We start from the raw sequence: 57,671 nt of genomic DNA on the forward strand, positions 1-57,671 counted from the left end.
CATCGCGTTTCAGCGACTTTCATAATATATCATAGTATATTATTTTCGTCAACAAGTTTTTTTCGATAACTTATATCTCTCATTTGCTGACTCTTCCTATTATATAAGCTTTCTCTCCACTATGCAAGTATTATTATAAAAAAATAAAGAGGGGAGAAATTCCCCTCTTATTCTTCTGAAGAAACCTCTTCTGAAGAAATCTCTTCACTAGTTTCTTCTTCATCATCTTTTTGTGCTTTTGCTACAGTCGCAACCTCTTGCTCATCCTCTAAGCGGATTAAACGAACACCTTGTGTATTACGTCCCATTTGAGAGATTTGATCAACTGGCATACGAATAATAACACCCGCTGCTGTAATTAACATAATATCTTCTTCACCTGTTACAGATTTAACTGCTACTAATTTACCGTTCTTATCTGTAATGTTACAAGTTTTTAGACCTTTACCACCGCGACTTTGCAGACGGTACTCATCAATCGGTGTACGCTTTCCATAACCGTTTTTCGTTACAATTAAAACATTTACATTCTCTTCGACGATTTCCATGCCTACGACTTGGTCTTCCTCACCTAATGTAATAGCTTTAACGCCTGCTGCATTACGTCCCATAGAACGCACATCTTGCTCATTGAAACGAATTAGCATACCGTTACTTGTTCCGACAATAATATCCTTATCACCAGATGTTAAACGTACAGAGATTACTTCATCCTCTTCACGAAGAGAAATTGCAATTAAACCATTTGTACGGATATTCGCAAACGATGAAAGTGGCGTTCTCTTAGAGACACCTTGTTTCGTCGTAAAGAATAAGAACTGATCGTCACCAAATTCACGAATAGGAATAATGGCATTAATCCATTCACCCTTATCTACGCCTAATAGGTTAATAATCGGTATACCTTTTGCTGTACGGCTATACTCTGGGATTTCATATCCCTTCGTACGGTATACTTTACCCTTATTAGTGAAGAATAAAATATGATCATGTGTAGAAGTAGTCAATAAATGCTCTACAAAATCATCATCATTTGTTCCCATCCCTTGCACACCACGTCCACCACGGTTCTGTGTTTTGTACGTAGAAGCTGGTAACCTCTTAATATAACCATTATGAGTTAACGTAATAGCGATGTTTTGTTCTGGAATTAAATCTTCATCTTCAATAGCTTCCATACCACCGATTGTAATTTCCGTTCTTCTCTTATCATTAAAGCGCTCTTTTACTTCCGTTAATTCTTCACGAATAATCTCAAGAACTTTTTCTTCATCTGCTAAGATTGCTTTTAATTCAGCAATTAACTTCATTAAATCTTGATATTCTTGTTCGATTTTTTCACGTTCCAATCCTGTTAAACGTTGCAGACGCATATCTAAAATTGCTTGCGCTTGTTTCTCGCTTAAACCGAAACGTTCCATTAGGCCTTGCTTTGCAATATCCGCCGTTTTCGAACTACGAATTAACGTAATAACTTCATCCAGATGGTCTAAAGCAATTCGCAATCCTTCTAAAATATGAGCGCGTGCCTCTGCTTTTTCTAATTCATAAGCAGTACGGCGACGGATTACTACCTTTTGATGCTCTAAGTAATGATATAAATTTTGTTTTAAATTCAGTACTTGCGGCTCTCCATTTACAAGAGACAACATATTAATACCGAAACTTGTTTGAAGTGCTGTATGTTTATATAAATTATTTAATAGTACATTGGCATTAGCATCACGGCGTACTTCCATAACAATACGCATACCATTTCGATCTGATTCATCACGTAAATCTGTAATACCTTCAATTTTCTTATCACGAACTAATTCTGCAATTTTTTCAATTAATCGCGCCTTATTAACTTGATACGGTAGTTCAGTTACGATAATAGTTTGTTTACCATTTGTTTTTTCTTCAATTTCAACCTTAGCACGAAGTATAATAGAACCTCTTCCTGTTTCATAAGCTCTACGAATACCACTTCGTCCCAAAATTAAACCTGCTGTTGGGAAGTCCGGCCCTGGAATACACTCCATTAATTCAGCGATAGTAATGTCAGGATTATGACTTAATGCCAATACGCCATCAATCACTTCACCAAGTTGGTGTGGTGGAATATTTGTTGCCATACCAACCGCAATACCTGTCGTACCATTTACTAATAAATTAGGGAAACGCGCTGGTAATACAATTGGCTCTCTTTCAGAACCATCATAGTTATCTTGGTAATCAATTGTATTTTTTGAAATATCGCGTATTAACTCCATAGAAATCTTAGACATTCTCGCTTCTGTATAACGCATTGCTGCCGCCGAATCTCCGTCAACAGAACCAAAGTTACCATGCCCATCAACAAGCATATAACGTTGACTGAAATCTTGCGCCATACGTACCATCGTTTCATAAACGGCTGAATCACCGTGAGGGTGATACTTACCGATTACTTCACCGACAATACGTGCTGATTTCTTATACGCTTTATCAGCTGTAATCCCTAAATCATTCATCGCATATAAGACCCTACGATGCACAGGCTTTAATCCATCACGAACATCTGGTAATGCACGAGACACGATAACACTCATTGCGTAATCTAAAAATGAGGTACGCATTTCATGACTAATATTAATTTCTCGAATTCGTGCTTGTTGTTGATTGTCTGACATTAACGAGCACCTCCTCTTACATTTCCGTTACACATACATTGATTTATATGTAGAAGACAGGAATACTTAGATTCCTGTCATTACTCATTTAAATATCAAGGTTTTTCACGTATTTTGCATTTTCTTGGATAAAGTTACGACGTGGCTCTACTTTATCTCCCATTAAGATTTCAAATGTTTCATCTGCTTCGATTGCATCTTGAAGAGAAACTTGAAGTAAAGAACGTACTTCTGGGTCCATTGTTGTCTCCCACAGCTGAGTTGGATTCATTTCCCCAAGACCTTTATAACGCTGAATTCCAGGCTTAGGTTGAGCTGGTAATTCAGCTAATATTGTTTCAAGTTCTTTATTATTGTAAGCATATTGAATTTTTTTACCTTGTTGTACTTTAAACAATGGTGGTTGCGCAATATATATATAACCACATTCAATTATTTGACGCATATAACGATAGAAGAACGTTAATAATAGGGTACGAATATGTGCACCATCCACGTCGGCATCTGTCATAATAATAATTTTATGATAACGAGCCTTCTCGATATCGAAATCCCCACCAATATTTGTACCAATTGCTGTAATAATTGTACGCACTTCATCATTAGATAAAATTTTATCTAATCGTGCCTTTTCAACGTTAATAATTTTACCTTTAAGTGGTAAAATCGCTTGGAAATGACGGTCACGCCCTTGTTTCGCCGATCCACCAGCAGAGTCACCCTCTACGATATAAATTTCACTGATTGCTGGATCCTTCGAAGAACAATCTGCTAATTTACCTGGTAAACTAGAAACTTCTAACGCACTCTTTCTACGTGTCAATTCACGGGCTTTTTTAGCAGCTACACGCGCGCGCGCTGCCATCGTCCCTTTATCTATAATTTTACGTGCAACGTTTGGGTTTTCTAGTAAGAACTTTTCAAAGGCTTCTGAGAATACAGATTCTGTAATCGTTCTCGCTTCACTATTCCCCAATTTTGTCTTCGTTTGTCCTTCAAATTGTGGATTCGGATGTTTAATTGATACGATTGCTGTTAAACCTTCACGAACATCTTCGCCAGTTAAATTACTATCCGCATCTTTTAAAATATTATTTTTACGACCATAATCGTTGATTACACGTGTTAGGGCGGTTTTAAATCCTACCTCATGTGTACCACCTTCATACGTATGAATATTATTTGTAAATGAGTAAATATGATTTGTATATCCTTCGTTATATTGAAGCGCAACCTCAACCTGAATTCCATCTTTTGAACCTTCAACATATACAGGTTCTTCATGGATTGGTTGTTTTGAGCGATTTAAATGTTCTACATATGATTTAATTCCACCTTCATAATGGAATTCTTTCTTTTGTTTATTTTCGCGTTTATCTTCAATTACTAATTTAATATTACGATTTAAAAATGCTAATTCACGCATACGAGTTGCTAGTGTGTCAAAATCGTATACTGTTGTTTCTGTAAAAATTTCTGGATCTGGCTTAAATCGAGTTATTGTTCCTGTTTGGTCTGTGTCACCAATGACTTTCAAATCCGCAACCGGAATACCTCTTTCGTATTTTTGATAATGGATTTTACCTTCACGATGTACAAATACCTCTAGTTCTGTTGATAGAGCATTTACAACAGATGCCCCAACGCCATGCAAACCACCAGAAACTTTATAACCGCCGCCGCCAAATTTACCACCGGCATGAAGAACGGTCATAATAACTTCTACAGCGGGACGTCCCATTTTTTCTTGTATACCAACTGGAATACCGCGTCCATTATCCGTTACACGAATACTATTATCTTCTTCGATACTAACGTTAATTTCATCACAATACCCTGCAAGTGCTTCATCAATACTATTATCGACAATTTCCCACACAAGATGGTGAAGTCCTTTTCCGCTTGTAGATCCAATATACATCCCAGGGCGTTTTCGAACCGCCTCTAGTCCTTCAAGTACCTGTATCTGACTTTCATCATATGAATTTTCTTGCATCTGCTTTTGTTCCATTGACACAAAGATCACCTACTTTTCCATTTAAACAGGGGATTATGCCCTATCTATTTCACAATCTACCGTGCCGTTCGTTACATGAATTGTTTTCGCTTCTTTTAATGTTTCGTGTTCAATTCCGTCGACACTCGTCGTTGTCACAAATGTTTGCACTTTTCCTTGAATTGTATTTAACAGGTGTGATTGACGATAATCATCTAATTCTGATAATACATCATCCAATAAAAGAATCGGATATTCCTTAACTTCCGAGTAAATCAATTCAATTTCAGCTAATTTTAGGGACAGTGCGGTCGTTCGTTGTTGTCCTTGCGAACCAAAGACTTGAACATTTTTACTATTAACGAAGAATTGTAAATCATCACGATGAGGACCAATTAAAGTCGTACCACGGAAAATTTCACGTTGTTTCACAGATTGAAAACTTTCATAGTATACTTCTTTTATTTTCGACAAATCCATTGATTCTGATACATCTACACTTGGTTTATAGATAATTTCTAATTCTTCTAATCCACGGCTTATGCCGCGATGGATTGGAGCTGCCCATTCTTGTAGTAAATGCAAAAATTCAAACCGCTTTTGCAATATTTTTGTACCATGCTCAATAAGTTGAAGTGTAAATACATCCAACATCATTTCCTCATTCTTACTATTCCCTTGCATCTTTTTCAGCAAGTGATTTCGTTGCGTGAGCACCTTTTGATATTGACTCAACTCATACAAATAGACAGGAGCTATTTGTCCTAATTCCATATCTAAAAAGCGTCTTCTTACTTGAGGGCTTCCTTTTACAAGATTTAAATCTTCTGGGGCAAACATGACAACGTTCATCATGCCAATATATTGACTTAACTTTTGCTGTTCAAGTTGATTTAATTTCGCCTTTTTACCTTTTTTCGAAATATTTAATTCCAAAGACAAAGAACTGTTTCTCTTTTGTAATTTCCCTTTAATTTGACCGAAATCTTCATCCCAACGGATAAGCTCACGATCATTAGCGGTTCTATGAGATTTCGCCATCGCTAAAACATAAATAGCTTCCATCAAATTCGTTTTCCCCTGTGCATTTTCGCCGATAATCACATTTACCTTATCTTCAAAGGAAAGCTCCAAATTTTCATAATTGCGATAGTTTTTTAATTGTATTTCCGAAATAAACAAGGGGCTCCCCCTTTATGCCTGAACTTGGAAACTTCCGCTTCCTGGAATTTCAATAATATCGTTCGCATATAATTTGCGACCTCTTCTATTTTCAAGTTCTTGATTCACGTACACTTCATATTCTTGTAAAAACCATTTTACAGCGCCACCTGTATCAATTACATCGGCTAACTTTAAAAATTGTCCTAGTGTAATATACTCTGTTGAAATTTTAATACGTTTCATAAAATCGCTCACTTTCTGAAAGTGTTCATTCTTTCATTGTACTAAATAAACTAACATTAGGAAAGTAATACCCAAAAATCAAACAAGGGCTACTAGCATCTTTAAACTAGCAACCCTTATTTCTCACCTAGTAAGTACGAACTGGTAAAATCAATTGAATAATGGACTCATCATTTACTGTACGAATTAAGAATGGTCTCATTGCCCCAGTAAAGCTAATCTTAATTTCTGTACTATCTAAGGCTTTTAGTGCATCCATCATATATTTTGCGCTAAAAGATATTTTTAACTCTTCCCCATCTACTTTTTCACATTGAACTTCTTCTACTACTTTTCCGATTTCTGGTGAATTCGAAGAAATTTCTAGCATTTCTTGTTCTAAAGTTGATAATTTTACAACATTATTACGGCCGTCTCTTGCTAATAGAGAGGCACGATCAATTGCTTGTAAGAATTCTTTTGTATTTACAAAAATATCTGTTTTGCTCTCTGCTGGAATTAAACGCGTTGTATCAGGATAATTCCCTTCTAACAATCTTGAGAAGAATAATAAATGTTTTGTACGGAATAATACTTGATACTCCGTAATAACGATATCTACCATTTCTTCAGATTCATCTAGAATTTTACTTAATTCATTTAAGCTTTTACCCGGAATAACAACATTTGCTTGAAACTCATCTGCAATATTATGCCCTTCAACTTTTGCTTTTCGAAGTGCCAGCCTATGACTATCTGTTGCAATACAAGTTAATTCACTGTTATATATCTTCCAGTTTACACCTGTCAAGATCGGTCTTGTTTCAGAAGTTGAAACTGCAAAAACAGTTTGCCTGATCATATGTTTAAGTAAATCTGTTGGAATCTTAAAAACATGATGTTCTTCAATTTGTGGTAATAATGGATATTCTGCAGAATCTAAACCATTTAAATTAAACTCCGATTTTCCAGATTTTATTTTTGTCATAAAATGATTTTCTACAGAAATTTCGACAGTGTCTTTCGGTAATTTTTTTACAATCTCACTGAAATATTTTGCTTGTAAAACAATACTTCCTGATTGTGCTACTTCTACAATTTCTTTTCCATCTTCTTCAACAGGGATAAAAGATTCGATAGAAATATCAGCATCGCTTCCTGTTAGTGTAACTCCCTCTTCAGTAGCGACAACTTTAATTCCCGTTAGGATCGGAATTGTTGTACGAGAAGAAACTGCCTTCATTACATCTTGTACACTTCTTACAAGATAGTCTTTTTGTATTGTAAAACGCATAACGAAAAACCTCCGGTAAGTATAAGATTTTATTTAATTAATAAAGATAAAAAATAGTAGTAATAGTAGTAGGGCTTGTGGATATGTGGATAACCCCGTTGAGAGATGTAAAAACAGTCTATCTACATGTGGATAGACTGTGCGTAAAGCAAAGGGAGTTATTCACATTATTCAGCTACTACTTTAAAATATCGTTAATTTCTTCAACTTGCTTTTGTAATTGTGTATCCGTTTTTAGTAGCTTAGAAATTTTTTCATGGGCATGGATAACTGTTGTATGATCACGTCCACCGAATTCTTCACCTATTTTAGGTAAAGAGGAGTCTGTAAGTTCGCGTGATAAATACATTGCAATTTGGCGAGGGAATGCAACCGATTTTGTACGCTTTTTCGCTTTAAAATCTTCTAATTTTACTTGATAAACGCCCCCGACGGCCTTTTGAATATCATAAATAGAAATAATTTTTGGCTTAGAATTTGGAATAATATCTTTAAGTGCTTCAGCTGCTAAATCAGCATTAATATCTTTGTTAATTAAAGATGAATAGGCTACAACACGGATTAGTGCACCTTCTAGTTCACGAATATTTGAATCAATTTGATTTGCGATATAAAGCATAACCTCATTTGGTATATCCAGCCCTTCAGCTTTTGCTTTTTTACGTAAAATTGCAATTCGCGTTTCTAAATCTGGTGGCGTAATATCCGTAATGAGTCCCCATTCAAAACGAGAACGAAGACGATCTTCTAAAGTTGGAATTTCTTTTGGCGGCCGATCACTTGAAATTACAATTTGTTTACTTTCTTCGTGTAATGCATTAAATGTATGGAAAAACTCTTCTTGAGTTTGTTCTTTTCCAGCTAGAAATTGAATATCATCTATTAATAAAACATCTACATTGCGGTATTTATTACGAAAATCGACCGCTTTATTATCACGAATAGAGTTAATGAATTCATTTGTAAATTTTTCTGATGATAAATATACAACTTTTGCGTTCGGGTTATGTTCAATTACGTAATGACCAATCGCATGCATTAAATGGGTCTTTCCAAGCCCAACACCTCCGTAAATAAAGAGAGGATTATACGCTTTAGCCGGTGCTTCGGCTACAGCTAACGAAGCAGCGTGAGCAAAACGGTTACCAGAGCCAATAACAAATGTATCAAACGTATATTTTGGATTTAGCATACTCTGTGGTAAATGATTAGAATCATCTTGTGATGCATTTGGTTTAGAAGGAGGAAGATCGATTTCCTCTTCAGCTTGACTTTGGGGAATGATAAAGCGAATAGCTAATTTTGCCCCTGTTAAATCATAAAGTGTTTCCGAAATTAGCTCTGAATAATGAGATTCTAACCAATCACGAGCAAATTCATTTGGAGCCGTAATTGTTAATACGTCCTTCTTTAAATTATGTGCGGTTGTTGATTTTAACCATGTTTCATAACTAGGTTTACTGACCTTTTTTTCTAGTTCCTTTAAGGCACTGTTCCATAAATCAGAAATGTTTTCCAAAGGTGTCCCTCCTTTACTAAGATGGTAAAAGAATAAGGTTGCGCAATAAATGTACAACCTAATAAATATAAAATGTATATTTATACGAAACGTATTTTAAAACCTAAAAACGTCGTTTGTATATGAGATAGGGTTTTCGACAAAAAAAGCGAATGTGGATAATCATTTACCCACATGTGATTAAAACTGTCCACATGTTATGCACAATTTGTGGATAAGATAAAGATGTGGAAAACTTATTCAAAGTGAAAACACAACTATAATATCAAAAAAAAGTGGCTATAGCAATGAAATTAAGAAAGTTATCCACAAAATCAATACCTTGTGGAATAAACTTGTCCACAACACGATATACTGTGTAAAAGTTCAAAAATAGTTTGTGGATATAAAAAACAAGAAAAAACATTTATCCACAAGAAAATATAGAGGCTGTGAAAAAGTATGTGAATAGGTTCAAAATGAATATTTGATGAAAATTTCGAGAACCATTGACATTTTCCTAGTTGATTTACTATAATTTATTAGACTGTCTTTAACAGATATTCCTCAGGGAGGTGTCATATAATGAAAAGAACTTACCAACCAAATAAACGTAAGCGCAGCAAAGTACATGGTTTCCGCAGCCGTATGAGCACAGCGAACGGACGTAAAGTGCTAGCAGCTCGTCGTCGTAAAGGAAGAAAAGTATTATCTGCGTAGACCACTGATCGTTCAGTGGTCTTTTTTTCTAATAATAATGAGTTTCCGCTGATGAAATACAGGAGTGTCAATTGATATGAAGAAAAAAAATCGTATAAAAAAGAATGATGAATTCCAGACGGTTTTTCAAAAAGGAAAATCGAATGCTAATCGTCAGTTTGTTGTATATCAGCTAGATAAAGAAGAACAACAAAACTTTCGCATTGGCCTTTCTGTGAGCAAGAAAATAGGAAATGCAGTAGTTCGTAATCGAATTAAGCGTATGATCCGCCAATCGATTATAGAATTAAAAGATGAGATAGATTCTGGAAAAGATTTTGTTATAATAGCAAGGAAGCCTTGTGCAGAGATGACATATGAAGAGTTAAAGAAAAGCTTAATTCATGTCTTTAAACGCTCTGGTATGAAAAGAATAAAAAAGTAGCGTAAGGAAATGAATTACACTATATACATACCGAAACAAGGAGGATCAGGCTTTGAAAAAGAAACTAGGTTTACTAGCCATGGTTATTGCGTTAATGGCAATTGCTACTGGCTGTAGTGAAACGAATCAACCGATTACGCCGAAAAGCACTGGGATTTGGAATGAATATTTCGTATATCCGCTTTCACAGTTAATCACGTATTTTGCCAACTTATTTGGTAATAATTACGGTTTAGCAATCGTTGTTACGACTCTTATCATTCGTTTTGCATTATTACCATTAATGATCAAACAAACGAAGAGTACGAAGGCAATGCAGGCATTACAACCAGAAATGGTGAAATTAAAAGAGAAATATAGCTCGAAAGATCAAGCAACACAGCAAAAATTACAACAAGAAATGATGCAGTTATATCAAAAAAATGGTGTAAATCCATTAGCAGGATGTTTACCAATATTTGTTCAGATGCCTATTTTATTCGCATTTTATCATGCGATTATGAGAACATCAGAAATTAGTAAGCATACATTTTTATGGTTTGATTTAGGACAGGCAGATCCGTACTATATCTTACCGGTTGTTGCGGCAATTACGACATTTATTCAGCAAAAACTTGCAATGGCAGGAACAGCTGGACAAAATCCACAAATGGCAATGATGATTTGGCTTATGCCAATCATGATTTTAGTCTTTGCAATTAACTTCCCGGCAGCATTATCACTGTACTGGGTAGTTGGTAACATCTTTGGTATCGCTCAAATGTACTTGATCAAAGGGCCGGACATTAAGGCTAGTAAGGCAGGAGGATCAAGCAAGTGAGTATAGTTACTGCTAAAGGACAAACAGTCGAGCTGGCAGTACAGGATGCTTTAAGGCAATTAAATGTTTCACAAGACCGAGTAGATATAAATATTATCGATGAGGGTAAAAGAGGATTCTTAGGTTTATTTTGGAATCGTCCTGCAGTGGTAGAAGTTGTATTGAAGAAAGATCCAATTCAAGAATGCGAAGAGTATTTAAAAAGTGTTATTCGCGATATGGGTGTGGAAGTTGAGATTAGTAAAATTGTAAAAGGACGCGAAGTTGAATTTACAATTTCTGGTGATAATGTAGGTATTTTAATTGGAAAAAGAGGCAATACATTGAACTCTTTACAGTATTTGACAAAACTTGTCGCGAATCGCAATACAAAGCAGTATATTGGTATTACATTGGATGCTGAAAATTATCGTGGCAAAAGAAAAAGTACGTTAGAATCGCTTGCTTACCGATTAGCTAAACAAGTGTCTAATACGAAAAAAAGGGTTGTTTTAGAGCCAATGCCATCTTTTGAACGAAAAATTATTCATCAAGCATTATCTAATCATCAAGATATCAATACAACTTCTGAAGGAAACGAACCATATCGGCATGTTGTAATATCTTCCAAATGACCGGTTACTCAAATGAGTGCCGGTTTTTTTTGAGGGAAAAACAGATGTGGATAACTAAAAAACACTAAACTTATCCACTGTGAATAAGTTTAGTGTTTTTTACATGAGGACATAATAAAATGAGTTATTATTCTTTTGTAGATAGGTTCGTTATGGTATTCTAATAATTTAGTGAAGAAAATAATCATGTTGAAATAGAGATAAATAAGCAAGTGAGGTGAAGGACATGGAATTTGATACAATTGCCGCGATTTCCACAGCACTTGGAGAGGGTGCAATTGCCATTGTTCGAGTAAGTGGGGATGATGCGGTTGAGAAAGTGAATCGGATTTTTAAAGGGAAGGATTTAACAGAGGTTCCTTCTCATACGATTCATTATGGTCATATTGTTGATTTAGATACAAATCAGGTTATTGAAGAAGTTATGGTGTCAATTATGCGTGCACCAAGGACTTTTACACGTGAAAATATAGTAGAAATTAACTGTCACGGTGGACTTGTTTCGGTAAATAAAGTATTGCAACTTATTTTAGCACAAGGAGTACGATTAGCAGAGCCGGGTGAATTTACAAAACGCGCTTTTTTAAATGGACGTATCGATTTATCACAAGCAGAAGCTGTTATGGATTTAATTCGTGCAAAAACAGATCGTGCGATGAATGTAGCAATTAACCAAATGGAAGGGCGGTTATCTAAATTAATTGGTCGCCTGCGTCAAGAAATATTAGAAACTTTAGCTCATGTTGAAGTAAATATAGATTACCCAGAATACGACGATGTAGAAGAAATGACACATAATATTTTAATTGAGAAATCGACACATGTTCGTTCTGAAATTGCAAAAATATTAGAAACATCGAAGCAAGGGAAAATTTTACGTGAAGGTATTGCTACTGCGATTATTGGTAGGCCTAACGTTGGGAAGTCATCACTATTAAATAGTCTCGTTCAGGAGAAGAAAGCAATTGTAACTGATATTGCAGGAACAACTCGTGATGTTATTGAAGAGTACGTTAATGTGCGTGGTGTACCACTTAAACTTATAGATACAGCCGGGATTCGTGAAACAGAAGATGTTGTTGAACGAATTGGTGTAGAGCGTTCAAAAGAAATGATGAGCCAAGCTGATTTAGTACTAGTTGTAGTCAATTATAGCGAAGCTTTAACAAATGAAGATGAAGATCTATTCCGTGCTGTGCAAGGAAAAGATTTCATCGTTATTGTAAATAAGACAGATTTACCACAAGCAATTGATATGGAACGTGTTACAGAGCTAGCTCTAGGAAATCGTATTATTACAACGTCTTTAATTGAGGAGCAAGGAATAGATGAGCTTGAAAAGGCAATAGCTGACCTGTTCTTTGAAGGAACAATTGATTCTGCAGATATGACATATGTTTCTAACGCAAGACATATTGGATTATTAACACAAGCAGAAAAGACAATTGGAGATGCAATCGAGGCGATAGAAAATGGTGTTCCAATTGACATGGTACAAATTGATTTAACAAGAACGTGGGAAATACTTGGTGAAATTACTGGTGATACCGTCCATGAAAGCTTAATTGACCAGTTGTTCTCTCAATTTTGTTTAGGAAAATAATATAAAGATGTTTTAGAAAGATAGCGATTATTAGGAGGAATAAGTAATGGGATACAATGCCGGTTCATACGATGTCATAGTAATCGGTGCAGGTCATGCAGGATGTGAAGCTGGTCTTGCGGCAGCACGAATGGGCTCCAAAACATTAATGTTAACAATTAACTTAGATATGGTAGCTTTTATGCCATGTAACCCTTCTGTTGGTGGACCAGCAAAAGGGATTGTTGTTCGTGAAATTGATGCATTAGGCGGAGAAATGGGACGCAACATCGATAAAACGCATATTCAAATGCGTATGTTAAATACAGGTAAAGGACCAGCTGTACGTGCACTTCGAGCACAAGCAGATAAATTCTCTTACCAGCACGAATTAAAGAAAACAATCGAAGAAACACCAAACTTAACGTTGTTCCAAGGAATGGTAGAGCGTTTAATCGTTGAAGATGGTGTATGTAAAGGTGTAATTACGCAAGCTGGTGCTGAATATACAGCAAAAACTGTTGTAATTACAACTGGAACATTTTTACGCGGTGAGATTATTATGGGGGATTTAAAATATTCCAGTGGTCCAAATAATCAGCAACCATCAATTACATTATCTGAACATTTAGAGGAACTTGGATTTGATCTAGTTAGATTTAAAACAGGTACACCTCCGCGTGTAAATAGTAATACAATTGACTACAGCAAAACAGAAATTCAACCAGGTGATGATAAACCACGTGCATTTTCGTTTGAAACGACAAAATTTATTATGGATCAAATTCCATGTTGGTTGACATATACAAGTACAGAAACACATCGTTTAATAGATGAAAATTTACATCGTTCAGCTATGTATTCTGGTATGATTAAAGGAACGGGGCCTAGATATTGTCCTTCTATTGAAGACAAAGTAGTAAGATTTAATGATAAACCACGTCATCAAATTTTCTTAGAGCCAGAGGGACGCAACACACAAGAAGTATATGTACAAGGGTTATCCACAAGCTTACCAGAAGATGTACAGCGTGACATGCTTAGAACAATTCCGGGTCTAGAAAATGTTGAAATGATGCGTACAGGTTATGCAATTGAATACGATGCAATCGTACCAACACAACTATGGCCAACACTTGAAACGAAAAAAATTAAGAATTTATATACGGCAGGACAAATTAACGGAACTTCTGGTTATGAAGAAGCGGCAGGACAAGGACTTATGGCTGGGATTAATGCAGCATGTCGATCTTTAGGTAAAAAAGAAGTTATTTTAGGTCGTGGGGATGCGTATATTGGTGTCTTAATTGATGATCTTGTAACGAAAGGTACAAATGAACCATATCGTTTATTAACATCTCGTGCAGAATATCGTCTATTATTACGTCACGACAATGCAGACCTTCGCTTAACTGAAGTTGGTCGTGAAATTGGCTTAATTAAAGAAGATCGTTATGAGCGATTTACAAATAAAAAGTTACAAATTGAACAGGAAAAGGAACGTTTAGCGAGCATTATTATTAAACCACGTCCTGAAGTTCAAGAATTAATTCGCAGTATTGGCGGAAGTGAATTGAAAGATGGGATACGTGCAAGTGATTTATTACGTCGTCCAGAAATGACGTATGAGCATATTCATCTTTTAGTACCAAGTGAATTAGAATTAAGTGATGAAATTACAGAACAAGTTGAAATTCAGATTAAGTACGAAGGATATATTGAAAAGTCTTTACAGCAAGTAGAGCGTATGAAGAAAATGGAAAATAAAAAAATCCCTGTGGATATTGATTATGATGCGATTTCTAGTCTTGCCTCAGAAGCTAGACAGAAATTGAAAGATGTTCGTCCACTTTCAATGGGGCAGGCTTCACGTATTTCTGGCGTAAATCCAGCTGATGTTTCCATTTTGCTTGTGTATATTGAACAAGGAAAAATTGCGCGAGTATCGAACCAATAAATAGTAAGGAGATATTGCTAGATGAACATAGAACAATTTCAATCTATGCTAGAAGAGAAGGGGATCACCCTCTCTTCTAGACAGTTAGAGCAGTTCAAAATCTACTTTGAAACATTAGTAGAGTGGAATGAAAAAATGAATTTAACGGCTATTACAGAGAAAGAAGAAGTATATTTAAAACACTTCTTTGATTCCATTACAGCTGCTTTTTATTATGATTTTTCAAAACCATTCTCAATTTGCGATGTTGGCGCAGGGGCTGGATTCCCAAGTATTCCTTTAAAAATCTGTTTCCCGCACTTAAAAGTAACAATTGTAGATTCATTACAAAAACGTATTAATTTCTTAAATCACTTAGCGCAAAAATTAGAATTAAGTGATGTTGCATTTTGTCATGATCGTGCTGAAACATTTGGTAAAAAAGAAGGTGTACGTGAGTCGTACGATATTGTAATGGCACGTGCAGTTGCGCGTCTTTCTGTATTAAGTGAGCTATGTTTACCACTTGTAAAAGTTGGAGGAACATTTATTGCAATGAAAGGTGCAGCGGCGAACGAAGAAATTGAAAATGGTAAGTATGCTTTAGAGGTGCTTGGCGGGGAGTTAAAAGAAATGTCTACGTTCCAATTGCCATTCGAAGAAAGTGAACGTAATATTTTATTAATCGAGAAAAAGCGCAAGACACCAAAGAAATATCCACGCAAACCGGGAACACCCAATAAATTACCTATTGAAAAATAAATCTTATTAGACGTAAGATTGAATTATATAAATGAAAACGTAAATGTTTCATAGGAAACATTTTATGGAGAACAGTCAATAGGCCTAAAAGGTGGTGGAATATGTATGAAAAATACGTTTTCTCGTTTATTTGGCTTTGGAGATAAAGAGAGCGAATTCGAATTACAAGACGAAAGCCATGAAGAAATAGATAAAAAGGTATATGAGGAAATACAAGAAATTCCGATAGTGAATATTACCCCTAACCGTTATCAACCACGAACAGTTTTTGATGATGCACGTATTGAGGAGCTAGCGTTAACGATTCGTACACACGGGCTTATTCAGCCAATTGTTGTGAGACAATATGAGGATGATAAGTACGAGATTATTGCTGGGGAAAGACGTTTCCGCGCGGCAACAAAATTAGGTTGGGAAAAGGTTCCTGCAATTATAAAGAATTTAAATGATACAGAAACCGCTTCTGTAGCTTTAATTGAAAATTTGCAACGTGAGGAATTAACAGCAATCGAGGAAGCTGTGGCATATCAAAAGCTAATTGAGTTACATAATTTGACACAAGAAGCATTGGCGCAAAGACTTGGAAAAGGACAATCTACAATCGCAAATAAGTTGCGATTGTTAAAGTTGCCTGAAGAAATAAAAAGTGCATTATTAGAAAAAAATATTACAGAACGTCACGCTCGCGCTCTCATTCCTTTAAAAAATGAAGAATTACAACTGAAAGTTTTACAGGAAATTGTGGAGAAACAACTGAATGTAAAGCAAACAGAAGAACGAATTGCAAAATTGCTAGAGGAAGCAAAACCGAAGCGTAAGGCAAAACAAAAAGCAGTAAGTCGAGATACGAGAATCGCCATGAATACAATTAGGCAGTCATTACAAATGGTTGCTGACAGTGGTTTAAATGTTAATTCTGAGGAAGAAGAATTTGATGAGTACTATCAAATTACAATTAAAATTCCGAAGAAAAAATAATAATGGCTTGTTAGAGACCTTATCCTATCGGAAGGGTCTCTTTTACTATATTTTCTTGTTAAATGAAGAAGGAGTTTAGAAATAAATTTTGAAGTTTAATAAGGACGTAAAAGAAAAACTTTTATTTCATGTTACAATAAACGTAATTGTTACTAGAATAAGATAGAAAGGTTGAAAGTAGGTGACATCATGGGAAAAATCATTGCTATTGCTAATCAAAAAGGTGGTGTTGGCAAAACAACAACATCTGTTAATTTAGGGGCTGGATTGGCACAAGTAGGTAAAAAAGTCCTTCTCGTAGATATTGATGCTCAAGGAAATGCAACGACTGGTGTGGGAATTGAAAAATCTGAATTAGATCAATGTATTTACAACGTTCTTGTGGAAGATGCAGATGTTCAAGGAGTTATACGGAAAACCGCAACTGAAAACTTAGATGTTCTACCCGCTACAATTCAATTAGCAGGTGCTGAAATTGAATTGGTACCGACTATTTCCCGGGAAGTACGTTTGCAAAGGGCATTACAACCAGTTCGTGATGAATATGATTATATTATTATCGACTGTCCCCCTTCCTTAGGGTTATTAACGATTAATGCATTAACAGCAGCAGATTCTGTTATTATTCCTGTTCAGTGCGAATATTACGCACTAGAAGGATTAAGTCAGCTATTAAATACAGTTCGACTTGTGCAAAAGCACTTAAATAAAAATTTAGCAATTCAAGGTGTATTGTTAACGATGTTGGATGCCCGTACAAATTTAGGTATTCAAGTCATAGATGAAGTGAAAAAATACTTTAGGGATAAAGTATACCGTTCGATTATTCCTCGTAATGTTCGTTTAAGTGAAGCGCCAAGTCATGGAAAACCGATTATGCAGTATGACGCTAAATCAAGAGGGGCAGAAGTATATATAGATTTAGCAGAGGAAGTGATTGCAGGTGGCTAAGGGATTAGGAAGAGGAATTAATGTGTTTTTTCCTGATTTGGATGTAAAAGAAGAAGAAACAATTCAGGAGATTATAGTAACTGAGTTAAGGCCGAACCCATATCAACCACGTAAACACTTTAATAAAGAGGCGATTCAGGAGTTAGCGACTTCTATTAAAGAACACGGCATATTACAACCGTTAATTGCTAGAAAGAGTATTAAGGGATATGAAATTGTTGCAGGTGAAAGAAGATATCGTGCGGCTAAAGAGGCTGGACTTGAAAAGGTACCCGCTGTTGTAAGGCAATTAAATGAGCAACAAATGATGGAATTCGCATTGCTTGAAAACTTGCAACGCGAAGATTTAAATCCTATGGAAGAGGCAATGGCATATCAGATGTTAATGAATGAGCTAAATGTAACACAAGAACAATTAGCGAAACGTCTTGGTAAAAGCAGACCTTATATTGCAAATTATACTCGGTTATTAAGCCTCCCTTCATTCGTACAAGATATGATTGCGAATGGTCAACTTTCAATGGCTCATGGGAGAACTTTACTTACGATAAAAGATGAAGAACAGTTGAAATCTTTATTGAAACGCATTGAAAAAGAAGGATTAAATGTTCGTCAATTAGAGAAAATTGTCCAAGAGATTAATCAACGCGTTTCACGTGAAACAAAAGAAGTGAAAAAAGAGCGAAATATATTTTTCGTAGAACGCGAAACGTTCTTAAGAGAAAAGTTTGGCACAGATGTAAAAATTAAAGAAACAAAAAAAGAAAAAGGTAAAATCGAAATTGAATTTTTTAATAAAGAAGATTTAAATCGCATTTTAGAATTATTATCACAGAAAAATTAAAAAGCAAACCATCTTATTATTTATAGATGGTTTGCTTTTTTTAATGCAGATAATTTTTGGTCCGTTTCTTTTATACTTTGTGCGATTACATCAGCCATTTTCATGACTAAACTTAATCTCGTATTTTGAAGAACGAAAAACTCCATAAAACCGTTTAGGTTGACGATACCGTGTATATGCAAATCACCAACTGCAGGTAATTTCTTATTCATCGCAGCTCCGGGTTTACTAGGGCCCTTTCCGGTAGTGATGGAACCAATGCTTTGTGATTTGCCTAAACATGCATCAACGGCGATAATAAAAGCAGTTGGATTTTCTTTCTGTATATTCTGAATTTTTTCTTCTAAATTTAGCGCATGTATGGGTTCATCTAGTGTACCGAACACTTGGAAGTTTTTAATTTCTACTTGCTCCAGTTTAGTGCCAACTAATGGACCGAGTGCATCACCAGTGGAACGATCTGTTCCGATACAAACAAGAATCAGTGGTATAGTAGTTCTAATAGGGATATGAGAAAGTAGGAAATTACTGATTGTCTCGGAGGCCTCTAAGTCTTGATGCATAACATTTTGAGTTTCTTTTTCAAAAAAAGGTAAGCGAAAACTCCTAATATTCATGAAGCACCCATCCTTTTAATAAATTTTCACAATATGTTATATGGTAAGTGAAATGGAAAATTATAAGTGCATGCTTTTGCAAACTGTAAATGAAAACGGAAATAATAGTACTAGTATATATATATTCGCTCCATTTTATACCTGGATGGAAGTTAACAAATGGAATTAAAGTCATAAATTTTTTTCAGAAATCAGAGAGACTTCTGATACAATAAGAAAGATAACTAAAAAAGAAATTTTGGCTGGAGAGGTAGAGGTACATGGATTTAGCGTTGAAATGGTTTGAGTCCATTGATTGGACAAATATAGGTGTGAAATCACTAAAAATAGTCGTTATTTTAATACTTGGTGCAATCGTTGTGCGAGTTGCAAGGGCGGTTGTACGAAATGCGTTTCGAATGGGAAGTCGCTCACCGATTCAAATTTCAGAGCGTCGTACAGTTACAGTAGCGAAATTGCTTGAAAATATTGTGGCATATGTTGTTATGTTTATCATGTTAATAGCAATTTTAGGTGTATTTGAAATTAATGCATCAGGCTTATTAGCAGGTGCTGGGGTAGTTGGTTTAGCAGTCGGATTTGGTGCTCAAAGTTTAGTGAAAGATGTCATTACAGGACTATTTATCTTGCTAGAAGATCAATTTTCAGTTGGTGACTACGTAAGAATTGGCCAGTTTGAGGGAGTCGTTTTAGAAATTGGACTTCGTACAACAAAATTAAAGAGTTGGACAGGTGAAATTCACACTTTACCAAACGGAAGTATTATTCAAGTTACTAACTTTTCAGTGAGTAACAGTGTTGCATTTGTTGATGTATCTATTTCGTATGAGGCTGATATAGCAAAAGCAGAGCAAGTCATTGAAGATTTATTAGTCGAACTTCCTGAAAAGTATGAGAAAATGGTAGCAACTCCTCAGCTATTAGGTGTTCAAACGTTAGCTGCATCAGAAGTTATATTACGTGTTATTGCTGAAGTGGAGCCGATGCAACATGCAGTTATTGCTAGAGCCCTTCGTAAAGAAATTAAAAACCGTCTAGATTTACATGGAATTGAAATTCCATACCCGCGTATGGTTTTATATAATCGTGAAGAGTTGGTTAGTGGAAAAGCAATTTAGTCTGGAGAGGAGTTTGGAGAATGGAGCAAAAGCAATATAACTTGTACGATGTTGTGGAAATGAAGAAAGCCCACCCATGTGGTGAGAATCGATGGAAGATTATTCGTATGGGAATGGATATCCGCATTAAGTGCGAGGGATGTGACCATTCCGTAATGATTCCTCGAAGAGAGTTTGATCGTAAGGTGAAAAAAATACTTGTGAAGCATGAAGAATAGAGAGAAAGTAGCAGTTGCAGTAGGTAACTGTTACTTTTTTTCGTTTGAAGGAAACTTGTCATTTTTTTCGTTACTATCTATAATGATGAAAGATTGAGACATAGGAGTGAAAAATATGGGATTAACGGCTGGGATTGTTGGATTACCTAACGTAGGGAAGTCCACTTTATTTAATGCAATTACACAAGCAGGAGCAGAATCTGCGAACTATCCATTCTGTACAATTGATCCAAACGTAGGGATCGTAGAAGTACCAGATGAGCGTTTAAATAAATTAACGGAATTAGTAGAACCGAAAAAAACTGTTCCGACTGTATTTGAATTTACTGATATTGCAGGTATCGTAAAGGGTGCAAGTAAGGGTGAAGGATTAGGAAATAAATTCTTATCTCACATTCGCCAAGTAGATGCAATTTGCCAAGTTGTTCGTTGTTTTGAAGACGAAAACATCACACACGTTTCAGGAAAAGTAGATCCAATTGACGATATTGAGACAATCAATTTAGAGCTAATCTTAGCAGATTTAGAGTCAGTTGATAAACGCATCGAGCGTGTTGCGAAATTAGCAAGACAAAAAGACAAAGAAGCAGTATATGAGCATGAAATTTTAGTTCGTTTAAAAGAAGCTTTTGAAGAGGGAAAACCAGCTCGTACTGTTGAATTTACAGAAGAGCAAATGAAGATTGTTAAAGGCCTTCATTTACTTACAACGAAAGAAATGTTATACGTAGCGAATGTAAGTGAAGACGATATTATCGATCCTTCGGAAAATAAATACGTACAAATGGTAAAAGAATTTGCAGCAAATGAAAATTCTCAAGTAATCGTTGTATGTGCAAAAATCGAATCAGAAATTGCTGAATTAGACGAAGAAGAGAAAAAAGTATTCCTTGAAGAATTAGGAATTGAAGAGTCTGGTTTAGATCAATTAATTCGTGCTGCATATGACCTATTAGGACTTGCTACGTACTTTACAGCTGGCGTTCAAGAAGTACGTGCTTGGACGTTTAAACAAGGTATGAAAGCACCACAATGTGCGGGTGTTATTCATACAGACTTTGAGCGTGGATTTATTCGTGCAGAAACTGTTTCTTACGATGACTTAATGACAAACGGCTCTATGACAGCTGCAAAAGAAGCTGGTAAAGTACGTCTAGAAGGAAAAGAGTATATTGTAAAAGACGGAGATGTTATGCACTTCCGCTTTAACGTTTAATTTAATATTTCCTAGGAAAAATAAAGATATGAACTTGGCAAATATATTATGTGTTTGCCAAGTTTTTTATGTATAGGTGAGTTGATTCATATAACTTACTATGATATAATCTAAACTCGTGAGTAATTACTATAAATTAATTGCTCCTTGCCCATTATGGGCCGTTTAGACCAAAAGGAGGTGAAAGTGTAATGAGAAAGTACGAAATTATGTACATCATTCGTCCTGGCGTTGAAGAAGAAGCTCAAAAAGCTTTAGTTGAACGTTTTGCAGGTGTTTTAACAAACAATGGTGCAGAAATCATTAACACGAAAGAGTGGGGTAAGCGTCGTTTAGCTTACGAAATCAACGACTTACGTGAAGGTTTCTACATGATCTTAAACGTGAACTCTAACGCAGAAGCGATTAACGAATTCGACCGTTTAGCTAAGATCAACGAAGATATCCTTCGTCATATCGTTGTTAAAGAAGAAGAAAAATAATTGATATATAAGGGAGAGTGGTTCGATTGATGAATCGTGTTATCCTCGTTGGTCGTTTAACTAAGGACCCTGACTTACGTTACACGCCCAATGGTGTTGCAGTAGCTACTTTTACGTTAGCTGTGAATCGCGCATTTGCGAATCAACAAGGTGAGCGTGAAGCTGACTTTATTAATTGCGTAATATGGCGTAAACAAGCAGAAAACGTAGCGAATTATTTGAAAAAAGGTAGCTTAGCAGGCGTAGACGGACGTCTTCAAACTCGTAATTACGATGGACAAGATGGTAAACGTGTATATGTAACAGAAGTTCTTGCGGAGAGCGTACAATTTTTAGAGCCGCGTAATGGCGGTGGGGAGCAACGTGGTTCATTCAATCAGCAACCATCAGGAGCTGGTTTCGGTAACCAAAGCTCTAACCCATTTGGTCAATCTAGTAATTCAGGTAACCAAGGTAACTCTGGATTTACGAAGAATGACGATCCATTTTCAAATGTAGGTCAACCGATCGACATTTCCGACGACGATTTACCGTTCTAATACAGTAAATTTGTTAGTTTTAACAAAGAATGGAGGGAATAGACATGGCAGGACGCAAAGGTGGACGTGCGAAACGTCGTAAGGTGTGTTTCTTCACAGCTAACGGCATCACTCGCATCGATTATAAAGATGTTGATTTATTAAAACGTTTCGTTTCTGAGCGTGGTAAAATTTTACCTCGTCGTGTAACAGGAACAAGCGCAAAATACCAACGCAAACTTACAGTTGCAATTAAACGTGCTCGTCAAATGGCACTTTTACCATATGTTGGTGAATAATAGCGTATGAAATGCACAGTAGAGTCGGACTCTACTGTGCATTTTGCTATGCTTTTCTTTTTGAAAGAGAGGTTAAACAATGAAACAAACAAAGTTTATTACTGAAGGTGCAGCACTATTAGCTATATATGCAATTTTGTTGCTTATATCTATGTATGTGCCAATTTTAGGTACAGTTGTAACGTTTGCATTGCCGTTACCGTTTATATTATTAACGCTAAGACATAGACTATCCAATGTACTCGTAATTTTTGTGGCGGCACTTTTAATTACAGTTATCGTGGGTCAGCCGCTTAGTCTTATAAAGACGGTCATGTTCGGATTAATAGGTGTTGTATTAGGATACATGTATAAAAAAGAGAAAAAACCAGTGGAGATATTGATAGCTGGAACACTTGCGTATTTAATTGGTATTTTGCTCATTTACGTTGCGAGCATAAAGTTTTTTAACATAGATTTAATGAAGCAAATGCAAAATATGTTTAGTGAAAGTATGGCGCAAAGTGAAAAGATAGTAAATGCTGCTGGTATGCCAGTTAGCAAGGAACAAAAAGAGTTATTTGCACAAATGAGCGATATATTACAAACGCTATTTCCGAGTATACTTGTTCTAGTTTCTGTATGTTTTTCTTGGATCACCTTGATACTATCAGGTAGTGTTTTAAGAAAATTAAAGTATGACGTTACACCTTGGCCTAAATTTAAGGATATACAATTGCCAAAGAGTATTATCTGGTATTACGTTATATGTATTTTGTTAGCAACTTTTATAAAAGTAGAACCAACATCATATTTACATATGGTATTTTCTAACCTAAATGTCATATTTGCTCTGCTACTCGTACTGCAAGGTCTGACATTTATCACCTTTTTAGCGCATAGAAAAGGTTTTACTAAAGGGGTTCCTATTATTAGTTTTATTGCCTGTATGTTTATTCCGATGCTGTTTCCTCTTGTGACAATCTTAGGTATAATTGATTTAGGGATTTCATTACGTTCTAAAATAGGGGAATAAAATAATATTCCTTATACTATTTTAATCTGTTTAACTAACTGGAAGGTGAGTTAGTTTTACTTTATAGGAGTTGTATACATGCCTGAATTTTATAAGAAACAGTGGTTTTTATATCCTGTTTATGTATTGGCATTTTTTGTGTTTGTGCTGATTTCGATCCTCTGTTATTTTCATTTAATTATAGGAATAGCTGCCTTTTTTATTTTTTGTATTGTGATTTTTCTTGTTGTACGATTTGAACTTACCTTTCAAAGGAATTTCGAAAAACATACAACAGATATGATTACAAGGGTAAAGAAAGTGAGTAATGAAGCATTTAACCAAATGCCGATTGGTATTTTGTTATACAATAAGGATTATGGGATTGATTGGGCGAATCCTTATTTATCTTCATGTCTGGGGCAACATGCATTAGCTGGATGGCATCTTTATGATGTATCAGAAACATTACTTCTTTTTATTAAGGGAGAAACTTCCGACGATATAGTCTCTTTAAATAATCGAAAGTTTCGTGTTTTTGTAAGGAAAGAAGAAAAGTTAATTTATTTCTTTGATGTAACGGAACAAACAGAGATTGAAAAGATGTATGAGGATCAGCGCACTGTTTTGGCTGTAATTTATTTAGATAATTATGATGAAGTTACACAAGGGTTAGATGATCAATTACGTACAAATATAACAAGTCTTGTGACGTCACGTCTAAATGAATGGGCCGTTAAGTATGGTGCATATTTAAAACGTGCATCTTCAGAAAGATTCTTCGTTGTACTAAATGAAAGTATTTTAGCGCAAATGGAGAAAGGAAAATTTAGCATTTTAGATCAGGTGCGTGAAGAAACATCCAAAAGGAACATACCACTTACATTAAGTGTCGGTGTTGGATCAGGGGATTTACCTTTATCAGAACTTGGAGCAATGGCTCAATCTGGTTTAGACCTTGCGCTTGGCCGTGGTGGAGATCAAGTAGCTATTAAACAAGCGACAGGTAAAGTTAAGTTTTACGGTGGTAAGACGAATCCGGTCGAAAAGCGTACTCGTGTACGTGCTAGAGTTATTTCGCATGCATTAAAGGATTTAGTATTAGAAAGTAGTAATGTCATTATAATGGGACATAGAGCTCCTGATATGGATGCGATTGGCGCCGCGATTGGTATTTTAAAGGTAGCTCAATTAAATGAACGTAAAGGATATATTGTGTTAGATGAAAATGATTCCGATAAGGGAATTAAACGTTTGATGGATAAAGTGAAACAAAATGAAGAATTATGGTCTCACTTTATTACACCAGGGCAAGCGATGGAATTTGCAAATGATGATTCATTACTTGTTGTCGTTGATACACACAAGCCTTCAATGGTGATGGAGGAGAAACTGTTACATCAAATTGAAAATGTAGTGGTTATTGACCATCATCGCCGAGGAGAAGACTTTATTGAAGATCCATTGCTTGTTTACATGGAACCGTACGCTTCTTCGACGGCAGAACTTGTTACAGAATTACTTGAATATCAACCAAAAAATTTAAAGATGACAATGTTAGAAGCAACAGCATTGTTAGCTGGTATTATTGTTGATACGAAAAGTTTTACATTCCGGACGGGGGCTCGTACGTTTGATGCTGCTTCTTATTTACGTTCACATGGTGCAGACACTGTACTTGTACAAGAATTGTTAAAAGAGGATATGAACCAGTATTTACGGGTTGCAAAAGCTATTAAAAATGCGTACATTTATAAAAATGGAATTGCGATTGCGAAAGTTGATAGTGATGATTACTACGATCAAGTGCTTATTGCGCAATCAGCGGACACGTTATTAACAATGACGGGTATTATTGCATCGTTTGTTATTGCGAAACGTGGAGAGAATTTCATTGGAATTAGCGGCAGGTCTTTAGGTGAAGTAAATGTGCAGCTAATTATGGAAAATTTAGGAGGTGGCGGGCATTTGACGAATGCAGCCACACAAATGAAAAATGTTACAGTAAATGAAGCTGAGGAGAAGCTTCGATTTGTTATTGATGACTATTTACAGGGAGGCACACAATCATGAAAGTAATTTTTCTAAAAGACGTAAAAGGTAAAGGAAAAAAGGGAGAAATAAAAAACGTACCAGATGGTTATGCAAATAACTTCTTACTAAAACAAGGGTTAGCTGCCGAAGCGACAAACAGCAGTATGAAAACTTTAGAAGCTCAAAAGCGTAAAGAAGAAAAAGATGCAGCAGCAGAGCTTGAGAATGCAAAAGAGCTGAAAGAAACTTTAGAGAAACTAACTGTGGAACTGAAGGCGAAATCTGGAGAAGGTGGCCGTTTATTTGGTTCTATCACAAGCAAACAAATCGTAGATGTAATGCAAAAATCACACAAAATCAAACTTGATAAACGTAAATTTGAAATGGACGATGCAATCCGCGCATTAGGTTATACAAATGTAACTGTGAAATTGCATCCGCAAGTAACGGCAACAGTAAAAGTTCATGTTAGTGAACAATAAAAATAAGTTAAGTGAGGAGGATTGCGTATGAGTGACGTACTTGCTGATCGTACCCCTCCGCATAATATAGAGGCTGAGCAGGCGGTTTTAGGGGCCATATTGATTGATCAAGATGCATTAACGTCAGCATCAGAGTTATTGGTACCTGATTCATTCTATCGAACGAAACATCAAAAGATTTTCGAAGTCATGCTCGGGCTATCTGATAAGGGAGAGCCAATCGACTTAGTAATGATGACATCGGCAATGGCTGATCAAGGGTTACTAGAAGAGGTTGGCGGGGTTTCTTACTTAGCAGAGTTAGCAGAAGTTGTTCCAACCGCTGCTAACGTAGAATATTATGCACGCATTATCGCTGAAAAGGCGCTTTTACGTCGTTTAATTCGAACGGCGACTCATATCGTATCTGATGGATATGAGAGAGAAGATGATGTGGACGGCCTTTTAAATGAGGCTGAGAAAAAAATATTAGAAGTATCTCATCAAACGAATGCGAAAGCATTCCAAAACATTAAGGATGTTCTTGTAGATGCTTATGATAAAATTGAACTTTTGCATAACCAAAAAGGTGAAGTTACAGGGATACCAACTGGTTTTACTGAATTAGACAAGATGACAGCGGGTTTCCAGCGAAATGATTTAATTATCGTGGCAGCGCGTCCATCGGTAGGTAAAACGGCATTTTCATTAAATATCGCACAAAACGTAGCGACGAAAACAGATGAAAATGTAGCGATTTTCAGTCTAGAGATGGGTGCTGATCAGCTTGTTATGCGTATGCTTTGTGCGGAAGGGAATATTGACGCGCAAAGACTTCGTACCGGTTCATTAACTTCTGATGATTGGGCGAAATTAACGATGGCAATGGGGAGTCTCTCTAATGCTGGTATATATATTGACGATACGCCAGGGATTAAAGTAAATGAGATTCGAGCAAAGTGTCGTAGATTAAAGCAAGAACAAGGTCTTGGGATGGTTTTGATTGACTACTTACAGCTTATTCAGGGAAGTGGAAAATCAGGCGAGAACCGTCAGCAGGAAGTATCTGAGATTTCGCGTACACTAAAAGGAATTGCACGTGAATTGCAAGTACCTGTTATTGCCTTATCGCAGCTATCTCGTGGTGTAGAATCTCGTCAAGATAAACGTCCGATGATGTCTGATATTCGTGAATCAGGAAGTATCGAGCAGGATGCTGATATTGTAGCTTTCTTATATCGTGAAGATTACTATGATCGTGAAACGGAAAACAAAAATACAATTGAGATTATCATTGCAAAGCAGCGTAACGGTCCGGTAGGTTCAGTAGAGCTTGCGTTTGTTAAGGAATTTAATAAATTCGTCAACTTAGAACGTCGCTTTGAAGATGGACATGCACCACCGGCATAAAGGTAGTATAAAAAAGAAACACATTTCTTATAATAAGATGTGTTTCTTTTTTTATAGAGTAAAGATAAGGCTTTCATAAGATAAAAATATAATTCTTACGAACGAAAATGAATTTTAATAAAAAAATGTTCGCTTTTTGGTTGACTTCTTTTTCGGTTTTGGTACAATTATATTGTTTGAATAGATCGTTTGAAAATTGCGGAGGTGCTTTAATAATGTCTTCAGTAGTAGTTGTAGGAACACAATGGGGCGATGAAGGAAAAGGTAAAATCACTGATTTTCTTTCTGAGCATGCGGAAGTAGTTGCAAGATATCAAGGTGGAAATAACGCGGGACATACAATTGTTTTCGGCGGAGTTAAATATAAGTTACACCTAATTCCATCTGGTATTTTCTATAAAGAGAAAATTTGTGTAATCGGAAACGGCTTAGTAGTAGATCCGAAAGCATTACTTGAAGAGTTAAAATACTTACACGATCGTGGTGTAAGTACTGATAATTTACGTGTAAGTAACCGTGCACACGTTATTTTACCTTATCACTTAAGACAAGATGAGTTAGAAGAAGCAAGTAAAGGTGATAACAAAATCGGTACAACTAAAAAAGGTATCGGTCCTGCATATATGGATAAAGCTGCTCGTATTGGTATCCGTATGGCTGATCTTTTAGACCGTGAAGCATTTAAAGAAAAACTTGAGCGCAATTTAGTAGAAAAAAATCGTTTATTTGAAAAGATGTACGATACAGAAGGTTTCAGTGTAGAAGAAATTTTCGAAGAGTACTTCGAGTACGGTCAACAAATCGCGCAATATGTATGTGATACATCTGTTGTATTAAATGATGCACTAGATAACAATCATCGTGTATTATTTGAAGGTGCACAAGGTGTTATGCTTGATATTGACCATGGTACGTATCCATTCGTTACATCTTCTAACCCAATTGCTGGTGGTGTAACAGTTGGAACTGGAGTTGGTCCTGCGAAAGTTACTCGCGTTGTAGGTGTGTGTAAAGCATATACAAGCCGCGTTGGTGATGGCCCGTTCCCTACTGAGCTTCATGATGAAATTGGTCATCAAATTCGTGAAGTTGGTCGTGAGTACGGAACAACAACTGGTCGTCCACGCCGCGTAGGTTGGTTCGATAGCGTTGTTGTAAGACATGCACGTCGTGTTAGTGGTTTAACGGATCTATCATTAAATTCTATCGACGTTTTAACAGGTATTCCAACTCTTAAAATCTGTGTTGGTTACAAATACAATGGCGAAGTTATTGATGAAGTTCCAGCAAACTTAAACATTTTAGCGAAATGTGAGCCTGTATACGAAGAGCTTCCAGGTTGGACAGAAGATATTACTGGGGTAAGATCATTAGATGAGCTTCCTGAAAATGCAAGAAAATACGTAGAGCGTGTTTCTGAATTAACAGGAATCCAATTATCTATGTTCTCAGTTGGACCAGATCGTAATCAAACAAATATCGTTCGTAATGTATACGAAGCTTAATTAATATAAGAAATTGATTTTTTTAAGAAAAAACTCATGTTCTCATGAGTTTTTTCTTATTTTTTATAAAAAAATTAAAAAAGGTATTGCAAAAATAAAAGAAAACATGTTATGATACATCTTGTCGTCACGAAAATATGACGTTGGTGAGTATGAGCCATTAGCTCAGTTGGTAGAGCATCTGACTTTTAATCAGAGGGTCGAAGGTTCGAATCCTTCATGGCTCACCATTTTATTTTTCGTGGCCCGTTGGTCAAGTGGTTAAGACACCGCCCTTTCACGGCGGTAACACGGGTTCGAATCCCGTACGGGTCATGTTTTTTTTATGTTCATTTTTGGTCCCGTGGTGTAGTGGTTAACATGCCTGCCTGTCACGCAGGAGATCGCCGGTTCGACCCCGGTCGGGACCGCCACTTTTGTTTATACCACCATTAGTGGTTTTATATATAGTTTTGGCTCGGTAGCTCAGTCGGTAGAGCAGAGGACTGAAAATCCTCGTGTCGGCGGTTCGATTCCGTCCCGAGCCACTCTCAGGATATTAAGTGGGCCCACTTAATATCCTTTTTATTTTGTGTTGTTTTACAAATGTGGGTAGTTATTTTACAATAGGATGGGGAGCCTCTAGCAGTTGAAGCTAGAGGTTTTTCTGTAGATCGTATAGGATTCCGTGTAAAGTTGGATCATACATGAGTCTATGAGAATAGAGGAGAGAACACTTAAATAAAAGTTGCTGTCATATAGGGATATACTATAGAAACATCAATATATTTAAGAATCATTGACCATATTTTTATGAGGAGGAAATAGACGATGATGGGAAAGAAAATTTTAGTAGTTGATGATGAAAAGCCGATTGCGGACATTTTGAAGTTCAACCTAGAAAAAGAGGGTTTTGAAATTGTAATGGCGCATGATGGTGATGAAGCAATTGAAAAAGCCATTGAAGAACAGCCAGATATGGTTTTATTAGATATTATGCTACCAGGTAAAGATGGCTTAGAGGTTTGCCGTGAAATACGTAAAAGCTCAGAAATGCCGATTATTATGCTTACAGCAAAGGACTCTGAAATTGATAAAGTATTAGGGCTTGAGCTTGGGGCAGATGATTATGTAACGAAGCCATTTAGTACGAGGGAATTACTTGCTCGCGTGAAGGCAAATTTACGCCGCCATCAACAAGGTGGTGCGGCAGAAAAAGAAGAAAATACTGAGATGGTTATTGGGCCAATTGTTATCAATCCAAATGCCTATAGTGTAACGAAGCGTGAGGAAAATATTGAGCTAACACATCGTGAATTTGAGTTACTACATTATTTAGCAAAACATTTAGGACAAGTTATGACTCGTGAACATTTATTACAAACAGTTTGGGGTTATGACTATTTCGGAGATGTGCGTACAGTAGACGTAACAGTACGTCGTTTACGTGAAAAAATTGAAGATAATCCAAGTCATCCTACTTTAATTGTAACTAGACGTGGGGTAGGGTATTACTTGCGTGACCCAGAACAGGAATAGTATATGAAGAAAGTTGGTTTTTTTCAATCTATTCATTTAAAATTTGTACTTATATACATGCTATTAATACTGATAGCTATGCAAGTTATTGGGGTATATTTCGTAAGGGAGCTAGAAAAGAGTCTGGTACAAGGCTTTAGGGATTCTTTAACGCAGCAAACGAACTTATTAGCATATAACCTGAAAGAAGAGTTTAAGAAAAGTTATACAAAAGGAGAAACAGAATCAACAGACGAAACGATTAAAACTTCCATTCGAAAATTTGCCTCTGATCGAAAGAAAGATATTCAAGAGGTAAGTGTATTTGATAGGCATAGAAAGTTAATAGCTATTTCAGATGAGTCGAAGCAAAATAAGGTGAATAGAACATCAACTGATATAGCTGTTCAGCGAGTATTAGTACAAAAAAAGCCAGAAGTGAAAATTGAGAAGGATGGTCGTACAGGCCATCGTGTACAAGTTATGATTACGCCTATCCTAGATGATAACGGCAAGGATGCACTTGGTGTTATTTACGTTGTTGCATCTATGGAAGATGTTTATAAACAAATGAAGGATATTAATCAAATTTTTGCAACTGGAACAGTTATTGCATTACTCGTAACAGCTGTACTTGGAATTTTGTTAGCTCAAACTATTACGAGACCAATTTCAGATATGCGAAGACAAGCAATTGAAATGGCAAAAGGAAACTATTCGAGAAAAGTAAAAGTGCATAGCCATGATGAAATTGGACAATTAGCATTATCTTTCAATAATTTATCAAAAAAATTACAACAAGCTCGTTCTTCAACAGAAAGTGAAAGACGTAAATTATCATCCGTTTTATCACATATGACAGATGGAGTAATTGCTACTGATCGAAAAGGGGATATTATTTTATTAAATGATCCTGCGGAAAAGATGCTAAATGTTTCGCGTGAAACAGCGCTCGATCAATCTGTTTTAGAAGTATTAGGGATACAGGAAGAATTTACGCTTGATCATTTATACGAAGAGCCGGACTCTGTTTTATTAGATTTTAGTACGAGAAATGAACCATATATTTTACGTGCTAGTTTCTCTGTTATTCAAAAAGAGACGGGGAAGGCAAATGGTTTAATTGCTGTATTGTATGATGTAACGGAGCAGGAGCGTATAGAACAGGAACGTCGTGAGTTTGTGGCGAACGTCTCTCATGAATTAAGAACGCCATTAACAACGATGCGTAGTTACTTAGAAGCGCTTACGGATGGGGCGTGGCAAGATCCAAATATTGCACCGCAATTTTTAACAGTTACACAAGAAGAAACGGAAAGAATGATCAGACTTGTAAATGCCTTGTTACAGCTATCTAAACTAGATAGTACAGAACATCGCCTAATGAAGGAATGGGTCGACTTTACTGATTTCTTTAATAACGTTATTGATCGCTTTGAAATGTCTAAAGAGCAAAACGTAAGCTTCAAACGATCTTTCTCTAAAAAATCTAGATTTATTGATATGGATGCAGACAAAATTACACAAGTTTTGTATAACATTATTTCTAATGCATTAAAGTATTCACCAGAAGGTGGTACAGTAACATATCGCTTACGTGATCGTGGGGATTTATTAGAGATTAGCGTAAGTGACCAAGGAATGGGTATTCCAAAAGAAAACGTTGATAAAATCTTTGAGCGCTTTTATCGCGTAGATAAAGCACGTTCAAGACAAATGGGTGGTACAGGACTGGGATTAGCAATTGCGAAAGAAATGATTGAGGCGCATGGTGGTTCAATTTGGGCGAAAAGTGAGGAAGGAAAAGGGACAACTATTTATTTCACATTGCCAATGGCAGCGGATGAAGAGGACGATTGGGAATGAATATGGAAAACTTTAAAACAATAGTTTTAATTAATTTAGTTGTAATTAGCCTATTTCTTACTTTTAATTTATGGACGTATGTGCCAGATTCCACTTCCATGCAAAATACAAAATTTGTGCAAGGTAATGAAGGAACGAATCAAACTAAAATTTCCGATGTTATCCGACCTACTTCTGTCATCGTGCATAAAGATAAAAATCATTATGGGAGCAGAAGAGAAGAAGATATAGAATCAATCTATAAACCTTTGGAAATAGGGGAGTTACATGATTTTAGAGAGATATCGATTGCGAAGAGTGATTTCCTTTCTTATGTGCATGGTGAAGGGAAAATTGAGCTGATTTTTCCTACCAACATCCCATTTGACGCTGTTAAATCTATGTTTAATATAAAAGAAAAAAGTATAGATAGGCCTAAACATTTTAATCGTATTATTATTGATCCTTCTAGAAGTAGGGATCAAGAGATTAAAATTAACTTTGTTTCTTATGATGATAACTTTAGAATATATGAAGCGAAATTAAGTGGTGTGTATTTAAAAGATATTGTCAATGCACAAAATCAATTTATAGTATCAGCAAAACCTTATTTTGAGTATCAAATTAATGATATGAAAAAGCTATTTTTACCAGATGGAACGACAGAATTAAATAATATAACATATATTTCATCTAATTTAGCAGTTGATACATTTAAAAATGCCCTGTTTAGTGATCCGCGCTATTTAAGCCCTATTATCGAAGAGTCGAAAGAAACATTTACAGATGGTATTAGGTCAATGGAAATCGACAAAAATCATCACATGTTAAAGTATAAAAACTCTTCTGTCTCAAGTGAGAAAACTATAGATAATTTAATGCTTTTACAAAAAAGTTTTGAATTTGTAAGTGGCCACAGTGGGAGTTTGGATTCATATCGTTTGGACTATGTGAATAAAGGACAGACAGTATTTCGTTTACATGAAGATGGATATTCCGTATTCAATACAGAAGGGTTAGCTGAATTGAGACAAAGATGGGGATCAGAAGAAGTAATGGAATATGAAAGACCGTTGCTGTCTTTAAATACGAAGGGTATAGAACAAAAGGTCACTCTTCCATCGGGTCATGTCGTGATAGCATCCCTAGAAAATAATGCAGAGATAAATAAACAATTGATTAAGGATATTGGTATTGGATACAAGTTATTACTAGATGGGCAAGTAGTTCGACTGCAGCCAATTTGGTATGTAAAGCTTGTTGAAGATGAGAATGGTAAACAAAAAATATACGAGTGGAGTGAGGGAGGACTAAATGGATTGGGATCGGATTAAAACCATATTTATTGTGACCTTTTTTGTTTTGGACCTCTTTCTCATTTTTCAATTCATTCAAAAGCAAGATAGTAATCAATTGGAGCTTATTGCAGAAACAAAAATAGATCAAGAATTAAAAGCAAACAAAATTACCATGGGTAATTTCCCTAAAGAACCGAAAAAAGAGTCATTTATTAGGGCAGAAAACAAGGCCTTTAAAGAAGAAGATATACAGTCTTTAAAAAATCAAACGGCGCATATACAAAATATGTACAAAATAGAAAGTAAGTTAAAAGAGCCTTTTTTAAATACAAAATCATTATCAAAAGATAAGTATAATGAATTTTTGAAGAACTATGTATTGGATGGACAAAAGTATGAGTTTGGAGCGATGAAAGACTCTAAAATTTACTTCTTCCAAAAATATAAAGATAAGCCTATTTTTTATAACGATCAGGCGATGATTGTTGGGGAATTAAATGAAAAAAATGAGCTTGTTTCGTACACACAGACGATGTTAACGGATTTAAAAGAAATGGGCGAGAGTGAAAAGACGAAACAGCAAGAAATTATTACTGCTCAAACGGCTTTAGAAAATTTGTATTTAAAAAATAAAGTTCATGGGAATACGCATGTAAAAGAAGCGCAAATTGGTTATGCCACCCTTACCGCATCTACTTCTAATAACCAAGTTCTCGCTCCCACATGGAATTTAAAAACGGATCAGAAGCAGGATTTCTTTGTGAATGCGATTGAAGGACAGGTTATGGAATTAGGTGAAAAGGAAAATCAAGTGGTTGATGAACATACTGGAGTGAGAAAGAATGGGATTGCATTTTAGCGTACTTGCAAGTGGAAGTACAGGGAATATGCTATATGTAGGAACAGATGAAAAAAAATTACTCGTCGATGCAGGTTTAAGTGGTAAAGCTACAGAGGCTTTATTTAAACAAGCTGAACTGAATATAAATGACATATCAGGCATCCTCGTGACACATGAGCATAGTGATCATATTAAGGGATTAGGTGTATTGGCGCGTAAATATGATTTACCTGTTTATGCGAACGAGAAAACATGGAATGCAATGGAACATTTAATAGGAAATATCCCAACTGAGCAAAAGTTTATTTTCTCAGTTGGAGATGTGAAAACATTTGGGGATATTGAGGTTGAATCATTTGGGGTCTCTCATGATGCGGCAGAACCGATGTTTTATGCTTTTCATAACAACAATAGAAAGTTAGCCCTTATTACAGATACAGGATACGTCAGTGACCGTATGAAAGGTGTTATTAAGGGAGCGAATGCTTTCGTATTTGAAAGTAATCATGATGTGGAAATGCTTCGTATGGGGCGTTACCCGTGGAGTATTAAACGACGTATTTTAAGCGATGTGGGACACGTTTGTAATGAGGATGCTGCATTGGCGATGGCAGATGTAATTACAGATGAAACAAAACATATTTATTTAGCCCATTTAAGCTTAGATAACAATATGAAAGAATTAGCACGTATGTCTGTATCACAAGTATTAGAGGAAAAGGGATTTGGAGTAGGAGAATCCTTTGAAATACATGATACAGATCCAAAAATGCCTACGAAAATTCAATACGTATAATTCTTCATTTTAGTAAACAATAAAGGTGAATATAGTTGTTTTCAGGAAGATAGGTGAACAAATATGTCCTTTATTGATGAAGAAAAATATCGTATTAAACGTGCAGGGAAAAAGAAACATAAAGGTATTGTTATTTCTAGTATAGCGGGAACAATTGTAGGGGCTTCATTGTTTGCATTTGGAGCTCCTTTATTTTCAAATGATGCAGGTAAGCTTCCGCAAGCTGAAGCAAGTGAAAAAAATATGGCTGAAGCTCAAAATGGAAATGTACCTGTTAAACAAGTTAGCTTTGTAGACGCTGTTGATCGTGCCTCGGAGGCTGTTGTTGGGGTTATTAATATTCAACGAGACGATTTTTCAGAGGCTGATTCGGAAGCCGGTACAGGCTCTGGTGTGATTTATAAGAAAACAGGTGGACATGCGTATATTGTAACAAATAACCACGTTGTCGCTGGGGCGAATCGCATTGAAGTGAGCTTAAGTGACGGTAAGAAAGTTCCAGGTAAAGTATTAGGAACTGATGTAGTCACGGACTTAGCAGTACTAGAAATAGATGCGAAGTATGTGAAGAAAGTAATTGAAATTGGTGATTCCAATACCGTTCGTAGAGGAGAACCAGTTATTGCGATTGGAAATCCACTGGGGCTACAATTTTCTGGAACCGTCACACAAGGTATTATTTCGGCTAATGAGCGCATTGTTCCTGTCGATCTAGATCAAGATGGTCATTACGATTGGCAAGTAGAAGTGTTGCAAACAGATGCGGCAATTAATCCAGGTAATAGTGGTGGGGCGCTTGTTAATGCAGCGGGTCAATTAATTGGTATTAATTCAATGAAAATTGCTGCAAAGGAAGTAGAAGGAATCGGACTAGCGATTCCAGTTACTAGAGCCGTTCCAATTATGAATGAACTGGAGAAGTACGGCCAAGTAAGAAGACCTTATGTTGGAATTGAACTTAGATCATTAAATGAGATCCCAAATTATTATTGGTCCAAAACATTACATTTACCAGGTAATGTAGCAGAGGGAGTTTGCATTTTAGATGTGAAAAGTCCTTCACCAGGCGCGGATGCTGGTTTACGAGAACATGATGTTATTGTGGCGGTAGATGGAAAAACGGTAAACGATATTATTGGGTTCCGTACGGCATTATATAATAAAAAAATTAATGATAAAATGACTCTTACGTTTTATCGTGGTACAAAAAGAGCAACAACAACGATTAAATTAGGCATTCAAAAGTATTGAAAACAGGAGGGCCTACCTCCTGTTTTCTATTGTAGAAAAGTGAGGTGAAGAATATGAATTTACCTTGTTGTTTAGAACATGTTGAATTAGCGTTAGATATTATTGTGGATGAGTGTGAAGTTGCACCGGTTATTAACAATGTGGATAACTCTAAAGAAGAGAAAAAAACATGTGAATTTTGTCAAAATGAGGCGACATATGTTGTATCGAACACAGATTCTCACACAATATGTGGGTAATATCTGTGGATATGTGGATAAGTTTTGTGGATAACATGTTTGTAAGGTGGGGGATACGTGTGAATATCTCGATTATTTCAATTGGGAAATTAAAAGAAAAATATTTGAAACAAGGTATAGCAGAATACTTAAAACGATTATCTGCATACGCAAAAGTAGAAGTAATTGAATTGCCAGATGAAAAGGCACCAGAAAATTTAAGTGAAGCAGAAATGTTAATTGTAAAAGAAAAAGAAGGCATACGTATACTGGATAAAATTTCTGATGATACGCATGTCATTGCGTTAGCTATTGAAGGAAAACAAAAATCATCAGAAGAATTTGCGGTAAGCCTAGATCGTCTTGCTACATATGGAAAGAGTAAAGTGGCGTTTGTAATTGGTGGATCACTTGGACTAAGTTCAGAAGTAATGAAGCGCTCGAATGAATCACTTTCTTTTTCGAAGATGACATTACCACATCAATTAATGCGATTAGTATTACTTGAGCAGGTGTATAGGGCATTTCGGATTAATCGTGGGGAACCGTATCATAAGTAAGTGAGATATTCTATGTAAAACAAGGGTAAGAAAAGAATACAGGAGAAAATCGAAAATGGCAGGTTGGTCTTGATTTTCACTGATATTATCATGTTTATTTTATTGTGCCTATAATTGGAGGCTATGTAAATGTTAAGTGATCAGACGAGATATTCTAGGCTCGCGAATATAACAAAAATAATAAATACAAAATTAGAACTACGTGAAGTATTGCAGCGTGTAACAATGGCGATATCAGAGGAGATTGTTAGGTGCAACGCTGTTGGAATTTATTTACCCCAGGAAGATGGAACATTTAGAGGGTTTGCAGGAAAACCTGAGACCATAAATGGAGTAACGCTTGATACTCAGGTAATTGATCCTGAAATAGACTTACTGGCAAAAGAGGTTATTGAAACCCAAAAAACCATCTATATCCCTGATACTTCAAAGGATCATCGGCCGGATTCGAGACCAGTTGATGCGTTCAAAATTAAGTCCTTATTAGCCCTGCCTATCTCATTTGAGCAAGAGTTATTTGGTCTGGTTTTTTTATTTGATTATGGAGTTCCAATGAACTTAACAGATTCAGAAATTCAAAGTGTTGAAGCTTATGTAAATATGGCTGCGGTCGCAATTCAAAACGCAAATAATTTAACACAAAAGGAAAACCTTATTGCCGAGAAGCAGCTTTTACTAAATGTTACCCGTGATTTATCAATGTGTTCCTCGATACAGGAGAGTTTTGATAAATGTTTTTTTTACTTAGGACAGATTTTAGAGAGTAAAAATATGGCTGTCCACCTTTTAGACCCGCTAGACAAAACAACGATTAAAACAACGAAGTTAAGCAAGGACTGTGATTGGACAGAAGTGGATTGGATGGAGAAAAGCTATGAAGCCAAAATCCAAGAGGTTATTCAAACAAAAAATATAGATAGTAAGGGTCTACTGATGATTCCGTTGGTTTCAATGGGAGAGGTATTAGGGGTAATTGTCGTTGGTAAAGCTCACAATTACGATAGTTCCCAAATTCAACTGGCAAAATCTATCGTTGATGCCACAGCTCCTACGTTTTCAAACTTGTTATATATGGATCAACTTGAAAGCATGGTGGTAGAGCGAACGAGAGAACTAGCTGCTGCTAATGAAAAAGTTACAAGTGTGATTGAAAGTATTACGGATGGACTCTTTACTTTGAATAATAAATGGGAATTTACGTACGTAAATAAGCATCAATATTTTCCACAAAGAAAAACAGCAAAAGATGTATTAGGCAAGAATGTATGGGAGATTTTCCGGAGTAGTGTCGACACAGTTATGTATAAGGAATTTCATCGTGCAATGTCAGAGCGAACTACAGTTCATTTCGAATTTCTTTCTACCGCTGATGAATATTGGCACGAAGTTATTGCCTACCCATATGATGATGGTATTTGTTGTATTTTTAAAAACATAACGGAAAAAAAGCAATATGAGCAGGAATTGAAAAGGTTATCCAACATAGAGTTAATAGGGCAAATGGCAGCAGGCATCAGCCATGAAATTAGAAATCCAATGACAACAGTACGAGGATTTTTGCAGTTATTAAAAGAAGAGCACAACTATGAGCAACATAATAAGTACTTTAATTTAATGATTGAAGAACTTGACCGTGCCAATTCTATTATTACTGAATTTCTCTCAATGGGTAATACAAGGAAATCGGATTTGCAGATGTTAGGTTTAAATTCAATTATCCACGATATTATGCCTTTAATAGAAATTGATGCGTATAATCAAAATAAATATATTCAAGTTGATACAAATGACATTCCGGAATTACTTTTAAATCGTAATGAGATACGGCAATTATTAATAAACTTATATCGTAATGGCTTAGAAGCGATGAGTACAGGGAAAGTTCTAACCATTAGCACTTACAAGGAAATGCAAAATTGTGTGGTGCTTGCAGTGCGGGATCAAGGAAAAGGTATCAGGCCTGAGGTATTAGAGAAACTGGGTACCCCATTTTATACGACCAAAGATAATGGAACTGGATTGGGGTTAGGTGTATGTTATGCCATTGCTGCCCGTCATAATGCAAAAATAGAAATTCAAACAGGATCGGAAGGCACTACCTTTTTAGTTAAATTTAATAATGAAAAATAACTTCACTTAGATTAGTTACGGTGAACCGTATCATAAGTAAATGAGATTTTTCTATGAAGACAAAATCAGCACTATTCTTTATTAATAGGAAGGCCCTGTCTATAACTATATATTTAAATGGAAATTTTTTTCATAAACCATGATTTCTGCCGTTGGAGTGATTCTAATTTTTGTTCTTTAAAAAAAGTGCCTGTTACCACTCGCATTTTGTCGAATTTATCGACATTATTCGGGTAGTGGCAGGCACTTTTCTAAATTAACTGTTTGACTAGTTCATCTGGGATCTTTAAAGTGTCTGTTTTTCTGTCGTTATAGTTTTTATAGGGGGCAATTTGCACTACTTTGTTTTCGTTGATTATTAATTTAGATCGATTTTCGACCAAATTTATTGGATGCTTGGTTAAGTGCATATTCAGTCAAAAATATAGGTTTTGTGATAGAGAATGAGATGAAAATAAAGGGGGGATATGGAACCGGCAATTTGACGATAAAGGAAATACCAACATATCTTTTATACCCTGTTAGAAGTCGATGAAGGTATACTGTGAACAATTAATAATTTAGTATTAATTTCCCTAATTAGAGTCTTTTTCGAAAATAAGGGATAAATATGGAAGTGACCATACTCCCTTTTTGATTTTTATAGTAAAATATTCCTGAGGTTTATTTTGGAAAGGAACTAGATAACAAATGTTATATATCATTGGCGGAATCATTTTATTCTTAATTTTTGCGAGATTTGGATCAGGAGGTATAGGTTGTTTCCTTTTTCTTGTTATTTCATTTCTTCTCTGGAGAATTGGGATATTGTCGTTTATTATCCGAAGCATATTAAAAATTGGGGAATGGATTTTGGTTCGCGTGGTCCACTATTATTATAAGTTCTTTGGGGATGATGCCAGCACAGGATTCATTTTAAACAAGCTTGGAAACTTATTATTTAATTAATTTAATATTCCAATTCATAATAGAAAGCAGGTGAAGGTTCTGGCTACCATTCAGATTTCAAGAATCGAAAAGAGAACGAGAGTAGAAGGTCCTGGGTTACGATACGCTATCTGGGTGCAAGGGTGTCCAATTCAATGCGAAGGTTGTTTTAATCCTCATACTTGGGATATGAAGGGCGGTGTAAGAATAGAGATTGATGAGATTTTAGTAGACATTAAGAATGGCCTAAAGTCTGAACCTAGGATTGAAGGAGTCACCTTTTTAGGCGGAGAGCCATTTAGTCAGGCAAAGGAGCTAGGCATTTTAGCCAATTATATGAAAGAGCTAGATTTATCAGTTGTTACCTTTTCAGGATATGAATATGAGGTGATTTTACAGTCAAATAATCCTCACTGGCATAGCTTGTTAAACTGCACCGATTTATTAATAGATGGTCCTTTTATCCAAGCAGAACATGATTTAAGCCGTCCTTGGATTGGTTCAAAAAACCAAAAATATCGGTTCTTGACGGATGTATATAAGCATCTTGAAACATCCTTGTTAGAGATTCCGAATAAGCTGGAAATCCGGTTGCACCCCGATGGAACAATCTCGGCTAATGGAATGGCCAATTCTGTAGATTTGGATTTGTTGCATCAATTAGGATATGTACGAAAGGAGATCCATTCATGAGTGTTGAAATAGTGTTAATTCCTTTGGCTATTGCGTTGACAAAAGAAGTGGCAGAAGGGATATCTAGCTACACGGAGAAGAAACAGAAAGATTGTATAGTATTAGAGACCCGAATGAAGGATGAGGAGCTTTTAAAGAAAGCACTAGAAGAATGGAGTTGTTCTTTCCGACAAGTAGATAGCCTCGACTCGTTTAAGGGCATTCAAGAAAATGAGGTCACATTTATGTTAGAGAAAGAGGGGAGATATTCATTAGTTCTCCCTAAATCTGCTGAACGGACTGCCTATCTAGAGTGGCTTGAGAAGGTGGAAACATCCTATACACATTATTTGCAACAAAGAGTTTATCAGAATTTAATAGAAAAAGCGAAGAACAAGGGAATGGTGCTAGAAAACGAGGAATTGTTAGAGGATAATTCTATCCAGTTAACGTACATATTAAATCATTCATAAAGGAGAGATGAGGGTGGCTAAAATTTATACAGATAGAGGAAAAACATGGGAAATAGCGAATAGTTGGTGGATTCTGTTAACCTTCGCGCCGTTTGGTATCATGAGCTTTATCGCCTTTTTATATACTGGTTCAAAAGTGAAAAATCAGCGGTGGAGAGTGTATGGGTTTGTATATCTAGCTGTACTTATGATTGCTTTCACTATCGCTGCCACAGGTATTGGGGCAGCAGTTGCTTTAACATTATGGATTGTAACCATTATCCATGCCTTTAAAATCCGACCTGCATATTTAGTTCAACTGGATGTTTTAAAGAGTAATAATCAGGAAATGACGAATCAGGAAATCTCCAAACTTAGAGAAGAGGCAGAGGCGAAATTTAAGGTGAACAGACAAGCCAAAAACCAACCACCTCAACCTAAAATTAAAAATGAACAAGTTTCTGTTAGTAAGCCTCAAGGTCAAGTGCTTCCGCCGAAGGCGGAGGAATCTGTCCCCTTTGAAAAAGAGGTTAGAAAAATTGATATTAATACTGCAGCAGAATCAGAAATCGCAGCTATACCTGCGATTGGGATTATTCTAGCCAAAAAGGTAGTGAAGAAGCGCCAAGACCTTGGGGGGTTCCAATCATTTGAGCAGTTTTCAGAAGTTATGGAATTAAAGGGTCATACCATTGAAAAAGTGAAACAATCTGTTACGTTTTCAATGGTGGAGGAAACTAATGTAAGTATGTCAGGGAGAATGATTGATTTTTAATAAGTGAACTTAAGATGGGTTATTTCAAAAAAGGGAGAGGAAAAAGATGAGTGTAACAAGACATCAGGTGCGAATTAAAACATTATTGGCCAATTTACTAAAGGCGCGCTTTCCATATCTTTATATTCAAACCTGGGAGGAGGACCGAATTTTATCTGTTATCCGTTCTGTAGCCCAGGATGTTGAGTTGATTAAAACACCGAGAGAAGTGCTCACATGGAGAATCACAACTGGTATGAAGGACAGTAAAGGACAGATACATTGCGAAAGCAAACAGCCATTAAAGGCACTGGAGTTTATTGAAAACTATGATAAACCTTGTATAGTGGTTCTTCAGGATTTTCACGTTTTCTTTGGCAGTCACGGAAGACAAGCTGACTTTCAGGTCATTCGAAAACTTAGAGATATGCTTATCCATATAAAGCAAAGTAGGAATCCAATTAATGTCATTATCACCTCGCCGTTTCTCATTCTTCCAGAGGATTTGCAAAAAGATGTGACCATTGTTGATTTTGATTTACCAACTTTTGAGGAAATTAAATCTGTGTTAGATGAAATGATTGAAATTAACCAGCAGAGCGGGAGAATTCATATTTCATTAACAGAGGAAGAGAAAGAGCGGTTAGCCAAAGCGGCGTTAGGGTTAACTCTTTCAGAAGCAGAGAATGCTTTTGCTCGCGCAATGGTAGAAGATGGAAAGTTAAATATTACTGATGTTGAGGTCATCCTTGAAGAAAAAGAACAAATTATTAAAAAGACAGGTATTTTAGAGTTCATTAATAGTGAGTTGAAGATGGAGGATGTCGGCGGCCTTGAAAATTTAAAACGCTGGTTGAATAAGCGTAATAAGTCTTGGCTTGACTCAGCAAGAAAATATGGTCTTCCTGCACCGAAAGGAGTACTGATTACTGGGGTGCCTGGTTGTGGAAAAAGCTTAATTAGTAAGTCCATTAGTACGATGTGGCAGTTACCGTTATTACGTTTGGATATGGGGAAGATTTTTAGTGGGATTGTTGGAAGCAGTGAAGAAAATATGAGAAAAGCGATTAAAACAGCTGAAGCAATTTCTCCTTCTATCCTTTGGATCGATGAGATTGAAAAAGGTTTTAGTGGTATTTCGAATGGTGGAGATAGTGGAACATCTTCAAGGATTTTCGGTCAATTTTTAACATGGATGCAGGAAAAAACAAGTCCTGTCTTTGTTATATCCACAGCAAACAATATTTCAGGATTGCCGCCAGAATTAATGAGGAAAGGCCGCTTCGATGAAATTTTCTTTGTTGACCTACCAACCCATAGGGAAAGAAAAGAAATTTTAAAGGTTCATATCAATAAACGATTAAAGAACCCAGAAGTAATGGGTTTATTAAAGGTTACTGATGAAGTTTTAGATGAATTGGCAGGAAAGTGTGAAGGGTTTGTTGGAGCTGAAATTGAGCAGCTTGTTATTGATGCTTTATTTGAGGCATATTCAGAGGATCGCCCCATTCAATTAGCAGATTTCGAACGTGCGATTAACAATACGGTACCTCTTTCAGTTACACAAGCAGAGCAAATAAGGTCGATCCGTGATTGGGCAAATGTTCGAGCTGTTACGGCGACCCCACGTGAGGATAGGGTAGATTATCCAAAAGAACCGGTTTTAATCCCAAGTGGAAATGTGGATGAAAATTCTGATGATGACGTCCGATTCGGTCGTGGTGGAAGAACGATTGATTTCTAAGGGGGGAGGAAGATGGAGAAAAGAGTACAAATTAGGATTCTCCCAGATGGTACGATTCAGGCCGAAACGAAAGGTATTAAGGGAGAAAAATGTACGGATTATATCTTGATTCTAGAGGAACTTCTTCAGGCGGAGGCTATTGAAGCAGAGTATAATGAAGAGTTCTATGAAACAGAGCAAGTACAACAGATTCAAGAGTATACATTGGTTTCTAAATCAGGTTCCAATAACATCGAATAATGGATTGTTAAGAGATCAAATGAAGTTTGAGGCTATGAGGAAAGGTTTTTCCAGGAAAAACGCAATTACATGCGGACTGTATCATAAATAGTGGTATAATAGTACATTCAAACGGCTACATATGTGGCCGTTTTCTCTATTTTATATAATAAATACTTATTTCCTAAAATAAGTATGTTTCTATTTCTAAAAAAGTATGCTGTAATATGAAGAGGAAAAAATTATAAGTAGTCAGAGAAGTGAGGAATTAAAGGTGAAGAAGTTTAAGAAGTTTTACTTGGAGATTACGAGCGTATGTAATCTTGCGTGTAGCTTTTGTCCGCCGACGGAAAGGCAGAAGCAATTCATTTCTGTGGAGGATTTTGCTAAAAGATTAGACCAGATTAAACCTCACACAGACTACATTTATTTGCACGTGAAGGGTGAGCCGTTGCTACATCCAAAAATAGATCAACTGTTAGATTTAAGCCATGAAAAAGGGTTTAAAGTTAATATTACGACGAACGGAACGTTAATTAATAAGAGAAGGCATAGATTGTTAAATAAACCTGCGTTAAGACAAATGAATTTTTCACTGCACAGTTTTGATGGACATCCAGGTTCAGAAGATAAAGAGGGCTATGTAAGGAGTATACTTTCCTTCATTAGGGAAGCGACAAGTCAATCGGATTTAATCGTTTCGCTAAGGTTATGGAATTTAACTCAGGATAATAAAACAAATGCTGAAATCCAGAAAAATAGAGAGTTATTATCCATAATTGAAAATGAGTTTGATCTATCTTATCAAATTGAAGAGAAGCTTACACCAGGAAAAGGTATAAAAATTGCGGAACGTGTATTTATTAATCAAGATTATGAATTCCAGTGGCCGGCATTGCATGAAGAAGAGGATGATGGAAAAGGATTCTGTCACGGTCTTCGAAATCAAGCAGGTATTTTAGCAAATGGAACGGTTATTCCTTGTTGTTTAGATGGTGAAGGGATTATTAATCTTGGTAATATTAATAGTGATTCATTTTCTAACATTATAGAGGGCGATAGAGCGCAAAATATTGTAGATGGATTTTCGAAAAGAGTTGCAGTTGAAGAACTTTGTAGAAAATGCGGATACCGTAAAAGATTTGGGAAGTAAATATAGGATAAGCCCTCATAAAGTGAGGGCTTATTTTTATTCTTGATAAGAATGTTCTAATTCATCAATTAAAGAACCAACGTAAGAAACAGCTTTACGGATTGCATCTGGTTTTGACATGTCTACTCCAGCGCGTTTCATTAATTCAAGTGGTTTCATTGTACCACCAGCGCGAAGTACATCTAACCAACGATCAACGGCAGGTTGTCCTTCTTCTTTAATCATTTGGGCTACTGCGGTAGATGCAGTGAGACCTGCAGAATATGTGTAAGAATATAAGCCCATATAATAATGAGGTTGACGCATCCACGTTAAGCCAGCCCCTTCATCAATTTCTACAGAATCTCCCCAGAATGTAGAAAGGACATTTGTTTTTATTTCGGTTAAAGTTGTGGCTGTAAGTGCTTGTCCTTCCTCTGCTAGGGTATATACTCTTCTTTGATATTCACCCTCAAGTAAGTGAGTAACAAAGTTATGATAATATGTGCCGAGTAGTTGTAATATGACCCATCTGCGCATTCTCTTATCGTCAGTAGTCGCTAGTAAATGCTGGGCTAATAGTAATTCATTCATCGTTGATGGTGCTTCAACAAAGTACATAGATGGACGTACATTCATAATGCGCTGGTTTTTATTTGCTAAATAAAAATGACCAGCATGTCCAAATTCATGAGCTAATGTGAAACATCCGCGCATTGTATTTTGCCATGTAATTAAAATGTAAGGGTGAGAACCATATGGGCTTGAACAAAATGCCCCTGTTGATTTGCCTATATTATCTGCAAGATCTACCCATCTTTCTTTGAAGCCTTTTTCGATAATGGCACTATATTCATCACCTAATACTTTTAAAGAATCTTGAATGAGTGTTCCTGCTTTTTCGTAAGTAATTGCTGGATTAAATTCGGGATCTAAAGGTGCATGTAAGTCGCAGAAAAGCATTTGATCAAGCTTTAATACTTTCTTTTTTAAATCTGCAAAACGGCGCATATGAGGTGCTAATTCGTTATAAATAATATCTAGTTGATTGTTATACATTTCAAGTGGAACTTTTTGAGGTTCTAAAAGCATATGGGTAACGGATTCATATTTGCGTAAACGAGAAAGAGTCACTTGTTTTTTTACTTCAGTAGCATATGTTGTGGCAACTGTATTTTTATATCGTTGCAAAGTGGAGACAAATGATGAATATGCTTTTCTACGTATGTGTGGGCTTGGAGAAAATTCATATTTGCTTTCAAATAAAGCAAAGGATACGGGCAGATCATTTCCTTGTTCGTCTTGTATAGAAGCGAAGTCCATATCAGCTAATTTAGTCATGCCGTAAATTTTGTAGGGAGAGCTATGAACTTCACCTAGTGCAGCAAGTGCTTCTTCTGTTTCAGGTGAAAGAGTGTGTTGTCTTTTGCCCAGCACTTCTAGTAACGATTTACGGAAAGGTTCGAGTTTTGCTTCCTCATTTAAATATTTTTCAATTAATCCCTCTTCAAATGAAAGGATTTCATTATGAATAAAGGATAGTGCTGTATAAACTTTTGTTCCTAGAGCAGAAATTTTGGAAGAATTCGCTTGAATTGCTGGGTTTGTCCGATCAACAGATTCTTTTAAATTTGCATATGAGCTCAGTTTTGTTAACGTCATTAAAAGTTCTTCCTCTAAAAGTAGGCAATTTAATAAAGTATTGGAACTAGTATGTAAGCACCCTTTAAATGAATCGAGTTTCTGTACATCACTTTCCAATACGTGTAATGCAGTATGCCACTCATCATCGGACTTGTACAAGTCGGAAAGATCCCATGTTATTTCGGTAGGAATTTCTGCACGAATAAGGCGTTTTTCGATTACATGTTTCATTTATTGTAGCCCCCTTATTTTAACTATCTAAAAATATGATACTAGAAAATTCAGTTAAATGAAAATATTTAACGTTTTTATACATGAAAAAGAAGGACAAGCATTTTGTACGCTTGTCCTTCTAGTTAAATTTGAAAATTAATATACTTTGTCACCGTTGAAAATAGAGTTTTTCACGACAACATAATCTACAGTACGAATAGCGTCTAATTTCGTTCCGCCAGCGTAAGAGATAGAAGATTGAAGATCTTGTTCCATTTCGATTAAAGTGTCTTCTAAAGAACCTTTATGCTCAACGAACATTTTCTTACCTTCAACGTTTTTCTTCTCACCTTTTTGGAATTCAGAAGCAGAGCCGAAGTACTCTTTATAAAGCTTGCCATCCTTTTCGATTGTTTCCCCTGGTGACTCTTCATGACCAGCGAATAGAGAACCGACCATAACCATAGTCGCTCCAAATCGAATTGATTTAGCTACGTCGCCGTGCGTACGAATACCACCGTCAGCGATAATTGGTTTACTTGCAGCTTTTGCACACCAGCGAAGTGCAGCTAGCTGCCAACCACCAGTTCCAAAGCCTGTTTTAATTTTTGTAATACAAACTTTACCAGGTCCAATACCAACTTTTGTTGCGTCAGCACCAGCATTTTCTAATTCTCTTACCGCTTCTGGAGTTCCAACGTTTCCAGCGATCACGAAGCTTTCTGGTAAATGTTTTTTAATATGTTGAATCATGTTGATCACAGCATTAGAATGACCGTGTGCAATATCAATCGTGATGTATTCAGGTGTAAGTTGCTCAGCAGCTAATTGTTGTACGAATTCATACTCGTCCTCTTTCACACCAACGCTGATAGAAGCGATTAATCCACGTGATTGCATATCTCTAATGAATGAGATTCGTTTCTCTGGTTGGAAACGATGCATGATATAGAAGTAATTGTTTTCAGCTAAATAAGTTGCAATTCTTTCATCAATAATCGTTTGCATATTTGCAGGTACGACAGGTAATTTAAATTTATGTTTTCCTAAAGTGACAGTTGTATCACATTCAGAGCGGCTATTTACAATACATTTTGCAGGAATTAATTGAATATCTTCATAGTCGAATACGTTTTCCATCATTTACACCCCTAAAATACGAATATTTTATTAAGTTTGTTTAAAAATGTTCGTCCAAAGGATAATTTACATGATTTTCACGTATAAGTCAAAGGTTTTCATGTTTATATTTAAAAATTAAAGTTTATCCCGCTATTTGCCGGGCAGTAAGACTTCCACCTCAAAATTTGGTAGGAGCCCAGCTACCCGTAAACGCCCGATTGGTGAGGGCTAATAATCAGTGGGGATGAACTCCCCACTGATTAAAGTTTCACTTTATATACGTATGTTGTAGGTTCATATGATGAAAATGTGTTTTAACATAACATCATTTGATGTAAAATTATGTTTGGAAAAGAAAAGTTAAATAGGTAAATTTAGGAGGGTCGTTAATGAAACGTTTAGTATATATGGATTGGTTGCGTGTATTAGCAACAATAGCAGTTGTTACAATTCACGTTTCTGCTGGCTATGTTTCCATGTTAGATACAAATAACGTGTCGCGCTGGATGGCTGGTAACCTTTTTGAATCCATTTCACGTGCCAGTGTTCCAATCTTCGTGATGATTAGTGGAGCTTTATTGTTAAAGGGGACGAAAGATATTCCAATCGGGGAATTTTTACAGAAGCGTGCAAGTAAGGTTATTATACCGTTTATAGCTTGGAGCGCTATATTTTACGCATATGGAGCATATGCAGGATATTTTCCAGCTTCTTTCAAGCAAGGAATAAAGCACTTTTTAACGGATACGATTGGGGGACATTTATGGTTCCTATATATGATTGTGGGGATATACTTAATTACACCTCTACTGAAAATATTTGTGAAAAACGCTAAAAAAAGAGAGATAGAATACTTTTTAATATTATGGCTATATGCATCTGTTGTAGTCAATTTAGCGAAATATTATTATCCAATTAACTTTAATATTGAATTATTTTATGTTACAAATTATGTAGGGTATTTCCTACTTGGTTATTATTTATCTAATTTTGATATTTCGAAAAAATGGAGAAATATTTCTTACATTGGAGGATTCGTAGGATTTATTAGTACATTCTTTATTACTTATTACTATACAGTAAAAGCAAATGGACAGTTAGAGCAGTTTTGGTATGGATATTTTGCGCCAGGTGTCGTACTGATGGCGATTGGATTATTTATATTTTTCAAATATGCATTCCAAAAGTCAGAACGAGAATTACCATTGTTATTCCGTTTTATAAATCAAGCAAGCCTTGGAATCTATATTCTTCACTTCTTCTTATTAAATAACTTGTTGTACATGGTTTTTCCTAAGGTAAATGAACGTGTGCATGCAATATTAGCAATACCTATTAATGTAACGATTACACTTGTTCTTAGTATGATAATTACGTTAGTATTGCAAAGAATACCAGTTGTAAAAAAACTAGTTCCGTAAAAAATGAATACGGTGTAGATAGGGCAGACTTATTATTAAGGCTGCCCTTTACTATTTTAAAATTATACTTAGATAAATTTAGATTTAAATGAATTGAAAACAGTGGATTAATATAGTATCTTACTATAGTCTAAAGTGAGGTATGAAGAACATAATAGGTTAAATATAAAATCAAATGAGGTTAACATATGAGTAAAAAAAGTTTTAGTAATTATGCATTAAACAAAGAAATCATACGAGCGCTTACTGGTTTAGGCTATGAGCATCCGACAGAAGTGCAAGGAGAGGTTATTCCAGTTGCACTGCAAAAGAAGGATCTTGTTGTAAAATCGCAGACTGGAAGTGGAAAAACGGCTTCGTTCGGTATACCACTTTGTGAAATGGTAGAGTGGGAAGAGAATAAGCCACAGGCATTGGTTTTAACACCAACGAGAGAACTTGCTGTTCAAGTAAAAGAAGATATTACGAATATAGGTCGATTCAAAAGAATTAAGGCTGCCGCAGTTTATGGTAAATCTCCATTTGCACGCCAAAAATTAGAGCTAAAGCAAAAGACACATATTGTAGTGGGGACTCCTGGTCGTGTGTTAGATCATATTGAAAAAGGTACTCTTTCTTTAGAGTGTCTAAAGTACTTAGTTATTGATGAAGCAGATGAAATGCTAAATATGGGGTTTATCGATCAAGTAGAAGCAATTATTGATGAATTACCTACAAAGCGAATGACAATGTTATTTTCAGCAACGCTTCCAGAGGATGTTGAAAAGTTGTCTCGTACATATATGAATTCACCAACTCATATTGAAATTAAAGCAGCTGGGATTACAACAGATAAAATTGAACATACACTTTTTGAAGTGATAGAAGAAGAAAAGCTTTCACTTCTTAAAGATATAACAACAATTGAAAACCCAGATAGCTGCATTATTTTTTGCCGCACACAAGAAAACGTAGATCATGTATATAGACAGTTAAAGCGCGTTAACTATCCTTGTGACAAAATACATGGTGGTATGGTACAAGAAGACCGTTTTGAAGTAATGGATGATTTTAGAAAAGGAAAGTTCCGTTATTTAGTAGCAACAGACGTAGCGGCTAGAGGAATTGATATTGATAATATTACACATGTTATTAATTACGATATTCCACTAGAAAAAGAAAGTTACGTACACCGCACAGGAAGAACAGGACGAGCTGGTAATAGTGGAAAAGCTATTACGTTTATAACACAATATGAGAATAGATTTTTAGAAGAGATTGAAGCGTACATTGGTTTTGCAATTTCAAAGGGACATGCGCCTTCAAAAGAGGAAGTTATGCAAGGGAAAGCAGTATTTGAAGAGAAAATACATGCCAAACCAATTATAAAGAAAGATAAAAATGCAGATCTAAATAAAGGAATTATGAAACTGTACTTTAATGGCGGGAAGAAAAAGAAAATTAGAGCGGTAGATTTCGTCGGTACAATTGCTAAAATTAAAGGTGTTACAGCAGAAGATATAGGCATTATTACAATACAAGACAATGTTTCTTACGTTGAAATATTAAATGGAAAAGGACCGCTTGTTTTAAAAATCATGAAAAATACAACGATTAAAGGGAAACAATTAAAGGTTCATGAAGCAATTAAGTAAACAAAAAAACTATCCACTCTCTAACAGGTGGATAGTTTTTTGTTTAAGATTCTTTGAGATCATCAACTAGTTTCTCTGCTAAACGTCTATACATATTACTCATAGTCACGAAGGATGTTAGTAATAAAAACTTTTCTAGCTTTGGATCCTCTAAGGAAGAAACCTCTTTTACTTCCGTAACACGTGTATTTACGTCTTGTTTAAAGCTTTCCACATTGGTTTCAGTAAGAGAAAGATAATCTTTATAGAGAGTATTTAATTCGAATGTTTCATCGTTTATTAATGGTGCATTTATATTTTCTAAGGAGCTTTTTATATCATTAATGGAAAGTGCTCCTTTTAATTGATAAATTAAGCTGATTAAAATCATATGCTCTTTTGAATACTTTTTATTTTTGATAGGGATAAATAATTTCCCCTTTGCGTAATTGTTAATCATTGTTTTTGTTAATACTTTTTCATCAGCAGTTCTCGTTGTATCTGCATAAGTATTCTCAAATAGTTGAACAACTTGGTCTACATATAAGTCGACATTTGGGATATCCTCAAGTTTAATATTTTTTTCTAAATGTAATGATTCAAGTAATTTATTTATATTTTCCACGTAGAACCCCTCACTTTTATAACTTAGTGGAGCTTAATGTTTAGTATATCTTTAAATATGGTATTACGAAACAAATGAAATGTAAATGTTGACCTGTATGAATAATGTATATATAATTACATGTAGTTATTAAAACTACATGTAATTATATGAGGGGTGTTTATATGAATGCTTATGTAAGAGAACCGGTTAATGCATTTACTCACTTAGGAGGAGCTGTATTATCATTTATTGCATTATTAGCTATGCTTGTGAAAGTTTCTGTTAAGATGCCATCTTTTGCTGCAATTACGGCTGTTATTTTATTTGGTATCGGGATGATGGTCCTTTATATGGCGTCAGCTGTGTATCATAGTGTTGTAGCCAGTGAACGTGTTATTTATTTCTTTAGGAAGCTAGATCATTCTATGATTTTTATATTAATTGCAGGTACATATGCACCCTTTTGCTTAATTACATTAAATTCGGCAAATGGTTTACTATTATTTTGTTTAGTTTATGCAACTGCGATTTGTGGTATTGTTTTTAAAATGTTTTGGTTTAATTGTCCAAGATGGTTATCGACAGCAATTTATCTTCTGATGGGTTGGTTAATTGTTCTATTCTTTGCACCGCTAGCTGAGAATTTAAGTACAGGAGGTATCATTTTCTTAGTACTTGGAGGCATTTTTTATACAATTGGTGGATTTATTTACGGTGCGAAGCCAAAATGGCTGGAGTTTAAATATATGGGACACCATGAAATTTTTCATATTTTTGTATTGTTAGGTAGTCTTGCGCATTTTCTAAGTGTATATTGTTACGTAATTTAACAAACGAACCTTTCGAGTGCTTTTTAGTGGAACCGTTATTTTTCTTGATTAATAAGAAATGATATAGACAAATATATAAGTTGAAGGCTATATAACTTAAAGGTTATGTAGCCTTTTTATATAACCAAAGATAAAAATTAAATATTTAGAATTTTCAACCTTAAAATATGATAGGATAAATGTGTATTGAGATTTTATAATTGATGATAAGTGGGGGACTATATATATGACGATACTTATAACGGGTGGAGCAGGGTATATTGGTAGTCATACATGTATAGAATTATTAAATAATAATTATAAAATAATAGTCGTAGATAATCTTTCAAATAGTTCAATAGAATCTTTAAACAGAGTAAAAGAAATAACAGGAAAACAATTTGAATTTTATAAAGAAAATGTTTTAAATCGTGAAAAAATGAATGATATTTTTTTGAGAAATAACATTGAAGCAGTTATTCATTTTGCAGGTTTCAAAGCGGTTGGGGAATCGGTTACAATTCCAATTACATATTATTATAATAATATAATGAGTACGGTCATACTATGTGATGTAATGCAAAAACATAATGTTAAAAAATTTATTTTTAGTTCATCCGCAACCGTATATGGAGTTCCAAAAACATCACCAATTACAGAAGACTTTCCATTAAGCGCGACGAATCCATATGGGCAAACCAAATTAATGATTGAGCAAATTATGCGTGATATAGCAAAAGCTGATAGTGAATGGAGTATTGCGTTACTTCGCTATTTTAATCCGTTTGGGGCACATCAAAGTGGACGTATTGGAGAAGATCCGAATGGGATTCCGAATAATTTAATGCCATATGTAACACAAGTAGCGGTAGGGAAATTAAAGGAATTAAATATATTCGGAAATGACTATCCGACAATAGACGGGACAGGTGTCCGGGATTATATTCATGTTGTTGATCTTGCAAAGGGACATGTAAAGGCACTCGAGAAAGTACTTGTGACCAAGGGAATCGATGCATATAACCTTGGTACGGGGAAAGGGTATAGTGTATTGGAGATGGTTAAGGCTTTTGAGAAGGTTTCGGGCCAAAAAATACCTTATAAAATTATAGAGCGTCGTCCTGGTGATGTAGCAATATGCTTTGCTGACGTATCTAAAGCAAAGCGAGAATTAGGGTGGGAATCGAAACATGGATTAGAAGATATGTGCGTAGATTCTTGGAGATGGCAAGTAAATAATAAAAATGGCTATCAAATGATTTAAGGTAGTTAATAAGGTATCCTTTTAGTATTTTCTAGGATACTTTATTTTTATTTATATAATAAATTCGATTATTTATTATGTTGGTTGAAGTCAGTAATATGTTCATTTTACGAAGAAAAATCAATGAAATATTACTGACCGTAGCATTTCAAGGGGAATTTGTTTTATTGAGGGTTTGTATAAGTTGGTAATATAGATGAGAAATCTTCATGAATTTTAACAAGTTGTCTATGATAAACTGTATTGCCCTCTTGAATTGTATAGGGCAGAGCACTTCGCCCAAAACAGTTTGCAATAATATTAGCATGCTTCGGATAGGAAATGCGGATTTCATACAAATTAACTGTCTCATCTAATTCTGCATAAAAAGAAGTTGAATGATTGCCAAATAAAGGATAAGGGAAACTTGCTTCTGAATTCTCACCAATTAATACAGGTAATTTTACCGGATTAGAATGGCTAGACCAATCCCAAATTTCTATATTTATGTGATGTTCGTATGCATTTAGATTTACAATGTTTACTACAGCTGAAGCAGTTGCAGCTTCTTTTGTTAAAACACCTGTGGAATAAATACCAATTTGATTTGGATAATAAAGAGGCATAAATATCAAACCTTCCCAAATTAATATGATTGTACAATATTCTATGCGGATAATTGATAGAATGAGATAGGGAAAATGCAACATCCTACTAATTTTTTATAGAAATAAAAAATATAATATTGAAAAGAATTCCAATACTTGTATCATTGTTAGAGTACGTTTATAATCAAGGAATCCTATTTAATGTTCTGATAGGATTATTTATTATTGAAAGCGTTTTAAATCTGCCCTTTTTTAAGGTAGGAAGTCTGACTTATTCAGATTAAAAATTATGTATGTAGTTTTAAATAGGAAGAAAAATAATAAAGTATCACTTTATATTGTGGGGAGGTTAAAAGTGTGAAAGGGAAAGATTTTCACACGAATATATATGGGTTATGTAGGATTATTACTTTCAGGTGCAGCTTTATTCTTAAATAGTCTTGTCATATTAGGCAAAGCAGAGATGAAAAGTGCAGGTGTCTTTAATTTATTTGTGGGGGCATTACAAATTATCATTCCGTTCTATTTGATTATGATTTCTGATCAAAGTAATTGGACGGTATATTCATATGCAGCTACTTTTTTATTTGGTTTAACATATTTGTATGTAGGAGTTACCTTTATTACGGGAATGAGTAGCACTGGGTTAGGTTGGTTTTGCCTATGGGTAGTTATTATTGCTTTATTTTATATGGTTGTATCTTTTGTTCAATTTCAAGATGTTCTTAACGCGTTAACATGGTTTATGTGGGCTTTACTTTGGTATTTATTCTTTGTGCTAAATGTACAAAAGAAAAATATTAATCAATACCTAGGTAGAATAGCATTTGTACAATCATGGGTAACACTTACACTTCCATCTCTCTTTTATTTTATGGGAATATGGGGAGAGCCATTAGTATATGAAATATCAGTTTATGTATCGGTAGTTTCAATTTTATACTTTTGCTATTGTATTTTTAAATATCGGGTACGTTAATGTATCATATGTAGAAAAAAACATGGAATCGTTAAACTGATTCCATGTTTTTTCTATGTTAGCATTTATAATAATAGAGGTAGTATTTTACAATTTATAAAATGGGGATGATGAAGGTGAAAAGAGTATTGGTGCTAGGGGGAACAAGGTTTTTCGGTAAACATTTAGTAGCAGCACTTTTGCAAGCTGGGTATCATGTAACAATTGCTACGCGGGGAATTACCGAAGATTCCTTAATGAAGTGACTAATTGTACGTTACATAATAGAAAGGCTCGCGAATTAGGATTTCCGTTCCGAGAATTAAATACAGAAATAAAAAATGTTTTACAGCATTACATAAATAGATTGAAATAATTATAAATCCCCTGGTGGCAATCCGAGGGATTCTAGAGGATTTCAACAATACTAGTTTTACATTACCAAATTTACCTTACACGCATGATGAATGGCAGGCATCATCAATATATGGGTCTAGTTAACCATAACCTTATGGAATTACCCACTTTCCACTCAAAAAAGTTGGTCGAGATAAAAATAATTTCCTTGTGTCAAAAATAAACTTGTTTTTTCGGAAGTCAACAACAATTCCGGAAATCTTCTGACAAATATTACGATAAAAGTAACACTTTTGATTTCGTTTGTGACTCTTATCCTTTTTGCTTATACTGTAAAGTAGTAGCGTTTTGTTGAAATAGAAGGAGATCGTTTATGAGTAAAACGAAGCAATTAATAGAGGAAGCAAGTAATTTTATTACGATTTGTTATAAAGAGCTTCAGAAAGAGCAATTGATAGAAGAACGTATAAAAGAAATTCAAATTGAGATAGAGAAGACGGGTACGTATGAGCATACATTCGAAGAACTTGTTCATGGTTCGCGAATGGCATGGCGTAATAGTAATAGATGTATTGGAAGGCTATTTTGGAGTAAGATGCACATATTAGATGCCCGTGAAGTGAATGATGAAGAGGGTGTATATAATGCATTAATTCATCATATTAAATATGCAACGAATGACGGGAAAGTGAAACCGACAATTACGATTTTTAAGCAATATCAAGGTAAAGAAAATAATATACGGATTTATAACCATCAATTAATTCGATATGCAGGATATAAAACGGAAATGGGAGTGATTGGTGATTCTCATTCCGCTATATTTACAGATTTTTGTCAGGAGCTTGGTTGGCAAGGAGAAGGTACAAATTTTGATGTATTACCACTTGTATTTTCTGTGGATGGGAAAGCGCCTATATATAAAGAAATTCCGAAAGAAGAGGTGAAAGAAGTACCAATTGAGCATCCGGAATACCCTGTATCTTCACTCGGAGTAAAATGGTATGGAGTACCGATGATTTCAGATATGCGTTTAGAGATAGGTGGTATTTCTTATACCGCTGCTCCGTTTAATGGATGGTATATGGGAACGGAGATCGGGGCTCGTAACTTAGCGGATTATGATCGTTATAATTTACTTCCAGCAGTTGCAGAAATGATGAATTTGGATACGTCAAGAAATAGTACGTTATGGAAAGATAAGGCATTGATTGAGTTAAATATCGCTGTGTTACATTCCTTTAAAAAACAAGGCGTGAGTATTGTCGATCATCATACTGCTGCACAACAATTTCAGCAATTTGAGAAGCAAGAGGTCGCTTGTGGCCGTGTTGTAACAGGTAATTGGGTATGGTTAATTCCGCCGTTGTCACCAGCTGCCACTCATATTTATCATAAACCGTATCCAA

Annotated in this window: 54 protein-coding genes, 4 tRNA genes and 2 pseudogenes (1 of these 60 running past the window's edge); 49 read left to right on the forward strand and 11 right to left on the reverse strand. The window is 35.5% G+C overall.

Annotation, left to right across the window (positions count from 1 at the left end):
* Positions 1-167 precede the first annotated feature (167 nt).
* The 6 genes from gyrA to dnaA form a co-directional block, all read right to left on the reverse strand.
* Entirely contained in the window at positions 168-2,654 is a 2,487-nt protein-coding gene (gyrA, locus tag COC96_RS21845; protein WP_098268551.1) for a DNA gyrase subunit A, read from the reverse strand.
* 88 nt (positions 2,655-2,742) lie between these two features.
* On the reverse strand, positions 2,743-4,665 hold the full coding sequence (gene gyrB / locus COC96_RS21850; protein WP_098268552.1) for a DNA topoisomerase (ATP-hydrolyzing) subunit B: 1,923 nt from the start codon (positions 4,663-4,665) through the stop codon (positions 2,743-2,745).
* Between the two features lie 39 nt (positions 4,666-4,704).
* Positions 4,705-5,832: a DNA replication/repair protein RecF gene (recF, locus tag COC96_RS21855; protein WP_097902528.1), complete on the reverse strand. Its 1,128-nt coding sequence runs from the start codon at positions 5,830-5,832 to the stop codon at positions 4,705-4,707.
* 12 nt (positions 5,833-5,844) lie between these two features.
* Positions 5,845-6,057: a S4 domain-containing protein YaaA gene (gene yaaA / locus COC96_RS21860; RefSeq protein WP_000821366.1), complete on the reverse strand. Its 213-nt coding sequence runs from the start codon at positions 6,055-6,057 to the stop codon at positions 5,845-5,847.
* Positions 6,058-6,184: 127 nt separating this feature from the next.
* Entirely contained in the window at positions 6,185-7,330 is a 1,146-nt protein-coding gene (gene dnaN, locus COC96_RS21865; RefSeq protein WP_097902527.1) for a DNA polymerase III subunit beta, read from the reverse strand.
* 178 nt (positions 7,331-7,508) lie between these two features.
* Entirely contained in the window at positions 7,509-8,849 is a 1,341-nt protein-coding gene (gene dnaA / locus COC96_RS21870) for a chromosomal replication initiator protein DnaA (protein ID WP_097902526.1), read from the reverse strand.
* A gap of 564 nt (positions 8,850-9,413) precedes the next feature.
* On the opposite strand from dnaA, the gene rpmH reads away from it, so the two are divergent.
* From rpmH to spo0J, 10 genes are all read left to right on the forward strand, one after another.
* Positions 9,414-9,548 carry a 50S ribosomal protein L34 gene (rpmH, locus tag COC96_RS21875; RefSeq protein WP_000831901.1) on the forward strand — a complete coding sequence of 45 codons (135 nt, stop codon included), beginning with the start codon at positions 9,414-9,416 and terminating at the stop codon, positions 9,546-9,548.
* A gap of 76 nt (positions 9,549-9,624) precedes the next feature.
* Positions 9,625-9,972, forward strand: coding sequence for a ribonuclease P protein component (gene rnpA, locus COC96_RS21880; RefSeq protein ID WP_097902525.1), 348 nt, complete (start codon positions 9,625-9,627; stop codon positions 9,970-9,972).
* A gap of 52 nt (positions 9,973-10,024) precedes the next feature.
* Entirely contained in the window at positions 10,025-10,792 is a 768-nt protein-coding gene (gene spoIIIJ / locus COC96_RS21885) for a YidC family membrane integrase SpoIIIJ (protein WP_098268553.1), read from the forward strand.
* Complete coding sequence (jag, locus tag COC96_RS21890; RefSeq protein WP_098769349.1) at positions 10,789-11,406, forward strand: RNA-binding cell elongation regulator Jag/EloR; 618 nt, start codon at positions 10,789-10,791, stop codon at positions 11,404-11,406. The genes spoIIIJ and jag overlap by 4 nt, the downstream gene beginning before the upstream one ends.
* A gap of 226 nt (positions 11,407-11,632) precedes the next feature.
* Complete coding sequence (mnmE, locus tag COC96_RS21895; RefSeq protein WP_098268555.1) at positions 11,633-13,009, forward strand: tRNA uridine-5-carboxymethylaminomethyl(34) synthesis GTPase MnmE; 1,377 nt, start codon at positions 11,633-11,635, stop codon at positions 13,007-13,009.
* Positions 13,010-13,055: 46 nt separating this feature from the next.
* Positions 13,056-14,945: a tRNA uridine-5-carboxymethylaminomethyl(34) synthesis enzyme MnmG gene (mnmG, locus tag COC96_RS21900; RefSeq protein ID WP_098268556.1), complete on the forward strand. Its 1,890-nt coding sequence runs from the start codon at positions 13,056-13,058 to the stop codon at positions 14,943-14,945.
* 21 nt (positions 14,946-14,966) lie between these two features.
* The gene (gene rsmG, locus COC96_RS21905; RefSeq protein ID WP_001019628.1) at positions 14,967-15,686 is read left to right on the forward strand and encodes a 16S rRNA (guanine(527)-N(7))-methyltransferase RsmG; all 720 of its coding nucleotides are present in this window, start codon (positions 14,967-14,969) and stop codon (positions 15,684-15,686) included.
* 105 nt (positions 15,687-15,791) lie between these two features.
* Entirely contained in the window at positions 15,792-16,664 is an 873-nt protein-coding gene (gene noc, locus COC96_RS21910; RefSeq protein WP_097902520.1) for a nucleoid occlusion protein, read from the forward strand.
* Between the two features lie 189 nt (positions 16,665-16,853).
* Positions 16,854-17,615 carry a sporulation initiation inhibitor protein Soj gene (gene soj, locus COC96_RS21915; protein WP_000516117.1) on the forward strand — a complete coding sequence of 254 codons (762 nt, stop codon included), beginning with the start codon at positions 16,854-16,856 and terminating at the stop codon, positions 17,613-17,615.
* Positions 17,608-18,459: a stage 0 sporulation protein Spo0J gene (spo0J, locus tag COC96_RS21920; protein WP_098268557.1), complete on the forward strand. Its 852-nt coding sequence runs from the start codon at positions 17,608-17,610 to the stop codon at positions 18,457-18,459. The genes soj and spo0J overlap by 8 nt, the downstream gene beginning before the upstream one ends.
* Before the next feature lie 20 nt (positions 18,460-18,479).
* Here spo0J and yyaC read toward each other — a convergent pair whose 3' ends face one another.
* Positions 18,480-19,076 (reverse strand): spore protease YyaC, encoded by a 597-nt coding sequence (gene yyaC, locus COC96_RS21925; protein ID WP_098268558.1) that lies wholly within the window; start codon positions 19,074-19,076, stop codon positions 18,480-18,482.
* Between the two features lie 260 nt (positions 19,077-19,336).
* Between yyaC and COC96_RS21930 the strand changes: the two genes are divergently transcribed.
* From COC96_RS21930 to COC96_RS22075, 31 genes are all read left to right on the forward strand, one after another.
* A complete protein-coding gene (locus tag COC96_RS21930) occupies positions 19,337-20,194 on the forward strand; it encodes a mechanosensitive ion channel family protein (RefSeq protein ID WP_097902517.1) in 858 nt (285 codons plus the stop codon).
* Positions 20,195-20,214: 20 nt separating this feature from the next.
* Entirely contained in the window at positions 20,215-20,412 is a 198-nt protein-coding gene (locus COC96_RS21935) for a DUF951 domain-containing protein (protein WP_000436051.1), read from the forward strand.
* A gap of 115 nt (positions 20,413-20,527) precedes the next feature.
* Positions 20,528-21,628 (forward strand): redox-regulated ATPase YchF, encoded by a 1,101-nt coding sequence (ychF, locus tag COC96_RS21940; RefSeq protein WP_000524657.1) that lies wholly within the window; start codon positions 20,528-20,530, stop codon positions 21,626-21,628.
* Between the two features lie 191 nt (positions 21,629-21,819).
* A complete protein-coding gene (gene rpsF, locus COC96_RS21945; protein ID WP_001233781.1) occupies positions 21,820-22,110 on the forward strand; it encodes a 30S ribosomal protein S6 in 291 nt (96 codons plus the stop codon).
* 26 nt (positions 22,111-22,136) lie between these two features.
* Positions 22,137-22,649 (forward strand): single-stranded DNA-binding protein, encoded by a 513-nt coding sequence (gene ssb / locus COC96_RS21950; protein ID WP_016093691.1) that lies wholly within the window; start codon positions 22,137-22,139, stop codon positions 22,647-22,649.
* Between the two features lie 44 nt (positions 22,650-22,693).
* Entirely contained in the window at positions 22,694-22,927 is a 234-nt protein-coding gene (rpsR, locus tag COC96_RS21955) for a 30S ribosomal protein S18 (protein ID WP_000918873.1), read from the forward strand.
* 79 nt (positions 22,928-23,006) lie between these two features.
* On the forward strand, positions 23,007-23,942 hold the full coding sequence (locus COC96_RS21960) for a YybS family protein (protein ID WP_098769351.1): 936 nt from the start codon (positions 23,007-23,009) through the stop codon (positions 23,940-23,942).
* A 78-nt stretch (positions 23,943-24,020) separates the two neighbouring features.
* Positions 24,021-25,994 (forward strand): DHH family phosphoesterase, encoded by a 1,974-nt coding sequence (locus COC96_RS21965; RefSeq protein ID WP_098268561.1) that lies wholly within the window; start codon positions 24,021-24,023, stop codon positions 25,992-25,994.
* Positions 25,991-26,437, forward strand: a complete 447-nt coding sequence (rplI, locus tag COC96_RS21970) for a 50S ribosomal protein L9 (protein ID WP_097902513.1) — start codon at positions 25,991-25,993, stop codon at positions 26,435-26,437. The genes COC96_RS21965 and rplI overlap by 4 nt, the downstream gene beginning before the upstream one ends.
* Positions 26,438-26,464: 27 nt before the next feature.
* The gene (gene dnaB / locus COC96_RS21975) at positions 26,465-27,826 is read left to right on the forward strand and encodes a replicative DNA helicase (protein ID WP_097902512.1); all 1,362 of its coding nucleotides are present in this window, start codon (positions 26,465-26,467) and stop codon (positions 27,824-27,826) included.
* A 215-nt stretch (positions 27,827-28,041) separates the two neighbouring features.
* Complete coding sequence (locus COC96_RS21980; RefSeq protein WP_098268562.1) at positions 28,042-29,331, forward strand: adenylosuccinate synthase; 1,290 nt, start codon at positions 28,042-28,044, stop codon at positions 29,329-29,331.
* Between the two features lie 154 nt (positions 29,332-29,485).
* A tRNA-Lys gene (locus tag COC96_RS21985) sits at positions 29,486-29,561 on the forward strand.
* 13 nt (positions 29,562-29,574) lie between these two features.
* Positions 29,575-29,646: transfer RNA gene (locus COC96_RS21990), tRNA-Glu, on the forward strand.
* A 22-nt stretch (positions 29,647-29,668) separates the two neighbouring features.
* Positions 29,669-29,744, forward strand: a tRNA-Asp gene (locus COC96_RS21995).
* 41 nt (positions 29,745-29,785) lie between these two features.
* A tRNA-Phe gene (locus tag COC96_RS22000) sits at positions 29,786-29,858 on the forward strand.
* Positions 29,859-30,141: 283 nt separating this feature from the next.
* Positions 30,142-30,849, forward strand: coding sequence for a cell wall metabolism DNA-binding response regulator WalR (gene walR, locus COC96_RS22005; RefSeq protein WP_097902510.1), 708 nt, complete (start codon positions 30,142-30,144; stop codon positions 30,847-30,849).
* 3 nt (positions 30,850-30,852) lie between these two features.
* The gene (gene walK / locus COC96_RS22010) at positions 30,853-32,694 is read left to right on the forward strand and encodes a cell wall metabolism sensor histidine kinase WalK (protein WP_097902509.1); all 1,842 of its coding nucleotides are present in this window, start codon (positions 30,853-30,855) and stop codon (positions 32,692-32,694) included.
* Positions 32,691-34,007 (forward strand): YycH family regulatory protein, encoded by a 1,317-nt coding sequence (locus COC96_RS22015; protein WP_098268563.1) that lies wholly within the window; start codon positions 32,691-32,693, stop codon positions 34,005-34,007. The genes walK and COC96_RS22015 overlap by 4 nt, the downstream gene beginning before the upstream one ends.
* Positions 33,988-34,830: a two-component system regulatory protein YycI gene (locus tag COC96_RS22020; RefSeq protein ID WP_098769353.1), complete on the forward strand. Its 843-nt coding sequence runs from the start codon at positions 33,988-33,990 to the stop codon at positions 34,828-34,830. The genes COC96_RS22015 and COC96_RS22020 overlap by 20 nt, the downstream gene beginning before the upstream one ends.
* Positions 34,814-35,608: an MBL fold metallo-hydrolase gene (locus tag COC96_RS22025; protein WP_000522832.1), complete on the forward strand. Its 795-nt coding sequence runs from the start codon at positions 34,814-34,816 to the stop codon at positions 35,606-35,608. The genes COC96_RS22020 and COC96_RS22025 overlap by 17 nt, the downstream gene beginning before the upstream one ends.
* Positions 35,609-35,671: 63 nt before the next feature.
* The gene (locus COC96_RS22030) at positions 35,672-36,859 is read left to right on the forward strand and encodes a S1C family serine protease (protein WP_098268565.1); all 1,188 of its coding nucleotides are present in this window, start codon (positions 35,672-35,674) and stop codon (positions 36,857-36,859) included.
* A gap of 53 nt (positions 36,860-36,912) precedes the next feature.
* Positions 36,913-37,098, forward strand: coding sequence for a CxxH/CxxC protein (locus tag COC96_RS22035; protein WP_002035001.1), 186 nt, complete (start codon positions 36,913-36,915; stop codon positions 37,096-37,098).
* Between the two features lie 59 nt (positions 37,099-37,157).
* Positions 37,158-37,637 (forward strand): 23S rRNA (pseudouridine(1915)-N(3))-methyltransferase RlmH, encoded by a 480-nt coding sequence (gene rlmH, locus COC96_RS22040; protein WP_001027003.1) that lies wholly within the window; start codon positions 37,158-37,160, stop codon positions 37,635-37,637.
* Positions 37,638-37,766: 129 nt separating this feature from the next.
* Complete coding sequence (locus COC96_RS22045; RefSeq protein WP_098769354.1) at positions 37,767-39,767, forward strand: GAF domain-containing sensor histidine kinase; 2,001 nt, start codon at positions 37,767-37,769, stop codon at positions 39,765-39,767.
* A 758-nt stretch (positions 39,768-40,525) separates the two neighbouring features.
* Positions 40,526-40,648 (forward strand): hypothetical protein, encoded by a 123-nt coding sequence (locus tag COC96_RS28170; protein WP_257202080.1) that lies wholly within the window; start codon positions 40,526-40,528, stop codon positions 40,646-40,648.
* A gap of 97 nt (positions 40,649-40,745) precedes the next feature.
* A complete protein-coding gene (locus tag COC96_RS22050; protein ID WP_098769356.1) occupies positions 40,746-41,387 on the forward strand; it encodes a 4Fe-4S single cluster domain-containing protein in 642 nt (213 codons plus the stop codon).
* Positions 41,384-41,839 (forward strand): hypothetical protein, encoded by a 456-nt coding sequence (locus tag COC96_RS22055; RefSeq protein ID WP_098769357.1) that lies wholly within the window; start codon positions 41,384-41,386, stop codon positions 41,837-41,839. The genes COC96_RS22050 and COC96_RS22055 overlap by 4 nt, the downstream gene beginning before the upstream one ends.
* A 13-nt stretch (positions 41,840-41,852) precedes the next feature.
* The gene (locus COC96_RS22060) at positions 41,853-42,593 is read left to right on the forward strand and encodes a helix-hairpin-helix domain-containing protein (RefSeq protein ID WP_180234967.1); all 741 of its coding nucleotides are present in this window, start codon (positions 41,853-41,855) and stop codon (positions 42,591-42,593) included.
* Positions 42,594-42,780: 187 nt separating this feature from the next.
* Positions 42,781-44,316: an AAA family ATPase gene (locus COC96_RS22065; protein ID WP_257202081.1), complete on the forward strand. Its 1,536-nt coding sequence runs from the start codon at positions 42,781-42,783 to the stop codon at positions 44,314-44,316.
* A gap of 12 nt (positions 44,317-44,328) precedes the next feature.
* Entirely contained in the window at positions 44,329-44,556 is a 228-nt protein-coding gene (locus tag COC96_RS22070; RefSeq protein WP_098769362.1) for a DUF2997 domain-containing protein, read from the forward strand.
* Between the two features lie 253 nt (positions 44,557-44,809).
* Positions 44,810-45,688, forward strand: coding sequence for a radical SAM/SPASM domain-containing protein (locus COC96_RS22075; RefSeq protein WP_097902504.1), 879 nt, complete (start codon positions 44,810-44,812; stop codon positions 45,686-45,688).
* Between the two features lie 36 nt (positions 45,689-45,724).
* Here COC96_RS22075 and pepF read toward each other — a convergent pair whose 3' ends face one another.
* On the reverse strand, positions 45,725-47,542 hold the full coding sequence (gene pepF, locus COC96_RS22080; protein WP_098268567.1) for an oligoendopeptidase F: 1,818 nt from the start codon (positions 47,540-47,542) through the stop codon (positions 45,725-45,727).
* Positions 47,543-47,680: 138 nt separating this feature from the next.
* Positions 47,681-48,664, reverse strand: a complete 984-nt coding sequence (guaC, locus tag COC96_RS22085; RefSeq protein ID WP_061690304.1) for a GMP reductase — start codon at positions 48,662-48,664, stop codon at positions 47,681-47,683.
* Between the two features lie 371 nt (positions 48,665-49,035).
* On the opposite strand from guaC, the gene COC96_RS22090 reads away from it, so the two are divergent.
* Entirely contained in the window at positions 49,036-50,067 is a 1,032-nt protein-coding gene (locus COC96_RS22090; protein WP_098268568.1) for an acyltransferase, read from the forward strand.
* A 188-nt stretch (positions 50,068-50,255) separates the two neighbouring features.
* Entirely contained in the window at positions 50,256-51,701 is a 1,446-nt protein-coding gene (gene dbpA, locus COC96_RS22095; RefSeq protein ID WP_098268569.1) for an ATP-dependent RNA helicase DbpA, read from the forward strand.
* A 43-nt stretch (positions 51,702-51,744) separates the two neighbouring features.
* Here dbpA and COC96_RS22100 read toward each other — a convergent pair whose 3' ends face one another.
* Positions 51,745-52,305 carry a DUF1836 domain-containing protein gene (locus COC96_RS22100; RefSeq protein ID WP_098769363.1) on the reverse strand — a complete coding sequence of 187 codons (561 nt, stop codon included), beginning with the start codon at positions 52,303-52,305 and terminating at the stop codon, positions 51,745-51,747.
* Between the two features lie 164 nt (positions 52,306-52,469).
* On the opposite strand from COC96_RS22100, the gene trhA reads away from it, so the two are divergent.
* Entirely contained in the window at positions 52,470-53,117 is a 648-nt protein-coding gene (gene trhA, locus COC96_RS22105; RefSeq protein ID WP_098769365.1) for a PAQR family membrane homeostasis protein TrhA, read from the forward strand.
* A 226-nt stretch (positions 53,118-53,343) separates the two neighbouring features.
* On the forward strand, positions 53,344-54,360 hold the full coding sequence (gene galE / locus COC96_RS22110; protein ID WP_098268572.1) for a UDP-glucose 4-epimerase GalE: 1,017 nt from the start codon (positions 53,344-53,346) through the stop codon (positions 54,358-54,360).
* Between the two features lie 164 nt (positions 54,361-54,524).
* Here galE and COC96_RS22115 read toward each other — a convergent pair whose 3' ends face one another.
* Positions 54,525-54,965 carry a hypothetical protein gene (locus COC96_RS22115; RefSeq protein WP_098268573.1) on the reverse strand — a complete coding sequence of 147 codons (441 nt, stop codon included), beginning with the start codon at positions 54,963-54,965 and terminating at the stop codon, positions 54,525-54,527.
* A 370-nt stretch (positions 54,966-55,335) separates the two neighbouring features.
* On the opposite strand from COC96_RS22115, the gene COC96_RS22120 reads away from it, so the two are divergent.
* The 4 genes and pseudogenes from COC96_RS22120 to COC96_RS22140 form a co-directional block, all read left to right on the forward strand.
* Complete coding sequence (locus COC96_RS22120) at positions 55,336-55,926, forward strand: AmiS/UreI family transporter (RefSeq protein WP_098268574.1); 591 nt, start codon at positions 55,336-55,338, stop codon at positions 55,924-55,926.
* A 101-nt stretch (positions 55,927-56,027) separates the two neighbouring features.
* Positions 56,028-56,159, forward strand: a pseudogene (locus COC96_RS22125) (NAD-dependent epimerase/dehydratase family protein); the annotation flags it as partial.
* A gap of 2 nt (positions 56,160-56,161) precedes the next feature.
* Positions 56,162-56,281 (forward strand): annotated as a pseudogene (locus tag COC96_RS28175) (epimerase); the annotation flags it as partial.
* 354 nt (positions 56,282-56,635) lie between these two features.
* On the forward strand, positions 56,636-57,671 hold the 5' portion of the coding sequence (locus tag COC96_RS22140; protein ID WP_098268575.1) for a nitric oxide synthase oxygenase. The gene runs 35 nt beyond the window's last position; only the first 1,036 of its 1,071 coding nucleotides appear in the window; its start codon is at positions 56,636-56,638; its stop codon lies beyond the right edge, outside the window.

The organism is Bacillus cereus (genome assembly GCF_002577405.1).
GTDB lineage: Bacteria > Bacillota > Bacilli > Bacillales > Bacillaceae_G > Bacillus_A > Bacillus_A cereus_AU.

Bases quoted from the DNA above. Each gene is read 5' to 3' on its own strand.
- dbpA (WP_098268569.1), top strand. From the start codon at position 50,256: ATGAGTAAAAAAAGTTTTAGTAATTATGCATTAAACAAAGAAATCATA.
- COC96_RS22115 (WP_098268573.1), bottom strand. From the start codon at position 54,965: ATGCCTCTTTATTATCCAAATCAAATTGGTATTTATTCCACAGGTGTT.
- COC96_RS21935 (WP_000436051.1), top strand. From the start codon at position 20,215: ATGGAGCAAAAGCAATATAACTTGTACGATGTTGTGGAAATGAAGAAA.
- COC96_RS22090 (WP_098268568.1), top strand. From the start codon at position 49,036: ATGAAACGTTTAGTATATATGGATTGGTTGCGTGTATTAGCAACAATA.
- COC96_RS22045 (WP_098769354.1), top strand. From the start codon at position 37,767: ATGTTAAGTGATCAGACGAGATATTCTAGGCTCGCGAATATAACAAAA.
- COC96_RS22030 (WP_098268565.1), top strand. From the start codon at position 35,672: ATGTCCTTTATTGATGAAGAAAAATATCGTATTAAACGTGCAGGGAAA.
- rpsR (WP_000918873.1), top strand. From the start codon at position 22,694: ATGGCAGGACGCAAAGGTGGACGTGCGAAACGTCGTAAGGTGTGTTTC.
- COC96_RS21965 (WP_098268561.1), top strand. From the start codon at position 24,021: ATGCCTGAATTTTATAAGAAACAGTGGTTTTTATATCCTGTTTATGTA.
- guaC (WP_061690304.1), bottom strand. From the start codon at position 48,664: ATGGAAAACGTATTCGACTATGAAGATATTCAATTAATTCCTGCAAAA.
- yyaC (WP_098268558.1), bottom strand. From the start codon at position 19,076: ATGAATATTAGGAGTTTTCGCTTACCTTTTTTTGAAAAAGAAACTCAA.
- pepF (WP_098268567.1), bottom strand. From the start codon at position 47,542: ATGAAACATGTAATCGAAAAACGCCTTATTCGTGCAGAAATTCCTACC.
- yaaA (WP_000821366.1), bottom strand. From the start codon at position 6,057: ATGAAACGTATTAAAATTTCAACAGAGTATATTACACTAGGACAATTT.
- rpsF (WP_001233781.1), top strand. From the start codon at position 21,820: ATGAGAAAGTACGAAATTATGTACATCATTCGTCCTGGCGTTGAAGAA.
- trhA (WP_098769365.1), top strand. From the start codon at position 52,470: ATGAATGCTTATGTAAGAGAACCGGTTAATGCATTTACTCACTTAGGA.
- rpmH (WP_000831901.1), top strand. From the start codon at position 9,414: ATGAAAAGAACTTACCAACCAAATAAACGTAAGCGCAGCAAAGTACAT.
- COC96_RS22035 (WP_002035001.1), top strand. From the start codon at position 36,913: ATGAATTTACCTTGTTGTTTAGAACATGTTGAATTAGCGTTAGATATT.
- dnaN (WP_097902527.1), bottom strand. From the start codon at position 7,330: ATGCGTTTTACAATACAAAAAGACTATCTTGTAAGAAGTGTACAAGAT.
- COC96_RS22120 (WP_098268574.1), top strand. From the start codon at position 55,336: ATGGGTTATGTAGGATTATTACTTTCAGGTGCAGCTTTATTCTTAAAT.
- COC96_RS22055 (WP_098769357.1), top strand. From the start codon at position 41,384: ATGAGTGTTGAAATAGTGTTAATTCCTTTGGCTATTGCGTTGACAAAA.
- COC96_RS22070 (WP_098769362.1), top strand. From the start codon at position 44,329: ATGGAGAAAAGAGTACAAATTAGGATTCTCCCAGATGGTACGATTCAG.
- rsmG (WP_001019628.1), top strand. From the start codon at position 14,967: ATGAACATAGAACAATTTCAATCTATGCTAGAAGAGAAGGGGATCACC.
- COC96_RS22025 (WP_000522832.1), top strand. From the start codon at position 34,814: ATGGGATTGCATTTTAGCGTACTTGCAAGTGGAAGTACAGGGAATATG.
- rplI (WP_097902513.1), top strand. From the start codon at position 25,991: ATGAAAGTAATTTTTCTAAAAGACGTAAAAGGTAAAGGAAAAAAGGGA.
- noc (WP_097902520.1), top strand. From the start codon at position 15,792: ATGAAAAATACGTTTTCTCGTTTATTTGGCTTTGGAGATAAAGAGAGC.
- ychF (WP_000524657.1), top strand. From the start codon at position 20,528: ATGGGATTAACGGCTGGGATTGTTGGATTACCTAACGTAGGGAAGTCC.
- rnpA (WP_097902525.1), top strand. From the start codon at position 9,625: ATGAAGAAAAAAAATCGTATAAAAAAGAATGATGAATTCCAGACGGTT.
- soj (WP_000516117.1), top strand. From the start codon at position 16,854: ATGGGAAAAATCATTGCTATTGCTAATCAAAAAGGTGGTGTTGGCAAA.
- mnmE (WP_098268555.1), top strand. From the start codon at position 11,633: ATGGAATTTGATACAATTGCCGCGATTTCCACAGCACTTGGAGAGGGT.
- dnaB (WP_097902512.1), top strand. From the start codon at position 26,465: ATGAGTGACGTACTTGCTGATCGTACCCCTCCGCATAATATAGAGGCT.
- walR (WP_097902510.1), top strand. From the start codon at position 30,142: ATGATGGGAAAGAAAATTTTAGTAGTTGATGATGAAAAGCCGATTGCG.
- galE (WP_098268572.1), top strand. From the start codon at position 53,344: ATGACGATACTTATAACGGGTGGAGCAGGGTATATTGGTAGTCATACA.
- gyrB (WP_098268552.1), bottom strand. From the start codon at position 4,665: ATGGAACAAAAGCAGATGCAAGAAAATTCATATGATGAAAGTCAGATA.
- COC96_RS21980 (WP_098268562.1), top strand. From the start codon at position 28,042: ATGTCTTCAGTAGTAGTTGTAGGAACACAATGGGGCGATGAAGGAAAA.
- COC96_RS22020 (WP_098769353.1), top strand. From the start codon at position 33,988: ATGGATTGGGATCGGATTAAAACCATATTTATTGTGACCTTTTTTGTT.
- COC96_RS21960 (WP_098769351.1), top strand. From the start codon at position 23,007: ATGAAACAAACAAAGTTTATTACTGAAGGTGCAGCACTATTAGCTATA.
- mnmG (WP_098268556.1), top strand. From the start codon at position 13,056: ATGGGATACAATGCCGGTTCATACGATGTCATAGTAATCGGTGCAGGT.
- COC96_RS22015 (WP_098268563.1), top strand. From the start codon at position 32,691: ATGAATATGGAAAACTTTAAAACAATAGTTTTAATTAATTTAGTTGTA.
- gyrA (WP_098268551.1), bottom strand. From the start codon at position 2,654: ATGTCAGACAATCAACAACAAGCACGAATTCGAGAAATTAATATTAGT.
- COC96_RS21930 (WP_097902517.1), top strand. From the start codon at position 19,337: ATGGATTTAGCGTTGAAATGGTTTGAGTCCATTGATTGGACAAATATA.
- walK (WP_097902509.1), top strand. From the start codon at position 30,853: ATGAAGAAAGTTGGTTTTTTTCAATCTATTCATTTAAAATTTGTACTT.